Annotated in this window: 55 protein-coding genes and 1 pseudogene (1 of these 56 running past the window's edge); 32 read left to right on the top strand and 24 right to left on the bottom strand. The window is 66.0% G+C overall.

Annotated features, from left to right (window positions below):
- From leuA to J2W36_RS21845, 5 genes are all read right to left on the bottom strand, one after another.
- A protein-coding gene (gene leuA / locus J2W36_RS21865; RefSeq protein WP_307691884.1) for a 2-isopropylmalate synthase crosses the window boundary here: on the bottom strand, window positions 1–1394 show its 5' portion. It extends 310 nt beyond the left edge of the window; only the first 1394 of its 1704 coding nucleotides appear in the window; it begins with the start codon at window positions 1392–1394; its stop codon lies off the left edge, out of view.
- 178 nt (window positions 1395–1572) lie between these two features.
- Window positions 1573–2397, bottom strand: coding sequence for a CDP-diacylglycerol--serine O-phosphatidyltransferase (pssA, locus tag J2W36_RS21860; protein ID WP_307691883.1), 825 nt, complete (start codon window positions 2395–2397; stop codon window positions 1573–1575).
- 132 nt (window positions 2398–2529) lie between these two features.
- A complete protein-coding gene (gene ilvC / locus J2W36_RS21855; RefSeq protein WP_307691882.1) occupies window positions 2530–3546 on the bottom strand; it encodes a ketol-acid reductoisomerase in 1017 nt (338 codons plus the stop codon).
- 44 nt (window positions 3547–3590) lie between these two features.
- Window positions 3591–4082 (bottom strand): acetolactate synthase small subunit, encoded by a 492-nt coding sequence (gene ilvN / locus J2W36_RS21850; protein ID WP_158722722.1) that lies wholly within the window; start codon window positions 4080–4082, stop codon window positions 3591–3593.
- Window positions 4083–4217: 135 nt separating this feature from the next.
- Complete coding sequence (locus J2W36_RS21845; protein ID WP_307691881.1) at window positions 4218–5996, bottom strand: acetolactate synthase 3 catalytic subunit; 1779 nt, start codon at window positions 5994–5996, stop codon at window positions 4218–4220.
- 282 nt (window positions 5997–6278) lie between these two features.
- On the opposite strand from J2W36_RS21845, the gene J2W36_RS21840 reads away from it, so the two are divergent.
- The 6 genes from J2W36_RS21840 (at window position 6279) to J2W36_RS21815 (ending at window position 9753) form a co-directional block, all read left to right on the top strand.
- Window positions 6279–6845, top strand: coding sequence for an RNA polymerase sigma factor (locus J2W36_RS21840; protein ID WP_307691880.1), 567 nt, complete (start codon window positions 6279–6281; stop codon window positions 6843–6845).
- Window positions 6842–7267 (top strand): DUF3619 family protein, encoded by a 426-nt coding sequence (locus tag J2W36_RS21835; protein ID WP_307691879.1) that lies wholly within the window; start codon window positions 6842–6844, stop codon window positions 7265–7267. Before J2W36_RS21840 ends, J2W36_RS21835 begins: the two co-directional genes overlap by 4 nt.
- Window positions 7268–7365: 98 nt before the next feature.
- A complete protein-coding gene (locus tag J2W36_RS21830) occupies window positions 7366–8166 on the top strand; it encodes a DUF3106 domain-containing protein (protein WP_307691878.1) in 801 nt (266 codons plus the stop codon).
- Window positions 8167–8244: 78 nt separating this feature from the next.
- On the top strand, window positions 8245–8736 hold the full coding sequence (locus J2W36_RS21825) for an RDD family protein (protein ID WP_307691877.1): 492 nt from the start codon (window positions 8245–8247) through the stop codon (window positions 8734–8736).
- On the top strand, window positions 8733–9128 hold the full coding sequence (locus J2W36_RS21820) for a diacylglycerol kinase (RefSeq protein WP_307691876.1): 396 nt from the start codon (window positions 8733–8735) through the stop codon (window positions 9126–9128). Before J2W36_RS21825 ends, J2W36_RS21820 begins: the two co-directional genes overlap by 4 nt.
- A gap of 34 nt (window positions 9129–9162) precedes the next feature.
- Window positions 9163–9753, top strand: coding sequence for an LOG family protein (locus tag J2W36_RS21815; RefSeq protein WP_307691875.1), 591 nt, complete (start codon window positions 9163–9165; stop codon window positions 9751–9753).
- On the opposite strand, the gene J2W36_RS21810 is transcribed toward J2W36_RS21815, so the two are convergent.
- Window positions 9750–10088, bottom strand: a complete 339-nt coding sequence (locus J2W36_RS21810) for a P-II family nitrogen regulator (RefSeq protein WP_307691874.1) — start codon at window positions 10086–10088, stop codon at window positions 9750–9752. The two genes, J2W36_RS21815 and J2W36_RS21810, sit on opposite strands and share 4 nt — an antisense overlap.
- 162 nt (window positions 10089–10250) lie before the next feature.
- Between J2W36_RS21810 and J2W36_RS21805 the strand changes: the two genes are divergently transcribed.
- The gene (locus J2W36_RS21805; protein WP_307691873.1) at window positions 10251–11204 is read left to right on the top strand and encodes a DMT family transporter; all 954 of its coding nucleotides are present in this window, start codon (window positions 10251–10253) and stop codon (window positions 11202–11204) included.
- Window positions 11201–12397 (top strand): GNAT family N-acetyltransferase, encoded by a 1197-nt coding sequence (locus tag J2W36_RS21800; RefSeq protein ID WP_307691872.1) that lies wholly within the window; start codon window positions 11201–11203, stop codon window positions 12395–12397. Before J2W36_RS21805 ends, J2W36_RS21800 begins: the two co-directional genes overlap by 4 nt.
- Here J2W36_RS21800 and J2W36_RS21795 read toward each other — a convergent pair.
- Window positions 12381–13334 (bottom strand): LysR family transcriptional regulator, encoded by a 954-nt coding sequence (locus J2W36_RS21795; RefSeq protein ID WP_307691871.1) that lies wholly within the window; start codon window positions 13332–13334, stop codon window positions 12381–12383. The genes J2W36_RS21800 and J2W36_RS21795 overlap by 17 nt on opposite strands.
- A gap of 114 nt (window positions 13335–13448) precedes the next feature.
- Here J2W36_RS21795 and J2W36_RS21790 point away from each other — a divergent pair, with 114 nt between their 5' ends.
- From J2W36_RS21790 to J2W36_RS21780, 3 genes are all read left to right on the top strand, one after another.
- Window positions 13449–14867 (top strand): M20 family metallopeptidase, encoded by a 1419-nt coding sequence (locus J2W36_RS21790; protein ID WP_307691870.1) that lies wholly within the window; start codon window positions 13449–13451, stop codon window positions 14865–14867.
- A gap of 97 nt (window positions 14868–14964) precedes the next feature.
- Window positions 14965–15954: a Bug family tripartite tricarboxylate transporter substrate binding protein gene (locus J2W36_RS21785; RefSeq protein ID WP_307691869.1), complete on the top strand. Its 990-nt coding sequence runs from the start codon at window positions 14965–14967 to the stop codon at window positions 15952–15954.
- 9 nt (window positions 15955–15963) lie between these two features.
- On the top strand, window positions 15964–16623 hold the full coding sequence (locus tag J2W36_RS21780; protein ID WP_307691868.1) for a YitT family protein: 660 nt from the start codon (window positions 15964–15966) through the stop codon (window positions 16621–16623).
- Window positions 16624–16661: 38 nt separating this feature from the next.
- On the opposite strand, the gene ppa is transcribed toward J2W36_RS21780, so the two are convergent.
- Entirely contained in the window at window positions 16662–17189 is a 528-nt protein-coding gene (ppa, locus tag J2W36_RS21775; RefSeq protein WP_307691867.1) for an inorganic diphosphatase, read from the bottom strand.
- A gap of 251 nt (window positions 17190–17440) precedes the next feature.
- Here ppa and J2W36_RS21770 point away from each other — a divergent pair, with 251 nt between their 5' ends.
- The gene (locus J2W36_RS21770; protein ID WP_307691974.1) at window positions 17441–19510 is read left to right on the top strand and encodes a sodium-translocating pyrophosphatase; all 2070 of its coding nucleotides are present in this window, start codon (window positions 17441–17443) and stop codon (window positions 19508–19510) included.
- 21 nt (window positions 19511–19531) lie between these two features.
- Here J2W36_RS21770 and J2W36_RS21765 read toward each other — a convergent pair whose 3' ends face one another.
- Entirely contained in the window at window positions 19532–21139 is a 1608-nt protein-coding gene (locus tag J2W36_RS21765; protein WP_307691866.1) for a phospholipase D family protein, read from the bottom strand.
- Window positions 21140–21199: 60 nt separating this feature from the next.
- Here J2W36_RS21765 and J2W36_RS21760 point away from each other — a divergent pair, with 60 nt between their 5' ends.
- The gene (locus J2W36_RS21760; protein ID WP_307691865.1) at window positions 21200–21715 is read left to right on the top strand and encodes a peroxiredoxin; all 516 of its coding nucleotides are present in this window, start codon (window positions 21200–21202) and stop codon (window positions 21713–21715) included.
- A gap of 36 nt (window positions 21716–21751) precedes the next feature.
- Here J2W36_RS21760 and J2W36_RS21755 read toward each other — a convergent pair whose 3' ends face one another.
- Window positions 21752–22726, bottom strand: a complete 975-nt coding sequence (locus J2W36_RS21755) for a Bug family tripartite tricarboxylate transporter substrate binding protein (RefSeq protein ID WP_307691864.1) — start codon at window positions 22724–22726, stop codon at window positions 21752–21754.
- A 63-nt stretch (window positions 22727–22789) separates the two neighbouring features.
- Window positions 22790–23395: a TetR/AcrR family transcriptional regulator gene (locus J2W36_RS21750; protein ID WP_307691863.1), complete on the bottom strand. Its 606-nt coding sequence runs from the start codon at window positions 23393–23395 to the stop codon at window positions 22790–22792.
- 112 nt (window positions 23396–23507) lie between these two features.
- On the opposite strand from J2W36_RS21750, the gene J2W36_RS21745 reads away from it, so the two are divergent.
- Window positions 23508–24323 carry a metal-dependent hydrolase gene (locus tag J2W36_RS21745; protein ID WP_307691862.1) on the top strand — a complete coding sequence of 272 codons (816 nt, stop codon included), beginning with the start codon at window positions 23508–23510 and terminating at the stop codon, window positions 24321–24323.
- 10 nt (window positions 24324–24333) lie between these two features.
- On the opposite strand, the gene J2W36_RS21740 is transcribed toward J2W36_RS21745, so the two are convergent.
- The gene (locus tag J2W36_RS21740) at window positions 24334–24582 is read right to left on the bottom strand and encodes a hypothetical protein (protein WP_307691861.1); all 249 of its coding nucleotides are present in this window, start codon (window positions 24580–24582) and stop codon (window positions 24334–24336) included.
- Between the two features lie 395 nt (window positions 24583–24977).
- Between J2W36_RS21740 and J2W36_RS21735 the strand changes: the two genes are divergently transcribed.
- Window positions 24978–26411 carry an aldehyde dehydrogenase family protein gene (locus tag J2W36_RS21735; protein WP_307691860.1) on the top strand — a complete coding sequence of 478 codons (1434 nt, stop codon included), beginning with the start codon at window positions 24978–24980 and terminating at the stop codon, window positions 26409–26411.
- A gap of 55 nt (window positions 26412–26466) precedes the next feature.
- Here the strand turns inward: J2W36_RS21735 and J2W36_RS21730 are convergent, their stop codons facing one another.
- Window positions 26467–27381 carry a ZIP family metal transporter gene (locus tag J2W36_RS21730; protein ID WP_307691859.1) on the bottom strand — a complete coding sequence of 305 codons (915 nt, stop codon included), beginning with the start codon at window positions 27379–27381 and terminating at the stop codon, window positions 26467–26469.
- Between the two features lie 12 nt (window positions 27382–27393).
- Window positions 27394–28017, bottom strand: coding sequence for a superoxide dismutase (locus J2W36_RS21725; protein ID WP_307691858.1), 624 nt, complete (start codon window positions 28015–28017; stop codon window positions 27394–27396).
- 163 nt (window positions 28018–28180) lie between these two features.
- Here J2W36_RS21725 and moaA point away from each other — a divergent pair, with 163 nt between their 5' ends.
- The 3 genes from moaA to moeA are packed head-to-tail and all read left to right on the top strand — an operon-like array spanning window position 28181 to window position 31297.
- Window positions 28181–29311, top strand: a complete 1131-nt coding sequence (moaA, locus tag J2W36_RS21720; RefSeq protein WP_307691857.1) for a GTP 3',8-cyclase MoaA — start codon at window positions 28181–28183, stop codon at window positions 29309–29311.
- Between the two features lie 37 nt (window positions 29312–29348).
- Complete coding sequence (gene mobA / locus J2W36_RS21715; RefSeq protein ID WP_307691856.1) at window positions 29349–30002, top strand: molybdenum cofactor guanylyltransferase MobA; 654 nt, start codon at window positions 29349–29351, stop codon at window positions 30000–30002.
- Window positions 29999–31297, top strand: a complete 1299-nt coding sequence (gene moeA / locus J2W36_RS21710; RefSeq protein ID WP_307691855.1) for a molybdopterin molybdotransferase MoeA — start codon at window positions 29999–30001, stop codon at window positions 31295–31297. Before mobA ends, moeA begins: the two co-directional genes overlap by 4 nt.
- A 7-nt stretch (window positions 31298–31304) precedes the next feature.
- On the opposite strand, the gene rnhA is transcribed toward moeA, so the two are convergent.
- Together rnhA and J2W36_RS21700 are read right to left on the bottom strand one after the other, a co-directional pair.
- On the bottom strand, window positions 31305–31754 hold the full coding sequence (gene rnhA / locus J2W36_RS21705; RefSeq protein WP_307691854.1) for a ribonuclease HI: 450 nt from the start codon (window positions 31752–31754) through the stop codon (window positions 31305–31307).
- Window positions 31751–32521, bottom strand: a complete 771-nt coding sequence (locus J2W36_RS21700; RefSeq protein WP_307691973.1) for a class I SAM-dependent methyltransferase — start codon at window positions 32519–32521, stop codon at window positions 31751–31753. The genes rnhA and J2W36_RS21700 overlap by 4 nt, the downstream gene beginning before the upstream one ends.
- A 19-nt stretch (window positions 32522–32540) precedes the next feature.
- Here J2W36_RS21700 and gloB point away from each other — a divergent pair, with 19 nt between their 5' ends.
- Together gloB and J2W36_RS21690 are read left to right on the top strand one after the other, a co-directional pair.
- Window positions 32541–33320 carry a hydroxyacylglutathione hydrolase gene (gene gloB, locus J2W36_RS21695; RefSeq protein ID WP_307691853.1) on the top strand — a complete coding sequence of 260 codons (780 nt, stop codon included), beginning with the start codon at window positions 32541–32543 and terminating at the stop codon, window positions 33318–33320.
- Complete coding sequence (locus J2W36_RS21690) at window positions 33317–34918, top strand: transglycosylase SLT domain-containing protein (protein ID WP_307691852.1); 1602 nt, start codon at window positions 33317–33319, stop codon at window positions 34916–34918. The genes gloB and J2W36_RS21690 overlap by 4 nt, the downstream gene beginning before the upstream one ends.
- Window positions 34919–34963: 45 nt before the next feature.
- On the opposite strand, the gene J2W36_RS21685 is transcribed toward J2W36_RS21690, so the two are convergent.
- From J2W36_RS21685 to J2W36_RS21655, 7 genes are all read right to left on the bottom strand, one after another.
- A complete protein-coding gene (locus J2W36_RS21685; protein ID WP_307691851.1) occupies window positions 34964–35794 on the bottom strand; it encodes an ABC transporter permease in 831 nt (276 codons plus the stop codon).
- A gap of 1 nt (window position 35795) precedes the next feature.
- Window positions 35796–36632 carry an ABC transporter ATP-binding protein gene (locus J2W36_RS21680; protein WP_307691850.1) on the bottom strand — a complete coding sequence of 279 codons (837 nt, stop codon included), beginning with the start codon at window positions 36630–36632 and terminating at the stop codon, window positions 35796–35798.
- Between the two features lie 56 nt (window positions 36633–36688).
- Complete coding sequence (locus J2W36_RS21675; protein ID WP_307691849.1) at window positions 36689–37723, bottom strand: ABC transporter substrate-binding protein; 1035 nt, start codon at window positions 37721–37723, stop codon at window positions 36689–36691.
- Window positions 37724–37847: 124 nt separating this feature from the next.
- Window positions 37848–38243, bottom strand: coding sequence for an MAPEG family protein (locus J2W36_RS21670; protein ID WP_307691848.1), 396 nt, complete (start codon window positions 38241–38243; stop codon window positions 37848–37850).
- Window positions 38244–38330: 87 nt separating this feature from the next.
- Window positions 38331–39815, bottom strand: a complete 1485-nt coding sequence (locus J2W36_RS21665; protein WP_307691847.1) for an efflux transporter outer membrane subunit — start codon at window positions 39813–39815, stop codon at window positions 38331–38333.
- 5 nt (window positions 39816–39820) lie between these two features.
- Complete coding sequence (locus J2W36_RS21660; RefSeq protein ID WP_307691846.1) at window positions 39821–42931, bottom strand: efflux RND transporter permease subunit; 3111 nt, start codon at window positions 42929–42931, stop codon at window positions 39821–39823.
- Window positions 42924–44102 (bottom strand): efflux RND transporter periplasmic adaptor subunit, encoded by a 1179-nt coding sequence (locus J2W36_RS21655; RefSeq protein ID WP_307691845.1) that lies wholly within the window; start codon window positions 44100–44102, stop codon window positions 42924–42926. The genes J2W36_RS21660 and J2W36_RS21655 overlap by 8 nt, the downstream gene beginning before the upstream one ends.
- A 115-nt stretch (window positions 44103–44217) precedes the next feature.
- Between J2W36_RS21655 and J2W36_RS21650 the strand changes: the two genes are divergently transcribed.
- The 12 genes from J2W36_RS21650 (at window position 44218) to J2W36_RS21595 (ending at window position 56147) form a co-directional block, all read left to right on the top strand.
- Window positions 44218–44913: a response regulator gene (locus J2W36_RS21650; RefSeq protein ID WP_307691844.1), complete on the top strand. Its 696-nt coding sequence runs from the start codon at window positions 44218–44220 to the stop codon at window positions 44911–44913.
- Complete coding sequence (locus tag J2W36_RS21645; RefSeq protein WP_307691843.1) at window positions 44906–46318, top strand: sensor histidine kinase; 1413 nt, start codon at window positions 44906–44908, stop codon at window positions 46316–46318. Before J2W36_RS21650 ends, J2W36_RS21645 begins: the two co-directional genes overlap by 8 nt.
- A gap of 114 nt (window positions 46319–46432) precedes the next feature.
- Entirely contained in the window at window positions 46433–47773 is a 1341-nt protein-coding gene (locus J2W36_RS21640; RefSeq protein WP_307691842.1) for a UDP-glucose dehydrogenase family protein, read from the top strand.
- Window positions 47774–47804: 31 nt separating this feature from the next.
- Window positions 47805–48290 carry a hypothetical protein gene (locus J2W36_RS21635; RefSeq protein WP_307691841.1) on the top strand — a complete coding sequence of 162 codons (486 nt, stop codon included), beginning with the start codon at window positions 47805–47807 and terminating at the stop codon, window positions 48288–48290.
- Window positions 48291–48310: 20 nt separating this feature from the next.
- Window positions 48311–48988, top strand: a complete 678-nt coding sequence (locus tag J2W36_RS21630) for a phosphatase PAP2 family protein (protein WP_307691840.1) — start codon at window positions 48311–48313, stop codon at window positions 48986–48988.
- A complete protein-coding gene (locus J2W36_RS21625) occupies window positions 48985–50697 on the top strand; it encodes an ArnT family glycosyltransferase (protein ID WP_307691839.1) in 1713 nt (570 codons plus the stop codon). Before J2W36_RS21630 ends, J2W36_RS21625 begins: the two co-directional genes overlap by 4 nt.
- Window positions 50694–51083: an SMR family transporter gene (locus J2W36_RS21620; RefSeq protein WP_307691838.1), complete on the top strand. Its 390-nt coding sequence runs from the start codon at window positions 50694–50696 to the stop codon at window positions 51081–51083. The genes J2W36_RS21625 and J2W36_RS21620 overlap by 4 nt, the downstream gene beginning before the upstream one ends.
- Window positions 51080–52222: a DegT/DnrJ/EryC1/StrS family aminotransferase gene (locus tag J2W36_RS21615; protein ID WP_307691837.1), complete on the top strand. Its 1143-nt coding sequence runs from the start codon at window positions 51080–51082 to the stop codon at window positions 52220–52222. The genes J2W36_RS21620 and J2W36_RS21615 overlap by 4 nt, the downstream gene beginning before the upstream one ends.
- A 14-nt stretch (window positions 52223–52236) precedes the next feature.
- A complete protein-coding gene (locus tag J2W36_RS21610; protein ID WP_307691836.1) occupies window positions 52237–53223 on the top strand; it encodes a glycosyltransferase in 987 nt (328 codons plus the stop codon).
- Window positions 53220–54179, top strand: coding sequence for a formyltransferase (locus J2W36_RS21605; RefSeq protein WP_307691835.1), 960 nt, complete (start codon window positions 53220–53222; stop codon window positions 54177–54179). Before J2W36_RS21610 ends, J2W36_RS21605 begins: the two co-directional genes overlap by 4 nt.
- 5 nt (window positions 54180–54184) lie before the next feature.
- Window positions 54185–55228: a bifunctional UDP-4-keto-pentose/UDP-xylose synthase gene (locus J2W36_RS21600; protein ID WP_307691834.1), complete on the top strand. Its 1044-nt coding sequence runs from the start codon at window positions 54185–54187 to the stop codon at window positions 55226–55228.
- A 13-nt stretch (window positions 55229–55241) separates the two neighbouring features.
- Window positions 55242–56147, top strand: coding sequence for a polysaccharide deacetylase family protein (locus tag J2W36_RS21595; RefSeq protein WP_307691833.1), 906 nt, complete (start codon window positions 55242–55244; stop codon window positions 56145–56147).
- On the opposite strand, the pseudogene recR reads toward J2W36_RS21595, so the two are convergent.
- Window positions 56148–56291: pseudogene (recR, locus tag J2W36_RS21590) on the bottom strand (recombination mediator RecR); the annotation flags it as partial.

The following is a 56291-nucleotide window of genomic DNA, read 5'->3' as shown; positions in this document are numbered from 1 at the left end:
GGCAGCTCGCCGCGCAGCACGACCGACGCAGATGCGCCCTCGCCCTGCTCTTCGAGCACCCGGTGCTGCAAGGCCTGCACGGTCTTGATGCCGTACTCCTTCTCGAACAATGCGTACAGATCGGCGGCCGTGAGTTCCTTGCCGGCCACGTCCATCACGCGCTGCACGGCCTGCATGAACTCCATCTGCAGGCGGCGCGGCATCTCCAGGCCGTACTCGCTTTCGAGCAGGTAGGCCATGCCGCCCTTGCCCGACTGGCTGTTGACGCGAATCACTGCCTCGTAGCTGCGGCCCACGTCCTTCGGGTCGATCGGCAGGTAGGGCATGTCCCAGATGTCGCCGTCCTTGCGCGCCGCAAAGGCCTTCTTGATGGCGTCCTGGTGCGAGCCCGAGAACGAGGTGTAGACCAGGTCACCGACATACGGGTGGCGCGGGTGCACCGGAATCTGGTTGCAGTGCTCGACCACGACGCGGATCTCGTCGATGTTGGAGAAGTCCAACTCCGGCGACACGCCCTGCGTGTACAGATTGAGCGCGACATTCACCAGGTCAAGATTGCCCGTGCGCTCGCCGTTGCCGAAGAGGCAACCTTCGATGCGGTCCGCACCCGCCATGAGCGCGAACTCGCCCGCTGCGGTGCCGGTACCGCGGTCGTTGTGCGGATGCACCGACAGCACGATGGCCTCGCGGCGATCGAGGTGGCGGTGCATCCACTCGATCATGTCGGCGAAGATGTTCGGCGTCGAATGTTCCACCGTCGAAGGCAGGTTGACGATGCACTTGCGCTCGGGCGTCGGCGCCCAGACCGCGGTGACCGCATCGACCACGCGCTTGGAAAAAGCCAGGTCGGTGCCCGAGAACATCTCCGGCGAATACTGGAAGGTCCACTGGGTGGCAGGCTGCCTGGCAGCGCAATCGTTGAACATGCGCGCATGCGTGACGGCCAACTCGACGATCTGGTCTTCGTCCATGCCGAGCACGACACGGCGCATCACCGGAGCCACTGCGTTGTAGAGATGCACGATGGCGCGCGGCGCGCCCTGCAGCGACTCGAAGGTGCGCGTGATGAGGTGGTCGCGTGCCTGCGTGAGCACCTGGATGGTCACGTCGTCGGGAATGCGGTCCTCCTCGATCAGGCGACGCACGAAGTCGAACTCGACTTGCGACGCCGATGGAAAGCCGACCTCGATTTCCTTGAAGCCGATTGCCACGAGCGTCTCGAACATGCGCATCTTGCGGTCGATGTCCATCGGCTCGACGAGCGCCTGGTTGCCGTCGCGCAGGTCGGTCGACAGCCAGATCGGGGCCTTGGTCAGCACGGCGTCGGGCCAGGTGCGGTCCTTGAGGGCGATCGGTGCGAACGCGCGATATTTGGCTTGAGGTTGCTTCAACATGTCGATTTCTCTTGGTGATGGGACTTCACCAGCAACCCCAAACAAAACGGCCCGTTGCTGGTGCGAACGGGCCGTGGTGAGGGATTTGCGCGTGCGCTACCGTCTCCGCCCGAAGGGGATCAGTAGTAGGGCCAGCGAAATCTTGTTCATGAGGATGAAGACTTTATCACAGCCCGGCCTACTTGTGCAGGCCGCGTTCGTCTGGCTCCTCGGTGGAAATACTGATGACGCTCACCGGCTGGCCCTTGGCACGTCGCCAGGCGTACACCACGTAGCCGCTCAGGCCATAGGCAACGAACACACCGAACAGCACAGTCGGCGGATGAATGTTGATGACCGCGATGCCCAGCGCGATCAGCACGATCACGACGAAGGGCACGCTCTTCTTCATCTGGACGTCCTTGAAGCTGTAGAAAGGCGCGTTTGTGACCATCGACAGCCCTGCATACAACGTGAAGACGAAGGTGACCCAGGTGATCTGATGCCACGACAGGTACAGCACTTCGCCGCCACGCTTGCCCCACTCGGTCATGAGCCAGATGAAACCGGCCACCAGAGCGGCCGCCGCCGGCGAAGGCAGGCCCTGGAACCAGCGCTTGTCGACCGTGCCCGTGTTCACGTTGAAGCGCGCCAGGCGCAATGCGGCGCAGGCGCAGTACACGAAGGCTGCAATCCAGCCCCAGCGTCCGAGGCCCTTGAGCGACCACTCGTAAGCGATGAGCGCGGGCGCGGCACCGAAGGACACCATGTCCGACAGCGAATCCATCTGCTCGCCGAACGCGCTCTGCGTGTTGGTCATGCGTGCGACACGCCCATCCAGGCTGTCGAGGATCATGGCCGCGAACACGCCCAGCGCCGCCAGGTCGAAGCGCGCATTCATGGCCATCACGACCGAGTAGAAACCACCGAACAATGCAGCCAGCGTGAACAGGTTCGGCAGGATATAGATGCCCTTGCGACGCTTGCGCGGTGCAATGTCGTCGGGCAGCGTGTCGTCATGCATGGAGGCAGAATCCGGTTGGGGTCGGGGCCCCATGGAATGTAATTTTCATCGGTTGCAGTGTAGTTCAGGCCACCTCGGGCCAGAAACGGAAAAGGCCACCGCGAAGGTGGCCCCTGTTCGCAGCGAAGGCGATCAGTTCTTGGTCTGGTCGACCAGCTTGTTCTTCATGATCCAGGGCATCATCTGGCGCAGCTTCGCACCGACCACCTCGATCTGGTGCTCGGCGTTCAGGCGGCGGCGGCTGATCAGCGTAGGCGCGCCGGCAGCGTTTTCCAGCACGAAGCTCTTGGCGTACTCGCCGGTCTGGATGTCCTTGAGCACTTGCTTCATGGCCTTCTTGGTCTCTTCGGTCACGATGCGCGGGCCCGTGACGTACTCGCCGTATTCGGCGTTGTTCGAGATCGAGTAGTTCATGTTGGCGATGCCGCCTTCATAGATCAGGTCGACGATCAGCTTGAGTTCGTGCAGGCATTCGAAATACGCCATTTCAGGCGCGTAGCCAGCTTCCACCAGCGTCTCGAAGCCGGCCTTGATCAGTTCGACCGCACCACCGCACAGCACGGCCTGTTCGCCGAACAGGTCGGTTTCGGTCTCTTCGCGGAAGTTGGTCTCGATGATGCCGGCCTTGCCGCCACCGTTGGCTGCGGCGTAGCTCAGGGCGAGGTCACGCGCCTTGCCCGACTTGTCCTGATGCACGGCCACGAGATGGGGCACGCCACCACCTTGCGTGTAAGTGCCGCGCACGGTATGGCCGGGCGCCTTGGGGGCGACCATCCAGACGTCGAGGTCGGCGCGCGGCTGCACGAAGCCGTAGTGCACGTTGAAGCCGTGCGCGAAGACGAGCGAAGCGCCTTCCTTGATGTTCGGTGCCACGTCGTTCTTGTAGACGTTGGCGATCTGCTCGTCGGGCAGCAGGATCATGACGACGTCGGCGGCCTTCACGGCCTCGGCCACTTCAGCGACCTTCAGGCCAGCCTTCTCGACCTTCGGCCACGAAGCGCCGCCCTTGCGCAGACCGACCACGACCTTCACGCCGCTGTCGTTCAGATTCTGTGCGTGCGCATGGCCTTGCGAGCCATAACCGATGATGGCGACGGTCTTGCCCTTGATCAGGCTCAGGTCCGTGTCCTTGTCGTAGTAAACCTTCATGATTGCTCCTTCGTTGACTCGTTGGGGGGTGTTGAATTGAAAAACTAGACGCGCAGGATGCGCTCGCCGCGCCCGATGCCGCTGGCACCGGTACGCACGGTTTCGAGAATCGCGGCGCGGTCGATGGCCTCGAGGAACGCATCGTTCTTGCCGTGGTCGCCGGTGAGCTCGATGGTGTAGCTCTTGTCGGTCACGTCGATGATGCGGCCGCGGAAGATCTCCGCCATGCGCATCATCTCCTCGCGCTCCTTGCCGACCGCGCGCACCTTCACCATCATGAGCTCGCGCTCGGTGTAGGCACCCTCGGTCAGGTCGACGACCTTGACCACTTCGATCAGGCGGTTCAGGTGCTTGGTGATCTGCTCGATCACGTCGTCAGAACCGGCCGTCACGATGGTCATGCGCGAGAGGCTCGGGTCCTCCGTCGGTGCCACGGTCAGGGATTCGATGTTGTAGCCACGGGCCGAGAACAAGCCCACCACGCGCGACAGCGCGCCGGGCTCGTTTTCCAGCAGGACAGCAATGATGTGTTTCATGTGTGCGAACTCCTCTTTTCGCCGCCCTCCCCCGCGCACGGTAATGCGCGGGCTCGACGGACAATAGATTTGTCGATTAAAAGTTGAAACCCGGTCCTTCGGACACGGGGACTTGTAGCTTCGCCGCCGCTCGCGCTAGAGGTCTTCCGAACCCAGCAGCATCTCGGTGATGCCCATGCCGGCCTTGACCATCGGGAACACGTTCTCCGTCGGGTCAGTGCGGAAGTCCATGAAAACCGTACGGTCCTTGAGCTTGCGCGCCTCGCGCAGCGCGGGCTCCACGTCCTGCGGACGCTCGATCAGCATGCCGACGTGGCCATAGGCCTCGGCCAGCTTCACGAAGTTGGGCAGCGCGTCCATGTAGCTGTGGCTGTAGCGGCCGGAGTATTCGATCTCCTGCCACTGGCGCACCATGCCGAGATAGCGGTTGTTGAGCGCGCAGATCTTGATCGGCGTGTTGTACTGCAGGCAGGTCGACAGCTCCTGGATGCACATCTGCACCGAGCCTTCGCCGGTGATGGTGAACACCTCCGACTCCGGCTTGGCCAGCTTGATACCCATGGCATAGGGAATGCCCACGCCCATGGTGCCCAGGCCACCCGAATTGATCCAGCGGCGCGGCTCGTCGAAGCGGTAGTACTGGGCGGCCCACATCTGGTGCTGGCCGACGTCCGACGTGATGTACGCGTCGGCGTCCTTGGTCATGTTCCAGAGCGTCTCGACCACGTACTGTGGCTTGATCACGTCCTGGTTGCCGCGGTCGTACTTGAGGCAGTCCTTGCTGCGCCAGGTTTCGATCGTCTTCCACCAGTCGGCCAGCGCGCCCGCGTCGGGCTTCTGCGTGGCCTCGCGGATCATCGAGATCAGCTCAGTCAGCACGTCCTTCACGTCGCCGACGATCGGAATGTCGACCTTCACGCGCTTGGAGATGCTCGACGGGTCGATGTCGATATGGATGATCTTGCGTTCGTTCTGCGCGAAGTGCTTGACGTTGCCGATCACGCGGTCGTCGAAACGCGCACCCACGGCCAGCAGCACGTCGCAGTTCTGCATCGCGTTGTTGGCCTCGATGGTGCCGTGCATGCCCAGCATGCCGAGGAACTTGCGGTCGCTCGCCGGGTAGGCGCCCAGGCCCATCAGCGTGTTGGTGACCGGATAGCCGAGCATGTCGACCAGCGTGCGCAGTTCGTTCGTCGCATTGCCCAGCAGCACGCCGCCGCCGGTGTAGATATAGGGGCGCTTGGCGTTGAGCAGCAACTGCAGCGCCTTGCGGATCTGGCCGCCATGGCCCTTGCGCACCGGGTTGTACGAGCGCATCTCGACCTTGTCGGGATAGCCGGTGTAAGTCACTTTCTTGAAGGACACGTCCTTCGGCACGTCGACCACGACCGGGCCAGGACGGCCGGTGCGCGCGATGTGGAACGCCTTCTTCATCGTCATCGCCAGGTCTTTCGGATCCTTGACGAGGAAGTTGTGCTTCACAATGGGGCGTGTGATGCCGACCGTGTCGCATTCCTGAAACGCATCGAGCCCGATGGCCGCCGTCGGCACCTGGCCCGAGATGATCACCATCGGGATCGAGTCCATGTAGGCCGTTGCGATGCCGGTGACCGCGTTGGTCAGGCCGGGGCCGGAGGTGACCAGCGCCACACCCACTTCGCCCGTGGCGCGCGCAAAACCGTCGGCCGCGTGCACAGCGGCCTGTTCGTGGCGCACCAGCACATGCTGAATGGTGTCCTGCTTGTAGAACGCGTCGTAGATATACAGAACGGCGCCACCGGGATAGCCCCAGACGTAATTGACGCCTTCGGCCTGCAGTGCCTTGACCAGCACTTCAGCGCCCGTGAGTTCCTGGGATTGGTTGCCCGCCGACGCGGCGGCTGCGGAAGCGAGTTCCGCCTTCGAGATTTCCATGATGAACCTTTGTGTTTTTTCGGGAACGAAAAACCTTGGGTGCCCCTTGCCAGCCCTTGTGGAGCCGCGTCGGGACTTGAGGCCAAAGCCATGGGCGGATGAGGATGTACCGCCGGACCGTGACCCGTTTGCCTTTTGACTTGCAAGGCGCATTATGACACCACCGGGCCACTACCGCCTGCCGACGATGGGCGCTGAAGCGCAAGGCATAATCCGCGCGCATAAAAAATAAGTTTGTAGCGAGAGAGAAACCCACTTTGACGCCTCGACGCGTTTCCTTGCTTGGCCACTGAAAAAGAACTGTCGGATTTCCTGAAAAACGTTGAACGCCGTGCTTTCAAGCGGTCGGTTTATCACGTGCGGGACGAAGAAGCGGCCCTCGACATCGTGCAGGACAGCATGATGAAGCTGGCCGAACACTATGGCGACAAACCGGCCAACGAGTTGCCCATGCTGTTCCAGCGGATCCTGTCGAACTGCACGCTCGACTGGTTCCGCCGCCAGAAGACGCGCCGCGCGCTTTTTTCCAATTTGAGCGATTTCGAGGCCCCAGACGACACTGGTGACTTCGACCTTCTGGAAAACTACGCCTCGCCAACGGATTCCCGCGAAACCGAAAGCGCCGAAGACACCACCCGGCGCGCCCAGGTGTTCCACGAAATCGAAGAAGAGATCAGCGCCCTGCCCGGACGTCAACGAGAGGCTTTCCTGATGCGTTACTGGGAGGAAATGGATGTAGCTGAAACGGCTGCAGCAATGGGCTGCTCCGAAGGCAGCGTCAAAACGCACTGCTCTCGCGCAGTTCACGCCCTCAGCAAAGCGCTCAAGGCCAAGGGAATATCGCTATGAAGACATCGCACTCTGACTCCGGTTCGGCGCTCGAAGCGCGGTTCGGCCGCAGCTTGGCTGCGCGGCTGTCCGAAGGCAACGCCGAACTGCCCCACGACATTGGCGAACGCCTGCGTGTGGCACGCGCCCAGGCACTGGCCAAGCGGAAAATGGCGCCGCAGATGCGGCCTGCCGTCACCGCCCATGTCAGCAATGACACCGTCACCCTCGGTGGCGGCTGGTGGACACGCATTGGCGCGGTGGTACCACTGGTCGCCCTCGTGGCGGGTCTCGTCGCCATCAGCGTGGTGCAGGAAGACAACCGCGCGAGCGAGGTGGCCGATGTGGATTCAGCCTTGCTGACCGGCGATTTGCCGCCCGCTGCCTACACCGATCCGGGCTTCGTCCAATTCCTGAAATCGGAAGCCGAAACCCCACGTTGAACGCCACGCACGCCGCCATGTCGCCCCGCCCCGTCCCGGCTGCCAGGGCCTCCCTGCGCTCGCACCCGCTTTCACGTCTGTCCACGAGCTTTTGTTGCATGCGCGAGACACAGATGCTGTTCTGCGCCCTGGGATGGCTGATCGCCGGTACGACCATGTTGGCTTCGCCGGCAAATGCCCAGCACAAGGCCGCGTCCGGCATAGCGACCGTCGGATCGGCGGCAACGGCCAACAAGGCCGATAAAGCAGCCGTCACCGAAAAGGCCACCGCCACCCGACCGTTGTGGCGTGAACTCACACCCAAGCAACAGGAGGCTCTGCAGCCCCTGGCGGGCGAATGGGACACCCTCAACCCGGGGCATAAACGCAAATGGCTGGCGTTGGTCCGCAGCAACGCCGAAATGTCCGCCGCCGATCGTGCCACGCTGCGCAGCCGCATGAGTGAGTGGGCGCGCCTGAGCAACCAGCAACGCGCGCAGGCACGCTTCAACTTTGCCGAAGTCAAGCAGGTCCCGCTGGACGAGCGCAAGGCCAAGTGGGAGTCTTACCAGGCGCTCACCGAAGCGCAACGCCACGAGCTGGCCGAGCGGGCCAACACCGGCACCCATGGCGCCACGGTGGTTGCCCGGCCGGTCCCCTTGCAGAAGCTGGCACCGCTGCCATCCGGCGCCAACAAGAACCTGCACAGCCCCCGCATCCAGCTGCAACCACCGCCCGCAGCCAGCCCGGCGGCCATGCCGCAGACTCCGGCCCTCTCGGTGGCATCACCAGCGACGGCGCCGGCGGGGGCCAGTGCCGAAGTGCCCGCCGTTGCTGCGACAATGCCCGCGCCGTCGCCTCCGGCGGCCGCGCCGCCCGCGGCGCGCGTCCAGACGGCGCCCCTGATCGAGGCGCCTTGACCCAAGGTGCCGATGGCTTCCAGTTCCTCCGAGGTTTCCGCGTCATCACCCCTCTCGCCTGCCGGCGCCATAGCCGACATGAAGGCACCCGCGCCCGGCTTGTGGCGCCGCATGGCCTGCTGGATGTATGAAGGCATGCTCATGTTCGCCGTCGTGTTCATCGCCGGCTGGCTGTTCAGCACCCTTGGACAGATGCGCGACGCCATGGACGCGCGACGCCACCTTCTTCAAGCCTTCCTGTTTGTCGTGTTCGGCATCTACTTCGTGTATTTCTGGTCCAAGGGCCAGACACTCGCCATGAAGACCTGGGGCCTGCGCGTCGTCGACCGCAACGGCCGGCCGCTCACCCAGGCACGGGCCCTGCTGCGCTACGTGTCGAGCTGGGTCTGGTTTCTGCCGCCACTGGCAGTCATTGCGCCCTTCCACCTGTCCGGCGGCGAATCGACAGTGATCGTCATCGGCTGGGTCATCGTGTGGGCGCTGCTCGCGCGCTTTCATCCCCAGCGCCAGTTCTGGCACGACGCCTGGTGCGGCACGCGCCTGATCACTTCGCTTCCAATGAGCCGATGAGCTTCCACGACCCCCTCGTCAATCCACAGAAGGGCCGCAGCGGCTTTTCGCGCGTCTGGCATGCCACGCTCATTTCGCTCAACGGCCTGCGCGCCGGCTGGGGCGAGCCGGCGTTTCGGCAAGAAGCCATCCTTGCCGTCTTTCTCATTCCCGCCGCATTCTGGCTCGGCCGCCATTGGGTCGAGACTGCCCTGCTGGCCGGTAGCATCGTGCTGGTGATGATCGTGGAGTTGCTCAATACGGCGGTCGAAGCCGCCATCGACCGCATCGGCCCCGAATGGCACGATCTGTCCAAACGCGCCAAGGACATGGGCAGCGCTGCCGTGCTGCTGTCGGTGCTGCTGGCCAGCGGCATCTGGCTGAGCGCGCTCTGGCAATGCTTCGTCGCCTGAAAAAACTGCCATATAAACCCGGCATGATCACGCCATGAATCCAGCTTTTTCCATTTGTGTCTATTGCGGGTCGCGTCCCGGCGAACATCCCGAATTCATGGCGTCCGCACGCGCCGTCGGTCAGTGGATCGGCGAACAGGGCGGCCAACTGGTCTATGGCGGCGGTCGCACGGGCCTGATGGGCGCGGTGGCCGATGCCACGCGCCTGGCCGGTGGCCGGGTGGTGGGGATCATTCCACAGGCGCTGGTCGACAAGGAAGTGGCCAACACGCTGTGCGACGAACTGCGCGTGGTCGACACCATGCACGAACGCAAGGCCCTGATGGGTGAACGCGCCGACGCCTTCCTGACCCTTCCAGGCGGCATTGGGACCTTTGAGGAACTGTTCGAGATGTGGACCTGGCGCCAGCTCGGCTACCACGACAAGCCGGTGGGCATCCTCAATGTGGCAGGCTACTACGACGGCCTGCTGGCCTTCCTGGCCCATAGCGTGGGCAGCGGCCTCATGAACGACTGGCAGATGGACCTCGTGCGCACCGGCACGGTGGCGCCGGACCTGCTGAAGGCGCTGATCGAAGAAGCTGCCCGCCGCCCGCGCGGCGACAGGCTCGCCGACATCGTCTAGACAGCGGCTTCGTCTTCCTCGCCAGTGCGGATGCGCACGACGCGTTCGACCTCGGTCACGAAGATTTTGCCATCACCGATCTTGCCGGTGCGGGCCGAGGCGATGATCGCTTCGACGCAGCGTTCGACATCGGCTTCGTTGACCACGACCTCGATCTTCATCTTGGGCAGGAAGTCGACCACGTACTCCGCGCCGCGGTAGAGCTCGGTGTGCCCCTTCTGGCGCCCGAAGCCCTTGACCTCGGTCACCGTGAGGCCGCTGACGCCGACTTCGGCGAGCGCCTGTCGCACGTCGTCGAGCTTGAAGGGTTTGACGATGACAGTGATTTGCTTCATAGCGTAGGTCTTCCTGGAGTTGCGGGTCTGTGACCGCAAGATTAACGCGATTTGTGACAGTCGCCACGAGGCTGGGCCCGAAATCGGCGTTCGCCGACAAGGTCGGCCCGCGCAGCCCCGCGCACCACGGGGACACCGAGGCGCTGTTACGCTCGCCAGACGATGCGCGCCAGCTCTCCAGGCAACCCCCTCAATTCCTTCTTCGGCTGGTTCAATGCACAGGCCTACCTGCTGCTGGTGTTCACCACGCTCACCTGGGGCGCCAATGCGGTGGCGGCGCGGCTGGCCGTGGGTGAGGTGTCGCCCATGATGCTCACCTGCGCGCGCTGGGTCGTGTGTTGTGCCGCGCTGGCGGTTTTTTCCCGACGCGAGATCGCAGCGCACTGGCGCGCAGCGCTGCCCGCCTGGCGTTTTTTCGCGCTGATGGGCACGTTCGGCTTTACGGGCTTCAATGCCCTGTTCTACGCGGCAGCCCACCACACCACGGCCATCAACATGGCGATCATCCAGGGGACCATTCCCGCGCTGGTCCTGCTGGGCAGCCTGGTGTTCTTTCGCACGCGCATCACACGGCTGCAGGTGGTCGGCGTGCTGCTGACCATGGCCGGCATCGTGGTGGTGGCCTCTCGGGGCGAACTCGCGGTGCTTGCCAGCTTGCGCCTGAACATAGGCGACGTGTGGATGCTCATCGCCTGCCTGCTCTACACCTTCTACACGCTGGGCTTGCGACAGCGGCCTGCGGTGCCAGCGATCGTGTTCTTCGCTGCCACAGCGGCAGTGGCCTGTCTGGCGTCGCTGCCCCTGCTGGCCGTGGAGATCGCACGCGGCGACTTCGTCGCGCCCAGTGCCAAAGGTGTTGCGCTGATCGTCTTCATCGGCTTGCTGCCGTCCTTCATCTCGCAGCTGAGCTTCATCCAGGCGATCAGCCTGATCGGCCCGGCACGCGCTGGCGTGTTCCTGAACCTGGTGCCCATCTTCGGGCCCTTGCTGGCCGTGCTGGTGCTTGGCAAACAGCTTTCGCTCTACCATGCGGCCGCGCTCGCCCTGGTGCTCACCGGCATCTACGTCGCGGACATCCTCGCCCACCGCCAAGCGTTGAAAAGCCCTCCTCCGTGACCTCTCCCGTCCTGCGCATTCACGCCCATCCGTCCGAGATCGACGCCACGGCCTGGAACGACCTGCTTGCCCGGCAGGCGGCGCCCAGCCCCTTCATGCGCCACGAGTACCTCGTGGCACTGCAGGACAGTGGCAGTGCCACCCCCGCCAACGGCTGGACCGCCCAGTTCGCCTCGCTGTGGCGAGACGCAACGTTGCTGGCAGCCTGCCCGCTCTACCTCAAGGACCACTCCTACGGCGAGTATGTGTTCGACTGGGCCTGGGCCAACGCCTACGAAGAGCACGGACTCGCCTACTATCCCAAGGCGCTGGTCGCAGTGCCTTTCACGCCCGTGCCGGGCAGCCGCCTGCTGGCCCGTGACGCGCCCAGCAGGGCGTTGCTGGTGCAGGGGCTGATCCAGTGGTGCGAGCAGGCCGGTTTGTCATCGCTGCACCTGCTGTTCGGTGCAGACGAGGACATCGCCGCCTGCAAGGACGCAGGCTTGATGCTGCGCCACACCGTCCAGTTCCACTGGACCAACCGCCAGGATGCGGACTTCGATGCCTTTTTGGCCAGCCTCGCCCAGGAAAAGCGCAAGAAGATCCGCCAGGAACGCCGCAAGGTGGCCGATGCGGGCGTGACCTTCCGCTGGTCGCGCGGCGCCGAAATCACGGACTCCGACTGGGATTTCTTCTATCGCTGCTATGCGCGCACTTACCGCGAACACGGCAATGCACCCTACCTGAGCCGCGACTTCTTCCACCGCATGGCAGCGACCTTGCCGGACGCCTGGCTGCTCTTCGTTGCCGAACGCGAGGGCCGGCCGATCGCGGCCAGCCTGATCGCGCTGTCGGCGAGCGACCCGGACGCCCCAGGCGCCGCGGATGGACGCGACAACACGGCCCGCCCGCTCGTGGCCTACGGCCGCTACTGGGGCGCGCTCGAGCGCGTCGACTGCCTGCATTTCGAGGCCTGCTACTACCAGCCCCTGCAGTGGTGCATTGCGCACGGCGTGCAGCGTTTCGAGGGCGGCGCTCAGGGCGAGCACAAGATGGCGCGCGCCTTGATGCCGGTCCGGACCACCAGCGCCCACTGGCTGGCACACCCGGACTTTGCCGATGCCGTCGAGCGCTTTCTCGAACGCGAAGGCGCCGGCATCGAGAACTACATCGACCACCTGGGCGAACGCAGTCCGTTCAAGGCAGCGGACTGATTGCGCCTTGCCGCGCCCGCCCGAGCCGGCGGCGCCCGGTCAGCGTGAGCACGCCCAACAGATGCTCGACAAAGGACTGGGCGAGCACCGGCAGCGTGCGCCCCTCCAGCTGCAACACCTGCAGGCGCCGTTGCTGCAACTGCACTTCGGCAAAGGGCCTGGCCACGAGCGTGCCCGCATTGATCAGGTGCGCCAGCGTGTGCAGGCCCGCCAACAGGATGTCGGGCGTGCGCATGAGCGGCAGCAGCGCCGCCGAGAAGTTGCTCACGAAGTTCGCCTGGTACTGCAGGCCCTGCTCGCTGCACGCCAAGTCGAAGAGCTGGCGCGTGGTTGTCACGCCACGGCTGCCCACCACCAGCGGATAGCGCACCACGTCAGACACCTGCACCACCCGCTGCCGCGCGAGCGGGTGCGCAGGCGACATGGCGGCATAGACAGGCGCGACCACCGAATGCGCCACCTGCAGGCCCGTTTCGGGCGCCACCACGTATTTCAGCCCGATGTCTGCCTCCGCACGCGCGAGCAATGCACTGACTTCGGACGGTGCGCCCACATGCAGCTCGAAGCGGCTGTGGTCGTGCAGCGCCTGGAATTCGCGCATCGCATGCGGCATCAGGTTGCCGGCGAAACCCTCTGTCACGGCCACACGGATGCGGCCCGCGCGCTGGCCGCCGAGGTCACGCACCTGTTCGATCACCTGTTCGCTGTCGAGCACCGTGTGCCGCAGGTGCGCAGCCAGGCGCTCGCCTGCCGGCGTGAGGACCATGCCGCGCGGACGGCGCTCGAACAGCGCGGTGCCCAGGCTTTCTTCCAGTTTCACGATCTGGCGGCTGACCGCCGACGCCGCCACATAAAGGCGTGCGGCAGCCTGGTTGACCGAACCACTGCGCGCCACCTCGAGGAAGTGGCGCATTGGAATGCTCAGTACGGGGGTCATCGAACCGTCCTTTGGCTATTGCTTCAAAAGCAATGGTAGCTTGCCAATACGGTGGTAGTGGCAACGCAGAACGGGCTTTCTACTTGCATGCATCCCCCGCACAAGGAGCACTTCATGCAACGAACCGACAGCTTGGCCGCCGCCGCCCGCTACTTCGACGACGGCCATTTCTTCACCGACCTGCAGCGCCGCGTCGCTTTTCGCACCGAAAGCGACACCGGTGCGGCAACGCCGGCGCTGGGTGCCTACCTCCAGAGCGAATTGATTCCCCCCCTGACGGCCATGGGCTTCGAATGCGACGTCATCGCGAACCCGGTCGAAGGGGGTGGACCTTTCCTGATTGCGCGGCGCACCGAGGACCCGGCCCTCCCGACGGTCCTGACCTACGGCCACGGCGACGTGGTGAGCGGCCAGGACGCGCACTGGCGGGAAGGCCTCGCGCCCTGGACGCTCAGCGTCGAGGGCGAGCGCTGGTACGGCCGCGGCACGGCCGACAACAAGGGCCAGCACACGGTCAACCTGGGCGCGCTGGCCGCCGTCATCGGTGCGCGCGATGGCCGGCTCGGCTACAACATGACGGTGCTCATCGAGATGGGTGAAGAGGCGGCGTCGCCCGGCCTGCACGCAGTATGCGAACAGCAGCGCGACAAGCTGCGCGCGGACCTCTTCATCGCCTGCGATGGCCCGCGCGTGAGCGCCAGCCGGCCCACGCTCTTCCTGGGTTCGCGGGGCGCCGTCAACTTCAGCCTGCGCCTGAAAAGCCGTTCGCGCGGCTACCACTCCGGCAATTGGGGCGGCGTGCTGGCCAATCCGGGCACGGTACTCAGCCACGCGGTGGCCAGCCTGGTCGACGCGCGAGGCCGCATCCGCGTCGAAGGCCTTCTTCCGCCGCCGGTCACCGACACCGTGCGCGCGGCGCTTGCCCCCATTGCCATCGGCGGGGGAGCCGACGACCCGGCGCTCGATGCCGACTGGGGCGAGCCCGGCCTGAACGCGGCCGAACGGCTGATGGCATGGAACACCATCGAGGTACTCGCACTGGGCGCCGGCAATGCGCAGCGGCCCGTCAACGCCATTCCCGGCGAGGCGGTTGCACACTGCCAGTTGCGTTTCGTGGTGGGCACGCGTTGGAAGGAACTCGAGGCCATCGTGCGCGCGCACCTGGACGCGCACGGCTTCGAACAGGTCGAGGTCGCCCTCACGCTCACGGGAGCCGCCACGCGCCTGGACCTCGGCAACCCCTGGGTGGACTGGGCACAGGATTCCATCGAACGCAGCGCCGGCCAACGGCCCGACCTGCTGCCCAATCTGGCCGGTTCGCTGCCCAACGACGTCTTCGCAGACCTGCTGGGGCTGCCCACGCTGTGGGTACCGCATTCCTATCCGGCCTGCGCGCAGCACGCGCCCAATGAACATCTTCTGGCTCCGCTGGCCCGCGAGGGCCTGCAGATCATGGCCGGTCTTTACTGGGACCTGGGTGAGCACACAGAGGCTCCCTGGACAGCAGGCGCATTGAACGCTGCGCATGCCTGAGCACGCCGTGCCACACGGCGGCCCGCTGCGCCCCCCTTGCATCGCCGACACACCGCCGACACGCCATCAAACAACCCAGACCGCACGCAAAAAAACCATGAAACACATCGCCCTTCGCTGCCTGCCCGCCCTCGCCTTCACGGCCCTGGCCGTCGTCACCGCATCCGGCGCCGCGTTCGCCCAGGACGCATGGCCCACCAAACCCGTGCGACTCGTCGTGCCTTTTCCGCCCGGCGGCGGTACCGACATCGTGGCGCGCGCCATGGGCGTGAAGCTGGCCGCCCAGTTCAAGCAGCCGGTGGTCATCGACAACAAGCCAGGAGCGTCGACCATCATCGGCACCGATGCCGTCGCCAAGGCGGCGCCCGACGGCTACACGCTGCTGCTGTCGGGCTCGACCAGCTACACCGTGAACCCGGCCCTGCGTGCCAAGCTGCCGTATGACCCGATGAAAGACCTCGCCCCCATCGCCATCGTCGCACGCACCCCACTGGTGCTGGTGGTCAATGGCAGCTCGCCCTGGAAGAACATCAACGAACTGATCGCCGCAGCCAAGGCCACGCCCAAGAGCGTGCGCTACGCCACGTTCGGCAGCGGGTCCGGTCCGCACCTGGCGGGGGAACTGTTTGCACTCGCCGCGGGCGTGCAGCTCCAGGATGTGCCCTACAAGGGCAGCAGCCAGAGCACCATGGCCGTGATCGGCGGCGAGATCGAGATGGGGATCGACACCGTGGCCAGCGTGGCCCCGCATGTGAAGTCCGGCAAGCTGCGGGCCTTGGGCATCGTGGGCCCAACGCGAGCGAGCCTGTTGCCCGATGTGCCGACCATGGCCGAACTCAAGCTGCCCGCAGCCACGTTCGATGCCTGGTATGGCTTTGCCGCCCCGGCGCGCACGCCCGCTGCGGTGCTCGCACGCCTGCAACACGACGTGATGGCCACCATGGCCGACCCGGCCCTGCAAGCGCAGTTGCGCGCACAGGGCATGGAGCCAGTGGCCATCGGCAGCGTGGCGTTCCGCACGCAGATGGAGCAGGAAATCTCGCGCTACCTTGCGCTGGCGCACCGTGCGGGCATCCAGCCCGAATAAGCTCTCGCAATGAGCGAATCCGCGCACGACGACATCCCGATCTCCGACGCCTGGCCAGCCGACGAGGTGGCGGCTGCGCACAAGCACAGCCGCACCGAAGACGCGCTGGCGCTGTGCAGCGGGACGCTGCTCATTTCGGTCGGCGTGGCCTTCTTCACCGGTGCGGGCCTGCTGACCGGTGGCACGGCGGGCATTGCCTTTCTGGCGCACTACCTGACGGGTGTCGGCTTCGGGCCGGTGTTCTTCGTGCTCAACCTGCCCTTCTACTGGCTCGCGCTGCGCAAGCTGGGCATTGCGTTCACAGTGAAGACCTTCATTGCCGTGGCGCTGCTGTCCGCGCTGACCACGTTGCAGTCCCACTTCCTGGCGTTTGCCTCGCTGGCACCGCTGTATGCCGCCGTGGCGGGCGGGCTCATCACAGGGACCGGTTTCCTCATCCTGTTTCGCCACAAATGCAGCCTGGGCGGCTTCGGCGTGCTGGCGCTCTGGCTGCAGGACCGCTACGGCTGGCGCGCAGGCAAGGTGCAGATGAGCATCGACTGCACGATCGTGCTGATGGCTCTGTTCGCCATCGAGCCGATGCGTGTGGTCTGTTCGGTCATTGGCGCGATCGCGCTGAATATCGTGCTTGCGATCAATCACCGCCCAGGTCGCTACCTGGGCATTTGATCCGCCAGCAGGCGGATATTCGCGCCAGTGACCCGTGATTACTTGGCGTAATTCGCGATGCCGTCGAGCACTTCCTTCTTGGCCGCCTCGATGCCTTCCCAGCCCAGCACCTTGACCCACTTGCCGGCTTCCAGGTCCTTGTAATGTTCGAAGAAGTGGCTGATGGCCTTCAGGCGCATCGGGTTCACGTCATCGATCGAATTCCAGTGGCTGTAGATCGGAAGTACCTTGGTGGTAGGCACGGCCAACACCTTGCCGTCGACGCCGGCTTCGTCTTCCATCATCAGGATACCCAGCGGGCGGCAGGGTACGACCACGCCGGGCAGCAGCGGGTACGGGGCGATCACAAGCACGTCGACCGGGTCGCCGTCGCCGCTGAGCGTCTGCGGCACATAGCCGTAGTTCGCCGGGTAGTACATGGCGGTGGTCATGAAGCGATCCACGAAGAGCGCACCCGATTCCTTGTCCACTTCGTACTTGATCGGATCGGAATTCATCGGGATCTCGATGACCACGTTGAATGCTTCGGGAACGTTTTTGCCGGGGGAAACTTTGTCGAAGGACATGGTCTTTTTCTAAGTAGAGGTGAATTGAAGAAAGGGGGCGGACAAACCCGAATTTTACTTTCCATGACGGTCCCGGTCACCCCAAGCACGACATTTGGGCGTAAATTGCCGTGGTTGGCCAATCGGGTCCATGCGTTCGCGCAGCGGGCTTCGAGGAAGCAACGCGGCGGAAGCAAGGTCCCGTACGCGTTGCGCACCGGGCCGTGCTTTCGTCTCCACAAGTCACAACGAACGAAATGGAGATGAACGGCATGATTGGCAACACCCCCCTTGTCCTGGCCATCGTCTGCGGCCTCGTGGCCGTTGGCTACGGTGTCTGGGCGCGCAGCTGGATCCTCGCCAAAGACCCAGGCAATCCGCGCATGCAGGAGATCGCCGCGGCCATCCAGCAGGGTGCTGCGGCCTACCTGGCCAAGCAGTACCGCACCATCGCGATCGTCGGCGTCGTGCTGGCGATCCTCATTGGGGTCTTTCTCGACACCACCACTGCCATCGGCTTCGTGGTGGGTGCCGTGCTCTCGGGCGCCTGCGGCTTCATCGGCATGAACGTGTCTGTGCGCGCCAACGTGCGGACGGCACAAGCCGCCACGCAAGGCATCGGGCCTGCGCTCGACGTTGCTTTCCGCGGTGGGGCCATCACCGGCATGCTGGTGGTGGGGCTCGGCCTGCTCGGCGTCACGGTGTTCTATTGGTTTCTCACGGGCAACGGCCACCTCACGCCCACCACGAAGCTCGCCACGTTGCTCAATCCGATGATCGGCTTCGCCTTCGGCTCCTCGCTGATCTCCATCTTCGCGCGGCTGGGCGGTGGCATCTTCACCAAGGGCGCCGACGTCGGCGCCGACCTGGTGGGCAAGGTCGAGGCCGGCATTCCGGAAGACGACCCGCGCAATCCGGCAGTGATTGCCGACAACGTGGGCGACAACGTGGGCGACTGCGCCGGCATGGCCGCTGACCTGTTCGAGACCTACGCCGTCACGCTGATCGCCACCATGGTGCTGGGCGCGTTGATGGTGACGGCCGCGCCGGTGAATGCGGTGGTGTATCCACTGGCACTGGGGGCTGTGTCGATCATCGCGTCCATCATCGGGTGCTTTTTCGTGAAGGCCTCACCGGGCATGACCAACGTGATGCCTGCGCTCTACAAGGGCCTGGCGGTGGCGGGTGTGCTGTCGCTGGTGGCCTTTTATTTCGTCACGGCCTGGCTGATCCCGGACAACGCCATTGCACCGACGGGCAGCGTTCTGAAGCTCTTCGGCGCCTGCTTCGTCGGGCTGGCGCTCACCGCGGCGCTGGTCTGGATCACCGAGTACTACACGGGCACGCAGTACAAACCGGTGCAACACATCGCACAGGCGTCGACCACCGGCCACGGCACCAACATCATCGCCGGCCTGGGCGTGTCGATGCGCTCGACCGCCTGGCCGGTAATTTGCGTGTGCATCGCGATCCTGGCTTCCTACCTGCTTGCTGGCCTCTACGGCATCGCGGTGGCCGCCACGGCCATGCTCAGCATGGCCGGCATCGTGGTAGCGCTCGACGCCTACGGGCCGATCACGGACAACGCCGGCGGCATCGCAGAGATGGCCGAACTCCCCGCCAGCGTACGCGCGGTCACCGACCCGCTCGATGCCGTGGGCAACACCACCAAGGCGGTGACCAAAGGCTATGCAATCGGCTCGGCGGGGCTGGCCTCTCTCGTGCTTTTCGCAGACTACACCCACAAGTTGGAGAGCTACGGCCAGTCCATCGACTTCAACCTGAGCGACCCGATGGTGATCATCGGCCTGTTCATTGGGGGCTTGATCCCCTACTTGTTCGGAGCCATGGCGATGGAGGCCGTCGGACGCGCGGCCGGTGCGGTGGTCGAGGAAGTGCGCCGCCAGTTCCGTGAGATCCCCGGCATCATGGAAGGCACGGCCAAGCCCGAATACGGCAAGGCTGTCGGCATGCTGACCGGTGCGGCCATCAAGGAGATGATGATTCCTTCGCTGCTGCCGGTGGTGGTGCCGATCGTCGTCGGCCTGGCGCTCGGACCCAAGGCGCTGGGCGGGCTGCTCATGGGCACCATCGTCACCGGCCTGTTCGTCGCGATCAGCATGTGCACGGGCGGTGGCGCCTGGGACAACGCCAAGAAGTACATCGAGGACGGCCACCACGGCGGCAAAGGCTCCGAAGCGCACAAGGCCGCCGTGACCGGCGACACCGTGGGCGACCCCTACAAGGACACGGCAGGCCCGGCGGTCAACCCGCTGATCAAGATCATCAACATCGTGGCACTGCTGATCGTGCCACTGGTGGTGAGGTTCCACGCAGGCTGAGCCACACGGGCCGAAGCAACGCTACAGCAGCTCTTCGGGCACCAGCGGCCCGAGCAGGTTGATCTTCAGGCGCTGCAGCCAGGTCGACTCGGGCTCGGTGTAGAGGATGATTTCCTTGTCGTCGTCCATGCTCAGCCATTCGAGCCGGCCGCCCGACTCCGACAGCCGCACGCGGTAGGCGCTCTCCAGCTTGCTGATGTTGATGATGCGCAGCATCTCTCGCGCAAGCTGCGGGCTGTGCACGGCGATGCCCAGTTCGGTGTTCTGCGTGGCCGAGCGCGGATCGAGATTGACCGAGCCGATGAACATGGTCTTGCGGTCGACCACTGCCGTCTTGGCATGCAGGCGCCCGAGCGAGCTGCCGAACACGCCCAGTCGCTGGCTGCGCGTGGTGCGCGCCGGGCTGAGCTCATAGACGTCGATGCCTGCCTTGAGCAGGCGCTCGCGGTAGCGCGCGTAGCCGCTGTGCACCAAAGGCTCGTCATTGGCGGCCAGCGAATTGGTCAGGAGCGTCACCTCGACCTGGCGCCGGCGCAGATCCTCGAACGCCTTCATGCCGTTGTCGCCCGGCACGAGATAGGGAGAGGTCAGCACCACTTCGTGCTGCGCCATGAGCAACTGGGTCCAGAACCGCATGGTCACGCTGGTGGCCAGCGCCTGCTCGGGCGTCAGCGAACGCAGCTTGGCCGGCGGGTCGGCCACGGCACTCGCATCGCCCCAGAGCAGGCCGATGCGCCCGGCATCGAGCTCCTCGCCAATCGGGCCGTAACCCAGCACGTCGGTGGGCGGCAGGACCACGCGCGGCGGCGGCCCGGCCATGCCGACCCATTCGTCGAACTCCGCCGCCATGAAGGGGCGCCCGCCGTGCGGCTCGACGATGGCGGCGATGGGGTAGACCTCCTCGCTGTTCCAGTAGTCATCGAAGATCGCGCCGAGCGGGCCGAGCACCTGCCCCACCACCAGCGCGTCCATGTCGATGAAGTTTTGCGCCGTATTGAGCGTGAAATATTCGTCGGCGATGTTGCGCCCGCCTGCCACGGCCATCACGCCATCGGCGATGAAGAGCTTGTTGTGCATGCGATGGTTGAGCCGCCGGATGTCGAAGGCCGAAGCAATGAAGCGGCCTGCAATGTTCTCACGCGCGCAGCAGAAGGGGTTGAACAGCCGCACCTCGATGTTCGGCGTAGCGGCCAGCGCCCTCAGCAGCCGGTCCGTGGTGGCGGTGTAGAGATCGTCGACCAGCAGCCGCACGCGCACGCCGCGCAATGCGGCCTCCTTGAGCGCGCGCAGCAGCAACCGGCCGGCACCGTCATTGGCGATCACGTAGTACTGGACGTCGAGCGTGCGCTGCGCGCGCCGGGCCAGCTCGATGCGCGCGTCGAGCGAATACACGCCCAGCGGCATCAGCCTGAAACCCGATGATTCGCCAGGCGGCGTGGACGCTGCCACCACCCTGGCCAGCGCGGTGGTCGGATCGACCGGCGGCGACAGCGTCTCGGGCATCTGCTTGAAGGCCGGCAGGCTCCCGCAGGCGGCCAGCCAGAGGCTCAGCCACAGGCCCGCGCCCATGCGGGTCCATCGCGAGCGCACGCAGCAGGCAGCAAGGCGTCGGAATAAGATCGGCGTCATCTTGGAATGAGGTTGAAAGACATGAAGCTGCGGGCGAATGGAATTCTGGCAGTGTGGCCCATGATGCTCGCTCTGGCGGCAACCACGCCCGCGCTGGCGGCGCTCGACGTGGGCGAAAAAGTCCCCGCGTTCAGTGCGCCGGCCGCGCTCGACGGCAAGCCGTTCACCTATTCTCTCGAATCCGCGCTGGCCAAGGGTCCCGTGGTGCTTTACTTCTTTCCGGCCGCGTTTTCGATCGGCTGCTCGATCGAGGCCCATGCCTTTGCCGACGCCATCGACCAGTTCGCTGCGCTCGGCGCCACCGTGATCGGCGTGTCGACCGATGACTTGGAAACGCTGTCGAAATTCTCCGCGCAGAGCTGCCAGGGCAAGTTCCCGGTGGCCTCCGACGAAACCAAGGCGATCAGCAAGTCATTCGACGCCCTGATGCAGACGCGCCCCGATTACGCCAACCGCATTTCCTACGTGATCGCGCCGAGCGGCGCCGTGGCCTTCTACTACCAGAGCCTGAACCCGTTCAAGCATGTGGAGAAGGTTCTGGCGGCCGTCAAGGCGCTGCCGCAGGCCCGCAAGTAAGCGCTGGGCCAGATCTGTGGGCCGCAGCGGCCCGGTTCACTCCAGCTTGGCGCCCGACGCCGCCACGATGCCCTTCCACTTGGCATGGTCGGTCTTCACCAGCGTGGCGAAAGCCTCCGGCGAGATGGGGCGCGGCTCGGCGCCCTGGGCCAGGATGGACGCCTTCACTTCCGGCAGCGCGAGTTGCGCATTCACCGCCTCGTTGACGGTGCGAACCATTTCCTTGGGTGCATGGGCCGGCATGAACAGGCCATACCAGGAGCTCACGTCGAAGTCCTTGAGCGCGGTGGATTCGGCAATAGTCGGCACATCCGGCAGGCTCGCGCTGCGTCGCGCCGATGTCACTGCCAGCGCACGCAATTTGCCCGACTTGACCTGCGACATGGCCGACGGAATGGACGACACCATCATCGAGACCTGGCCGCTGATCGTGTCGATCACCGCCGGGTTCGAGCCCTTGTAGGGCACATGGGTGATGCGGATGCCCGCGGCCATCTTGAACATCTCGCCCACCAGGTGGGTGGTCGTGCCATTGCCGGGGCTGCCATAGGTGATGGTGTCGGGGGCCGCCTTGGCCGCGGCGATCACGTCGGCCATGGTCTTGAATGGTGAATTCGCGGCGGTGACGATCACCAGGGGCGACTCCGCCACCAGCGCCACCGCGGTCAGGTCCTTGGAGGGGTCGTAGCTCAGCCCGCTGTAGAGCCAGGGTGCCACGGCCAGGTTGTCTTTCTGGCCCATGACCATTTCATAGCCATTGGCCGGCATGCGCACGGCCTCGGCGATGCCGATGGTGCCACCTGCGCCAGGCTTGTTGTCGATCACGACCGTCCACTTGTTGGCTTCGTTCAGGCGCGTGCCGACGATGCGCGCCAGGATGTCGGTGCCCCCGCCCGGCGGGAACGGGACGATCACGCGGATCGGCTTGGCCGGATAGGTTTGGGCAGGTGCAAGCGCCGGCGCGAGGGCCAGCGCCGACAGGGCCAGGAGGGGAAGCAGTTTGCGGATCATTCGGGTGTCTCTGGGAGTCTTGTGGGGCCGGACCTTCGCACCGGCAGATGCGTTGGCCCAATTTTACGGGGCTGCTTGCGGCGCACCCGCCACGGCGCGGACCAGACGGGTGGCGGGCGCGACCAGCGCCTGCAGATCGCCGCCGCGGTCTTCTTCGATCGCCTGCAGGATGAGCTCGTTGATTCCACCCACCACTGTCATCGCCATGTCCGGGGTGAGATGAGCGCCGCCCGCCCCCGCCGTGGCCAGCTGGATGAAGCCGGCGATTTCACGGTTCACGCGCCGCCGCACAGCCAGCCCCGGCAGGCCGAGTCCCAGCACTTCGACAAAGAGCGTGCGCAGCAGTACCGGGTCCTGCGACAGCACGTCGAGGTACGCCGCGACAGCATGCTCGACCTGGGCCTGCCACGGTTGCGCCGGATCGACCGCCGCGCTCAGCACCGCCAGCGCCTGGCTGCTGGCCGCTTCATACAGCGCGATCAGGCAATCGGCCTTGGTGGCGAAATGCTCGTAGAAGCTGCGGCGCGACACCGCCGCCTCGCGCACGATGTCGGCGATGGTGGTGTCTGCATAGCCTTTGGCCGCCACGGCGCGTGCCATGCCCTCCAGCAGGCGCCCGTGGTGGGCGTGCAGAGAAGGGGTCACCTCGGATACCGCAGCGAAGGTCATGGGCGCAGATTTTTACATGCTTTGGTACTTGACAGTACCAACTGTTCGGCAGACCATATTGGTACTACGTCGTACCAACTCGCATTCACTGAACCCTCTTTGGAGAGAAACCATGACCGACCTCGTCGTCCGACGCCTTCTGATCGACATGAAGCCGCCGTTTGCGCGCGACTGGTGCGGTGGCGATGCCTTTGCCACCGCGTTCTTCAACGCGCTCTCCATGAGCTTTCCTTTCGGTGAGCAGTTCTTCATCGACGCGGTGCGCGATACGGTGGCCACGCTCCCGCCAGACGTTCAGGCACAGCGGCGCGAAGAGATCAAGGGTTTCATCGGCCAGGAGGCAACGCACCGGCGCATTCATGCGCTGTTCAATGCGCACCTGGAAAGCCACGGGCTGGTCGATCGTTGGACACCCCGTGCCGCGCAGCGCATGACGTTGCTCGAAGGCGAAGACCCGCGGCACGCACTGGCCATCACTGCGGCGACCGAACACTTCACCGCGATGTTCGCCGACTGGCTGCTGGCCCACCCTGAAGTGCTCGACGGTGCGGAACCCCGGCTCAGGACGCTCTGGCTGTGGCACAGCGCGGAAGAGTCGGAACACAAGAACACGGCTTTCGACCTGTACCGCGCCGCGGGCGGCTCCGAGCGCTGGCGCACGCGATGGTTTCGCCGCACGACCCTGATGTTCCTGATGGACCTGATGCGCCAGACCACCGCCAACCTTCGCCATGAAGGCCAACTGTGGAAGCGCGCGACGTGGAAGAGCGCGGCGCGCATCCTGCTGGGGCGCGACGGCCTGCTGGGCTCAAATCTCAAGGCATGGCGCAGCTACTTCCGCAAGGACTTTCACCCCTCGCAGCACGACAGCCACCGGTCGGCAGCCTGGCTGGCCGACAACCGGGCGCTCTACGTGCCGGTGGGCTGAAATCTGGCGCTCAGCCGCCGGTCGCGGCGGCTTCGAGCAACTCTTCAAGACCCTTGCAGGAGGGCGCGCAGACGCTTTGCGACTTGCCCAGCACCTGTCGCGTGCGCAGTTGGGCACGCGTGCGGTGCTTGCCGCACATGAAGCACGACATGGTGGCGCCGCTGAACGACGCGGAGGCACGGAACGGTGAGCCCGAAGGCTTGGACTTGTAACGCAGGCCGTCGGCGACGACGGCAGTTTTGACTTCAGCTTTGGACATGGGCAGTACCGGGGTTCGGGCGCGTCATCGCGCAGACAATGGCTTCCTTGGCACGCAGCCTGACACCCCGGGAGGCGTCGAGCGCGCAGCGGCGCAGGCCGGCGTGCGGAGGAATTCAGCTTTTCATGGCTCTGGACGGCAGCCGCGGGACGCCCGGATCCATCGCAAGATCGCAAGACGCGGGGCGGAGGCGACAAAGAGCCTTGAGCCCTATTTTGCTACGACTTCCATAGCGTAGTGCGCGTAGGGGCAGGACAAGCCCGGACGCACGAGCGCGAACCGGTGCTTCACCAGTAAGATTTCGGGTTTGCCGAACACTGCCGGCGCCCTTGCTCCACCAGAGAAGGCGCGGCCTGATCGGCGCTTTTCGCAGCTTCCGGCCCCTGGCCTTCCCCATGCAATTCAACTACATCGCCAACGCCGACGTGCCCTCCTCGTCCGGCCGCACCCTTCCCGTCGTCGACCCGTCGGACGGCCAGCAGTTCGATGAACTGCAGCGCAGCAACGCCGCCGACATCGACGACGCCGTGCGGGCGGCGCGCGACTGTTTCGACGGCGTATGGCACAAGGTCAGCGCGGCCGACCGGGGTCGCCTGCTCTACAAGCTGTCTCAGAAGATCGCCGACCACGTCGACGAGCTCACGGCCCTGGAACAGAGTGACTGCGGCAAGCCGGTCAAGCAGGCGCGGGCCGACGCGCTGGCACTGGTGCGCTACTTCGAGTTCTATGCCGGCGCCTGCGACAAGCTGCACGGAGAGACCATTCCATACCTCGACGGTTACAGCGTGATGACCTGGCGCGAACCGCACGGCGTCACGGGCCACATCATTCCGTGGAACTACCCGATGCAGATCTTCGGGCGCAGCGTAGGGGGTGCCTTGGCGGCCGGCAATGTGTGCGTGGTCAAGCCGGCGGAAGATGCCTGCCTGTCGCTCATCCGCGTGGCACAGCTCGCCGCAGAGGTCGGCTTTCCAGCCGGCGCGCTCAACATCGTGACGGGCTACGGCCATGAGGTCGGCGACGCGCTCGCGCGCCACGTCGGCATCGACCACATCAGCTTCACCGGCAGTCCATCGGTGGGCACGCTGATCCAGCAGGTCGCCGCGCAGCGCCATTGCCCGGTCACGCTCGAGCTGGGCGGCAAAAGCCCGCAGATCATCTTCGCCGATGCCGACCTGGGTGCCGCCGTGCCGGCGCTGGTCAACGCGATCGTGCAGAACGCGGGCCAGACCTGCTCGGCCGGCTCGCGGGTGCTGATCCAGCGCGACATCTACGAATTGCTGCTCGAACGCCTGGGCAACGCCTTTGCCGCACTGCGCGTCGGCCCGGCGGCCATGGACCTCGACGTCGGCCCCCTCATCCGGCAGACGCAGCAGCAGCGCGTATGGGACTTTCTCTCGGACGCGCAAGTCGCTGGCATCCCGATGGTGGCGCAGGGCGTGGTGGTTGACGAAGCGCCGGAAACCGGCTTCTACCAGGCGCCCACGCTGCTGCGCGATGTGCCGGTGGACCACCGCCTTGCGCAGGAAGAAGTGTTCGGCCCCGTGCTCGCCGCCATGGCCTTCGGCGACGAAGACGAAGCGGTGGCCATGGCCAACGCCACCCAGTTCGGCCTGGTTGCCGGCGTCTGGACGAACGACGGCGGCCGCCAGTTCCGCATGGCCAAGCGTGTGCGAGCCGGCCAGGTCTTCATCAACAACTATGGTGCCGGCGGCGGCGTCGAATTGCCGTTCGGCGGCGTGAAGTCTTCCGGCTATGGCCGAGAAAAGGGCTTTGAAGCACTGTACGGCTTCACCACCCTGAAGACTGTCGCGATCAAGCACGGCTGATCCCCGGGCCCCGCGGCGCTGCCCCATGCAGTGCCGCAGGGTCGCAGGATCAGGCTCAACCGAGCGCCGTGTCCAGCAGCATCATCAACACGAAGCCGATCATCAGGCCGCCGGTCGCAAAGGCCTCATGGCCCTTGCGATGCGATTCGGGAATGATCTCGTGGCTGATGACGAACAGCATTGCGCCCGCTGCGAAGCCAAGGCCCCAGGGCAGCAAAGCGGCCGAGTAGCCAACGATGGCGGCACCGAAAACCGCACCCAGCGGCTCCACCAGCCCCGACGCCATGCCCAGCGCAACGGCAAAGCTACGTTTGTAGCCCGCCGCCAGCAGCGCGACGGCGACCACCAGCCCTTCGGGCACGTCCTGGATGGCAATGCCCGTGGCCAGCGCGTTGGCGCGCAAGCCTTCGTTGCCCGCGTAACCGACGCCGATGGCCAAGCCTTCGGGCAGGTTGTGCAGTGCAATTGCAAAGACGAAAAGCCAGGTGCGCCGCAACTTCTGCGCCGACTGCCCTTCGCGCCCCTTGATGAAATGTTCGTGCGGCAGCACGCGGTCCATCAGGAGCAGCGCGAGCCCGCCCATCAGGATGGCCACACCGATGATGCTGCCAGCCGCCCAGGGACCGCCACCGAAGGTGCCACCGGTTCGCGCGGCCTCCAGCCCGGGAATGACCAGCGAGAACGCGCAGGCGGCCAGCATGACGCCTGCGCCGAATCCGTACAGTGTGTCCTGCACCCGGTCGGACAGCCGCTGCGAGAACAGCACCGGCAATGTACCGAGCGCCGTCGCCAGCGCGGCCACGCAGCCGCCGAGAAAGGCGTCCTGCACCACGGAATCGTGGCGCACGAAGCGCGCGAAAGCCGACACGGTGATGAGTACGCCAGCCGCCACGATGGCCCATCCGAGCCACTCGCGAAGGGGGCGGGGCCGCCTCGGCGCAGCCATGATCGGTGGCTCTTCGATGTCCATCAGCCCGTATCCTCAACCGCCAGCGGCAGCGTAACGACGAGCCACTTCAGCCCAGTCCACGACGTTATAGAACGCGGCAATGTACTCAGGGCGGCGATTCTGATACTTCAGGTAGTAGGCGTGCTCCCACACATCCAGACCGAGGATGGGCGTGTGGCCCGATCCAATACCCACCATCAGGGGGCTGTCCTGATTGCCGGAACTCTCGACACTCAGCACGCCGGCCGGCGTCACGCACAGCCAGGCCCAGCCGCTGCCGAATCGCGTCAGCGCCGCCTGTGTGAATGCCTTCTTGAACGCTTCGAACCCACCCAGTTGAGCATCGATCGCGTCGGCCAACGCACCCGACGGCAACCCTCCGCCCTGGGGCGACATCACGCGCCAGAAGAGACTGTGGTTGGCATGGCCGCCCCCGTTGTTGCGCACCGGCGCGCGCAATTTCTCAGGCAGGCTCTCGACCTGGGCAATCAGGGCTTCGATCGGCAGTTCTGCGTAGTCGGTGCCCTCCAGCGCCACGTTCAGGTTGGTCACGTAGGTCTGGTGATGGCGCGTGTGATGGATCTCCATCGTCTGCGCGTCGATGTGCGGCTCCAGGGCATCGTAGGCATAGGCAAGCGTGGGAAGGGTGTGCGGCATTGGTTCCTGTTCCTGTGACAACCCTTTGCGTGAAACAGGATCTGCGTACTCGGGTCATTAGATGATATTGATTCTTATTTAGATCGTCCACCAGTTTTTATGGCGCCGCCAAACCCGTCGCACGGCAACGTGACAGACGATCGGTTAAATTGCACTTCACGCGATGATCGAGACTTCCATTTCCCTTGCCGATATCGGCCGTGCACAGCGTGCCGCCCTGCCCCCGGACGTCCACGTCGCGGCCACCGGGCAGCTTTCGGACCGGCTCGGCCGACCATTGACCGACCTGCGCATCAGCGTGACGGATCGGTGCAACTTCCGTTGCAGCTACTGCATGCCCAAGGAAGTGTTCGACAAGGACTACCAGTACCTGCCCCACGCGGCGCTGCTGAGCTTCGAGGAAATCACCCGGCTGGCACGGCTTTTCGCTGCGCACGGTGTGCGCAAGATCCGGCTGACCGGCGGCGAGCCGCTGCTGCGCAAGAACATCGAGGCGCTGATCGAACAGCTTGCCGCGTTGCGTACGGTCGACGGCTTGCCACTGGACCTCACGCTCACCACCAACGGCTCGCTCCTTGCCCGCAAGGCCCGTGCGCTGAAGGCGGCCGGCCTGCAGCGCGTCACGGTCAGCCTGGATGGGCTGGACGACGCCGTGTTCCGGGGCATGAACGACGTCGACTTTCCAGTGGCCGACGTGCTGCACGGCATCGAGGCCGCGCGCGACGTCGGGCTGGGGCCGATCAAGATCAACATGGTGGTCAAGCGCGGCACCAATGACCAGGAGATTCTGCCGATGGCGCGCCATTTCCGCGCGCACTACGGTGGCACCGCAATCCTGCGCTTCATCGAATACATGGATGTGGGCGCCACCAATGGCTGGCGCATGGACGAGGTGCTGCCCTCGGCCGAGGTGGTGCGGCGCATCGGCGCCGAACTGCCACTGGTACCGCTTGAAGCCAGCGCGCCCGGCGAGACCGCGCAGCGCTGGGCCTACGCCGATGGCGGCGGCGAGATCGGCGTCATCAGCAGCGTCACGCAAGCGTTCTGCCACGACTGCAGCCGCGCACGCCTGTCGACCGAGGGACGGCTTTATCTGTGCCTGTTCGCCAACCAGGGGCACGACCTGCGCCCCTTGCTGCGCGATGGCGCGAGCGACGCCGACATCCTCTCGCGCATCGGCCAGGTCTGGCAGGGTCGGTCCGACCGCTACTCCGAACTGCGTGCCCTGCGCGGCCCCGACACGGCCAGTGCCACGGCGCCCCGACGCGTCGAAATGAGCTACATCGGCGGATGACTGGATTCGCTCTGCCAGCCACCTCGCATACGACACCATGACGACCCACTCCCCCATTTCGGCCTCCGACATCACGGGCATCGTTCTCGCGGGAGGACGCGGCACCCGCATGGGCGGTGTCGACAAGGGCCTGCAAAGTTTCAACGGCACCCCGCTTGCCATGAACGCCTTGCTGCGCCTGGGCATGCAGGTCGGCGAGGTCATGATCAACGCCAACCGCAACCTGGCGGCTTATGAGTCCTTCGGTGCGCCGGTATGGCCCGACGGTCTGGCCGACTACGCAGGGCCGCTCGCTGGCGTACTGACCGGGCTGGAGCGCTGCGAGACGCCCTACCTGCTCACGGTGCCCTGCGATTCGCCGATGTTCCCGCTCGACATGGCCGCCCGTCTGGCCGCAGCACTGGTCGCCGAAGACGCCGAAATCGCCATGGTCAGCGCACCCGAGCCAGGCCCGCAGGGCGGTGCGCCGGTGTTGCGGACACAGCCGGTGTTCTGCCTGCTGTCGACTGCGCTGCTGGAAAGCCTGTCGCGCTTCACCCAGGATGGGGGCCGAAAGATCGACGCATGGACGGCGCAGCATCGCACGGTGGTCGTGCCCTTCGACCGGCCGACGGACGCGCCCGAGGCCTTCTTCAACGCGAACACGCTCGCTGAACTGCATGCGCTCGAAGCGCAGCAACCTCTGAAATGAGCCGCATCCAAGACATTGCGGCCGCACTGGCCGGCTACGATCCACAGGCGCTTGACGTCGACGGCGTATGGACCTTCCTGCGCGAACTGGTGGCGCCTGCCGTCGTTCAGGAAACACAGGACGTGGCGCTCTTCGACGCGCTCGGCCGTGTCCTGGCTAGCGACGTGATCTCACCCTTCGACGTCCCCCCGCACGACAACTCCGCCATGGACGGCTTTGCCTTCGACGGCGCGCGGCTCGATGGCGTCAGCGGCGATCTCACCCTGCGCGTGATCGGCACGGCGCTGGCCGGCGCCGCCTGGCGTGGCACGGTCGCCGCGGGCGAGGCCCTCAGGATCATGACGGGCGCGGTGATGCCGGCCGGGCTGGACACCGTGGTGCCCCAGGAGTTCTGCCATGTCGCCGACGGCACGGTGCGCTTTCCGGCCAGCGCGCTGCGCCGTGGCGACAACCGCCGTTTCGCGGGCGAAGACCTCCAGGCAGGCACGGCTGCGCTGCACGCCGGCACCCGCGTGACGCCTGCCGCGCTGGGGCTGCTTGCAAGCCTGGGGTTGCCGCGCGTGACGGTCAGGCGCCGCCTGCGGGTGGCTTACTTCTCCACGGGCGACGAGATTCTGAGCCTGGGCGACACGCCCCGCGAAGGTGCCGTGTACGACAGCAACCGCTACACGGTGTTCGGGCTGCTCACGCGACTGGGCTGCGAGGTGATCGACCTGGGCATGGTGCGCGACGACCCGACTGCGCTCGAGGCCACCCTGCAGCGCGCAGCGCGTGAGGCCGACGCCATCGTCACCAGCGGCGGCGTGAGCGTAGGCGAAGCCGACCACACGCGCGCCGTCATGCAGCGGCTGGGCGACATGGCCTTCTGGCGCATCGCGATGCGACCGGGTCGGCCCATGGCCGTCGGCTTGATCGGCGGCAACCCATCGCACAGCGCCGTGCTGTTCGGCCTGCCGGGCAACCCGGTGGCGGTGATGGTCACGTTCCTGGCGTTCGTGCGGCCCGCGTTGCTCCAGATGATGGGCTGCAATATCGCCGATGCCGCGCCACCACCGCTGCTCAGGGCACGCAGCGCAGGTGCCATCCGCAAGAAACCCGGCCGCACCGAATACCAGCGCGGCTTCGTTCAGCAGGTGCCCGGCGCCCTGCCCGAGGTGCGCATTGCCGGCAACCAGGGGTCGGGCGTGCTCAGCTCGATGGTTGCGGCCAACGGGCTGGTGGTGCTGCACCACGGCCAGCACAGCGTGGCCGCGGGCGATGAAGTCGACGTGATGATGTTCGACGGCTGCATCTGAGCCAGGCTCAGGCGCGCCCCAGCGCCTTGTCCACGCCCTTGTTGGCGAGCGCATCGGCGTGCTCGTTGCCCGGATCGCCAGAGTGGCCCTTGACCCAGCGCCATTCGATCTGGTGACCGCCTTCGGACACCAGCTTGTCCAGCCGCTGCCAGAGCTCGACGTTCTTCACCGGCTGCTTGGTCGATGTCCGCCAGCCCTTGGCCTTCCAGCCATGGATCCATTCGGTGATGCCCTGGCGCACGTACTGGCTGTCCAGGTAGAGCACCACCTTGCACGGCCGCTTGAGCGCGGCCAGGCCCTCGATCACGGCCTGCAGTTCCATGCGGTTGTTGGTGGTGTTCAGTTCGCCGCCGAACAGGTCCTTCTCGAAACTGCCCGACTTGAGCCAGGCGCCCCAGCCGCCTGGCCCTGGATTGCCCTTGCAGGCGCCATCGGTGTAAATCTGTACCTCGTTCAACTGCCGTTTCCTTCCTTGTGTGTGCGTGGAGTATCGCGCCCTACGCGACCGGCCACGGGCACCGACGCCGTCGCACGCTGGGCGGCACGACGCCATTCGGCGCTCAGCAGCCGCATGCCACGCACACGTTTGACGGCCACGAGGAAATAGGCGGCGCCAAAGATCGGCCACCAGCGCTCGCCGGCACGATCGAGCCAGCGGCTGCGTTCCAGCCAGGCATCGCTGCGCGCGGCAGGACGGTAGATGCCGAAACGGCCCGATTCCACCTCGAATCCCAACAGTCGCAGCCAATCGCGCATCCGCCAGTAGCCGATGAGGCTGGCCGCTTCGGGCAGATACGACTCGCCCATGCCCAGGCGACGATAGAGAAGCGAGCGCCGTTGCCGCATCCCCCAGAGGCTGGCCGGGTTAAGGCCGCAAATCACCACGCGGCCTTCGGGCACCAGCACCCGCTCGACCTCGCGCAGCGTGGTGTGTGGATCAGGACTCAACTCCAAGGTGTGCGGCAGCACCACCAGGTCAAGGCTGTTGGCCTGGAACGGAAGTGCGGCAAAGTCGGTGACCAGGGCCGCCGCGCGCGAAGACGCATCGGGCTCGGACAGGGCGAGCCACCGGTGCGGCATGCGGTTGGTACGCAACGCATCCACTGCCGGCACGCCCAACTGGAGCGCGTGATAGCCGAACACATCCGCCACCGCCTGGTCGAACTGCGCCTGCTCCCACGCCAGCAGGTAGCGGCCGGGGGGGGTCTCGAACCAACCCTGCAAACTTATAATTTGACCGCTCATGACCCTCGTTCCGCTGCCCGCTTTCAACGACAACTACATCTGGATGCTGCTAGACGGTTCCCACGCGATCGTGGTGGACCCGGGCGACGCACAACCGGTATGGGCCGCGCTCATGCGCGACCGGCTGCAGTTGGCCGCGATTCTAGTCACCCACCATCACGCCGATCACACGGGCGGGGTCGCGGCCTTGCGCGAGGCCACGGGTGCGCCGGTATTCGGCCCGGCCGGCGAAAACATTCCCGAGCCGTTCACGCCGCTGGCGCAGGGTGACATTGCCGAGGCCCTGGGCCTGCGCTTCGAGGTCATCGACACGCCCGGACACACCGCCGGCCACATCGCCTTTTTCCTGCCGTCACGCGATGGCCAAGCGCCCTTGCTCTTTTGCGGCGACACGCTTTTCTCCGGCGGCTGCGGAAGGCTGTTCGAGGGCACGCCCGCGCAAATGCTGGCGTCGCTCGACGCGCTGGGATCGCTGCCCGGCGACACGCAGGTGTGTTGTGCCCACGAATACACACTTTCTAACCTGCGATTCGCCCAGGCCGTGGAACCGGCCAACACCGAATTGACTCAGTACTTGGCGCAGTGCGAGGCACTGCGCGCCCTCGGTCGACCCACGCTGCCTTCGCAGCTTGCGATCGAGCACCTCATCAACCCCTTTCTTCGCAGCCGCGAAGCCTCCGTGCTTCGAGCCGTGCAGGCGCATGCCCACCTGGCCGCCGATGCGGGCGAGGCCGACGTGTTTGCGGCACTGCGCCAATGGAAAAACGACTTTCGATGAAACTATTCAATGCAGCCCTGCTGGTCAGTGCCCTGGTGCTGACCGGTTGCGCCAGCACCACCAACGACCCCTCCCTTCCCCCTGCGGGCGCCGTCGGCAGTGCGCCCGGACAAGCTGCACCGGTCTATCCGGGCGGGTCGCTCACCCCCATCACCTCGGGGACGACCGGCTCGCGCAACGTGCTCACCCTGGCACCGCCCACCGACATGTGGGACCGCATCCGCCGAGGCTTCAAGATGCCGGACCTGCAGAACGATCTGGTGACCGACCGCGAGCAGTGGTATGCGAGCCGGCCCGACTACATCCAGCGCATGACCGAGCGCTCGAACAAATACATCTTTCACATCGTCGAAGAACTCGAGCGGCGCAACATGCCCACCGAACTGGCGCTGCTGCCGTACATCGAAAGCGCATTCAACCCGCAGGCAGTCTCCAGCGCGCGTGCTGCGGGCATGTGGCAGTTCATGCCCGCCACAGGCTCCGACTTCGACCTCAAGCAGAACATCTTTCGCGACGATCGCCGTGACGTGCTCGCCTCCACGCGCGCCGCGCTCGACTACCTGCAAAAGCTCTACGGCATGTTCGGTGACTGGCAGCTCGCCCTGGCGGCCTACAACTGGGGCGAAGGCAGCGTGAGCCGCGCCATTGCAAAGAACCAGCGCGCCGGGCTGCCCACGACCTACAGCGACTTGAACATGCCTGCCGAAACGCGGCTCTACGTTCCCAAGCTGCAGGCGGTAAAGAACATCGTGGCCGACCCGCAGCGCTATGGTGTCGACCTGCCGGTCATCGCCAACCACCCCTACTTCCAGAGCGTCGACCTCACACGCGACCTGGACGTCGAACTCGCCGCCAAGCTCGCGGACGTGCGCATCGAAGACTTCCGCGCGCTCAACCCGGCGGCACACAAGCCGGTGCTGCTCGCCGCGGGCACCCCGCAGATCCTGCTGCCATGGGACAACGCCGCGGTGTTCCGCCGCAACTTCGAAGCCTATACCCAGGGGCAGTACGCGAGCTGGACCGCGTGGACGGTGCCCGGCACCATGACGGTGGCCGACGCCGCCCAACGCTCCGGCATGAGCGAAAACGACCTGCGCGCCATCAATGCCATCCCGCCGCGCATGCTCATCAAGGCCGGCTCGACCCTGATCGTGCCGCGTGGCGCGCGGGTGCAGGAGGACGTCGATGCGCTGGTCGCCGACACGGGGCATCTGAGCTTCCAGCCCGAGATCGTCACGCGCCGCACGGTCGTCAAGGCCGGTCGCAACGACAGCGTGTCGAGCATCGCACGCCGCTTTCGCGTGAGCCCCGCGAACGTGGCCGAGTGGAACGATGTCAAGGCGAACCACGCGTTCCCGCGCGGGCTCGACGTGGTGGTCTATCTGCCGGTGCGCGCCGCCGCAGCTGCCTCGCGCGCCAACGCCAGTACCGGCTCGCCCAGAGGTGTAGGGGCCAAGGCGCCTCCGAGCAAGCGCGTGGCAGCAACCCGGGCCAGCGCGTCTGCCCGCAGCGCAGCGCCGGTGCGCAGCACAGCGGCAGCCAAGTCGCAGGTCGTTCGTCAGCCACGCGGCGGCGCGGCGACCAAGCAAAAACGCTGAGCAAAAAACGCGGCCGGACCGCATGAGCGAGCGGCCGGCCGTTCTTCAGAATTTTTCGGTCTCGCCGCTGCGGGGCTGCCACTTCATGAGCCGCCGCTCGATGAGCCCGACCAGCCCGTCGAGCACCAGCGCAAAGGCGGTCAGCACGACGATGCCGGCGAACACGGTGTTCACGTCGAAGGTGCCCTCTGCCTGCAGGATGAGATAGCCGACGCCGCGCGCCGAGCCCAGGTACTCGCCCACCACTGCGCCGACGAAAGCCAAGCCCACGGCCGTGTGCAGACTCGAAAACACCCAGCTGGTCGCGCTCGGCAGGTACACGGTGCGCAGCAACTGACGCTGGTTGGCGCCCAGCATGCGCGCGTTGGCCAGCACCACCGGACTCACTTCGCGCACCCCCTGGTAGACGTTGAAAAACACGATGAAAAACACCAGCGTGACCGCCAGCGCGACCTTGCTCCAGATGCCCAGCCCGAACCACAAGGCAAAAATGGGCGCGAGAATCACGCGTGGCATCGAGTTGGCAGCCTTGAGGTAGGGGTCGAGGATCAGGCTGGCCGTGGGTGCGAGTGCCAGCCAGAGGCCGCAGGCCAGGCCCAGGGCCGTGCCGATGCCGAAAGCCAGCACGGTCTCCAGCAACGTGGTGCCCAGATGCAGGTACACATCGGCATTGCCCTTGAGTCCTTCAGGGAAGAGCGCGTTCGCTGGCACGTCGAAAGGCAGGAACCAGCTCCAGATGCGACCTGCCACCTGAATGGGCTCGCCCAAGAAGAACGCAAACTGAGGGTTGCGCGAGGCCAGATGCCAAGCGGCCAGCAGCAGTACCAGCAGGCCGATCTGCCAGGCGCGGGCCGTGCGCTCGGTCGGTCGCCACATCTCAGGCCGCCTTTCTGCGCTGCTGGGCATAGCCCTTGAGCACCTCGTCACGCAGCACGTTCCATATCTGCGTATGCAACGCCACGAAGCGCGGATGGGTACGGACCCCGGCCACGTCGCGCGGACGCGGCAGGTCGATCAAGAACTCGCCGATCGGATGCGTCGCCGGCCCGGCCGACAGCACCACCACCCGGTCGCTCATGGCGATGGCCTCATCCAGGTCGTGGGTGATGAAGAGCACGGCCTTGCGGCGAGCGGCCCAAAGGTCGAGCACCTCGTTTTCCATCAACTGCCGCGTCTGCACGTCGAGTGCACTGAAGGGCTCGTCCATCAGGATGATGTCGGGGTCGAGCACGAGTGTCTGGGCGAGCGCCACGCGCTTGCGCATGCCGCCGGAGAGCTGGTGCGGATAGCGGTCGCCGAAGCCCGACAGCCCGACACGCGAAAGCCAGCGCTCGGCCTCCGCCCGCGCGTCGGCGTCCGGCATGCCACGGTACTGCAGGCCGACGCACACATTGTCGAGCGTGCTGCGCCAGGGCATCAGTGCCTCGGTCTGGAACATGTAGCCCGCGCGCCGGTTGATGCCCGCGAGCACCTCGCCGAACACCTTCACCGTGCCTGAAGACGGTGCAAGCAGCCCCGCACCCACATTCAGCAGCGTGGACTTGCCGCACCCCGTCGGCCCGACCACCGACACGAACTCGCCAGCGCGAATGCGCAGCGTGGTGTCGGCCACGGCGGTGTAACGCTGCGCGGGATCGTCCTTGGAGACGAAGGTGCAGTCGATGTCGAGGAGTTCGAGCGCGTACGCGTCGGCAGAGGATGGCGAAAGTTGCATGGCGGTCGCGAGACGGTCGGACGTGCGGCACGGGGACGTGCAACGCCGACGGGGCCTCAGGCTTTGAACCTGTCCTTGGCGCGTTGCGCGAATGCGTTGGTGTAGGTCTTCGAAAGGTCGATCCTGTCGGCCTTCACGCTCGTGTCGAAACTGGCAATGGCCGCGAGCGCGGTCTTCGGTCCATCGGCCGGAATGAGGCCGTCGGTGGCAATGGATTCGCGCACCTTGTCGAAGGATGCGAGGTACAGCGCACGGTCTCCCAGCAGAAAGGTCTCCGGCACGGTCTTGATGATGTCGCCCGGCCCTGCCGTCTGCAGCCATTTGAGCCCACGCACGATGGCATTGGCCAGCGCCTGGCAGGTGTTCGGGTTCTTCTGCACGAACTCGACGGAAGCGTACAGGCAGGCCGCCGGCATCGCGCCGCCGAAGACGTCTTGGGTGCCCTTGAGCGTGCGCGTGTCGCTGATGATCTTCACGTCGCCTTTCTGCTCGAGCATGGTCATCACCGGGTCGGTGTTGCTGATGGCGTCGATTTGGCCGGAGCGCATGGCCGTCAGTGCGCCGGCGGCCACGCCCACGCCGATGAAGCTCACGTCGCTCGCCTTCAGGCCGCCGCGCGACAGCAGCAGATTGGCCACCATGTTGGTCGAGGATCCAGGGGCGGACACACCGATCTTGCGGCCCTTGAGGTCGGCGATGCCGGCGTAACCGGGCATGGTCTTGGTCGACACCCCCACCGCGATCTGCGGCGCACGGCCTTCGAGCACGAAGGCCTGGAAGAACTGGTTCTTGGCCTGCAGGTTGATGGTGTGTTCATACGCGCCCGAACAGACGTCGGCCGAACCGCCCACCACGGCCTGCAGTGCACGCGCGCCTCCGGCGAAATCGGAAATCTCGATGTCCAGACCTTCGGCCTTGAAGTACCCGAGCTGCTCGGAGATGGTCAACGGCAGATAGTAGAACGCTGCCTTGCCACCCACCGCGATCGAGATCTTGGTTTTCTCGAGCTTGGCCTGTGCCCACACATGTGGCACCGCAATGGTTGCAGCGCCAATCGCCGCAAGGGAGGTGAAGGTACGGCGATTGAGCATGAGGCGTTTCCCTGGCGCAGAGTTGTTCTTGCGTTCCAGCTTAGGCGGGGGCTACCCTGCCCTGCATCGGGAACATCCCGTGCGGGTTTTCACGTAAGCATCACCGACCGCTTCACCAGCAGCGTTACCTGCCCGCAAAAAGAATCGCGATATTGACCAGGAAGCCCAGCGCCCAGACCGCGCTGCGCAGGGACGAAGCGCCCCGCACGTAGAGTGCGATGAAGAGCACGCGCAACACCACATAAGCGATGGCCAGCGCGTCCAGCGTGCCCTGCGCGGCGTTCAGTTGATGCGCAATCAACACCGCCCCAATGAAGAACGGTAGCCCTTCAAAACTGTTGGCCTGTGCAGCGTTCGCACGGGCGCGCCAGCCGCTCTGACGGCTCATCCAGTCACGGGGCGAGACGTTGTCACGTGGCCCGAAACTACCGAGCTTGGCAATGTAGGCGCTGACGTAGGGCAGCAGCGCGGCGACCAGCACGCACCAGTAGGCGATGCTCAGCGAAGAAAGAAAAGGCATGGCGGCTTTCACGACAGGAGCGGCGAAAAGACGCCGCAATGACCGAGTGTCGCCGATGAAACCCGGCCTGCTGACGAACGCACGTCTTCATCGGCCTGGGTCTGGCACGGGTGCGGCGGCAACCGCCGTGGGGTGTGCCTTGGCGTCGGATTCATCAGGCAGGTTCCACCAGCCGCCACCGAGCGCCTGGAACAGCGCGGCCGCATCGCTCAACTGCAATGCGCGCGCTTGTATCAGCCCAAGCCTCGCCTGCTGATGCGACTGATGTGCCAGACGCAGGCTCAGCATGCTGGCATCTCCCGCGCGCAACTGCAGTTGCAGACGCGCCAGCGCCTGTGCGGCCAGACGGTCGGCTTTCTGCGCGGCCTCCACGGCCTTGGCGTCGGTGTCGATGGCCGCGAGCGTATTGGCCACGTCCTGAAAGGCGCCCAGCACGGTGGCGCGGTACTGCGCGCCCGCCTGGTCGAAGCTGGCACGCGCTGCGGCCTCACGGTGTTCGAGCGCGCCTGCGTCGAACAATGGCTGCGTCGCACTGCCCACCAACGTCCAGAACATGCCGGGGCCGGTGAAAAGCTGCGACAGCGTGTATGCGGATGAACCCACGTTGCCCCCCAGCGTCACGCTGGGCAGGCGCGCCGCCACGGCCATGCCGATGGCCGCGCTCGCCGCCTTGAGCTGCGCTTCGGCAGCGCGCACGTCGGGACGATGCTCGACCAGCGTCGAGGGCAGGCTCAACGGCAGCACGGTGGGCAGTTGCAGCGTGTCCAGGTCGAGCTGCGCCTCGATGCCCTGCGAGGGGTAGCGGCCCGTCAGCACAGCCAGCAGATTGCGTTGCTGCGCCACCTGACGCTCGATCGGTGGCAACGTGGCCTCGGTCGCAGCCAACTGGGTCTCTTGCGCATCGACATCGGCGGGCGCGACCTGGCCCAGGCGCAGCTGCTGGCGATACGCATCGAGCATCTTCCGTTGCGCGCCAATGATCTCCAGCGTGGCGGTCCGCTGCGCGCGCAGCGACGCATCGGCAATCGCGGCCGCGACCACATTGCTGGTGAGCGTCACGCGCGTGGCCAAGCTCTGGAAACGCTGGTTCTCCGCCTGTGCCTGCGTATTTTCGACCTGCCGGCGCGTGGCGCCGAACACGTCCGGCGTGTAGGAGACGTTGAGTTGTGCCGTGTGCAGCGTGTAGAGGTTGGCGTTGGACGCCACCGGGCTGGACACGGTGTCGGCCACGCGCTGGCGCGTGGGCGTGTAGTTCAAGCTCACGCTGGGCCAGAACCCGGCCTGCTCCGCGGCAACGAGTTCGCGCGCACCACGCAGCGCCGCGTCGGCCGCTTCCAGCGTCGGATTGGCCGCCAGGCTCTGGGCGACCAATGTGTTGAGCGCTTCGGAGTGAAAGGCCGTCCACCATTGCGCAGGCAGGTCGGCCCCCTCGGCCCCCGCCGCCGGGGCCGAAGTGGCCCCATAACGATCGGGCAACTGCAACGGCGGACGTGCATAGTCCGGCCCCGCCGCACAGCCGCCGAGCAGCAGCGCGAGCGCCGAGAGCGCAAGGAAATGGGAAGGGGTCAGCATCGGCTTCATGAGGCGTTCGAGTCAGGGGCCCGGCGCGCGCGCCGCTTGCGTTCGCGCCGCTCGAAGACACCCTCTAGCGAAAAATACAGCGTGGGCAGGATGAACAGCGTCAACAGCGTCGAAACCACCAGCCCGCCCACCACCACCGTCGCCAGCCCGCGCTGCACGTCGGTGCCCACACCTGTGGCCAATGCCGCTGGCAGCATGCCGATCGACGCCACGGTGGCGGTCATCAGCACTGGCCGCAGGCGCTCGGACGCGCCTTCGAGCACCGAGGCCCGCAGCGCCCGGCCCTCACCACGCACGCGCCGGAAGTTCGACACCATGATGATGCCGTTCTGAATCGACACACCGAACAACGCGATGAAGCCCACCGCCGTTGCCACGTTGAGCGTTTCGCGCGCCAGGTGCACCGCAATCAGTCCGCCCAGCACCGCCATTGGCACCACGCCGAGGATCAGCAGCACGAGACGGGTCTGGCCGAATTGCAGGAACAACAGGACCGCCATGATGCCGACCACGATCGCCAGCGACAGGCCCAGGCGCGCCTGCGCGCGCTGCTGGTTCTCGAACTGGCCGGCCCATTGCAGGTGCACCTTGGTCGGGTCGAAGTGGATGTCCCGGGCGATACGCGCACGCGCTTCGTCGAGGTACGAGGCCAGGTCGCGGTCCCGGTTGTCCACGCGCACTGTGATCTGGCGCTCGTTCATCTCGTGGGAGATCGTGCTCTCGCCGCTCTGCAGGCGAATGTCGGCGACCTGCGACAGCGACACCTTGACACCGCTCGAACTGTTGAGCTGCAGCGCACCGAGCGCCTCCGTGCTGCCCTTGGCGTTCGCAGGCATCTTCACCGACACGTTGTAGGTGCGGTTGCCCGCGTACACGGTGATCACGGGCGCACCGCCGATACCGGTCTGGATGAGGTTCGCCACATCGCTCGCGTTGACGCCATAGCGTGCCGCCGCCTCGCGATTGAGTTCGATCACGACCTGCGGAATCGGTGGCTCCTGGAACAGCGACGCCGAGGCCGTGCCGCGCACGGTGCCCAGCAGATCGACGATCTGGTTGCCGATGCGTCGGGTCTCCTTCAGGTCGTCGCCGTAGACGCGCAGAACCAGCGGACTGTGGGCGCCGCCCACGGCATCGTTGACGCCATCGATGATCGGCTGGCTGATGCCCACGTCGAAACCAGGCATGCGGGAAAACCGCTCGGTCAGCGTGCGCACGAAGGCGGCCTTGTTCACGCCCGCGGGCCACTGGGCGTACGGCTTCAAGCCCACGGGCACTTCCATGTGCGACGGTGTCCAGGGGTCGGTGCCGTCGTCGTTGCGGCCGAGCTGGGTGACCACATAGGACACCTCCGGGTACTCGAGCAGCACGCGGCGCATCTCGGTGGCCATTTCGCCGGCCTTGTCGAGCGACAGCCCCGATGGCAACTGCACCTGAAGCCAGAGCGCACCTTCGTCGATGTCGGGCAGGAACTCGCGCCCGGCCGTGGCACCCAGCCCCACCACCGCAGCCAGCGCCAGGGCGCTCAATACATAGGCAATGGCAGGCGTATCGAGCAGCTTCGACAGACCGCGCCGATAGGCAGCCGTGAGCCAGACCAACGGCTTGTTGACGAAGGGCTTGCTCGGCTTGCGCAGCGCCACGTAGGCGAGGCTCGGAATCAGCGTCAGCGCGCACAGCAGCGCACCCACCAGCGCATAACCCACGGTGAAGGCCATCGGCTTGAACAGCTTGCCTTCGGCGCGTTCGAACGCAAACAGCGGCAGGTAGGCCGTCACGATGATCAGCGTGGCGAAGAAGATCGGCTTGGCCACCTGACCCACGGTGGCCAGCACCTGATCCTCGGTCAGCGTGGCATGGGGGTCTTCCTCGCGGCGCCGCAGGATGCTCTCCATGATCACGATCGCACCGTCGACGATGATGCCGAAGTCGATCGCGCCGAGCGAAAACAGGTTGGCCGGCATGCGCGTGACATGCATGACGATGAACACCGTCATGAGCGACATCGGGATCGCCACCGCCGCGACGACCGCGCTGCGCGGGCTGCCCAGAAACAGAATCAACACGAAACTCACCAGGGCCATGCCTTCGAGCATGGTGCGCACCACCTTGTCGACCGTGAGCTTCACCAGATCGTCGCGGTCGATGTAAGGCACGATCTTCACGCCCATCGGCGCGAGCTCGGCCTGCAGTGCGTCGATCTTTGCATGCAGGCCTTCGAGCACGCGCGACGGGTTCTCGTACTTGAGCATCAGCACGATGCCCTCGATGGTGTCGGGGTTGCGGTCCTTGCCGAGGACGCCGCTGCGTTCCTGGTGGCCCGATTGCAGGTGGCCGAGGTCGCGCACCAGCACAGGCGAGCCATTGCTCTGCGCCACCACCACGCTGCCCAGATCGTCGAGCGTGCGCACCTGGCCGATCCCGCGCACCACGTAGCCCTGCTCGCCGCGTGCAATGCGCCCACCGCCGGCATTGGCGCTGCTGTTGTTGATGGCGGTGACCACATCGCCGAGCACCAGCGCGTGCTGCTGGAGTTTGGCCGGATCGAGTTCGAGCTGAAACTCCTTGGTGAAGCCGCCAAAGTTGTTGACGTCGACGACACCCGCCACCTGCTTGAGTGCGGGAATCACCTTCCAGCGCTGGATCTCGGACAGTTCCATAAGGTTCTTCGTGTCCGATTCGAGCGTATAGCGGTAGATCTCGCCGGCGGGCCCGGCCATGGCGCCCAGGCTGGGCTGCACGCCCGAGGGCAGCGGGACCTGCCCGATGCGTTCGTTCACGCGCTGGCGCGCGAAATAGTCGTCGGTCCCGTCCTTGAAGCTGAGGTTGATCAGCGACAGGCCGAAGGTGCTGCTCGAACGGATCGATGCCAGCGACGGGACGTTGGCCAGCGCGCGCTCGAGCGGCGTGGTGATCTGCTGCTCCACCTCCTCGGCAGCCAGGCCATTTACCTGCGTGGTCACCTGCACCGTCACGTCGCCGAGATCGGGGTAGGCCTCCACCGTCATCTGCGTCCACGACCAGGCGCCCAGCAGCACCAGCCCGGCCGACATCGTCCACGCCAGCAGGCGATGGCGAAAAAACTGCTGGATGAGCAAATCAATCATTGAGCAGCACACCGCCGCGTACGACCACGCGTTCATCGGCCGCCAGGCCACTGCGAATGCGCACGCGCTCGCCGTCCTCGCTGCCCAGTTGCACCGTGCGGCGCGTGAAGGTCCAGGGCGCGACCTCGACGAACACGCTCACCGCGTCGTTGTTCATCAGCAGCGCTGAAGCCGGCACCTGCGGCTGCTGCGCCTGCGGCACGTCGAGCACCGCGGTCGCGTACATGTTGGGCTTGAACAAGCCCTCGGTGTTCGGGAACACCACTCGCGCCTTGACGCGGCGCGTATCCGCATCGAGCGCGGCGCCCACGAAGGCGACCTTGCCGCTGAAGCTGCGCCCTGGGTAGGCGGCGAACGTGACAACGGCGCGCTGGCCCGCCGAGACGGCGCTCATCGCGCTCTCTGGCACGTTGACCGTGACCCACACGCTGTCGAGGTTCGACACGGTCATGAGCACGGCATTGACGTCGTTGAGATTGGCGCCGACAGCGGCATTCAGCGCAGTCACGGTGCCGGCCAGCGGCGCGGTGATCTTCAGCCCCTGGCCGCCCTGCGTGCTCACGCCGTCGGTGCCGAGGGCACGCAGCCGGGCTTCGCTGCGATGCAGCTCGGCGGTCTGCTGGACGAGTGCGCTGCGGGCGGCCTCCACGTCCTTGGTGGCATTGGAGCCGGCCTCGTTCACGCCTTGCGCACGGGTCAGTGCACGCTGTGCGAGGTCGACCGCATCGCGCGCCTTCTGCGCATCGGCCACGGCCTGCGCCAAGTCGGGCGATGCCAGGGTCGCGAGCAGTTGGCCGCGCTGCACGACATCGCCCAGCCGCACCCGGAGTTCGACCAGGCGGCCCGTCAGTGGCGGAACGATGTTGGCCGTACGCACCGGATCGGCCTCGACCGTCGCTGGCAGGCTGAGCTGATGCGCCAGCGCATCCTGCGTCACGGCGGCGACCTGCAGGCGATCGCGCAGCGGCGAGCCCGGCGGCACGCTCAGGCGGTCACCCTGATGCACCAGCAGCGGCGCGGGCGTGGTGGGGTTCGTGGCCGTGTTCGTGGCGGCCGCCGATGCAGCCGCGTGGGCATGCGCCCCACCGAGATCGACCCACAGCGCCAGGCAGGCGAGCAGGCCCAGGCCGATACGGACGCGGGATGGCGTGTAGAGGGTTTTCTTGATCACGATGCGAGTCCATTCATGGGCCCGGCAGCTTAGAAAACCTGTCCTGAAGAAGCTCCCAAGAAATCCTGAAGATTTCTTAAGGAAACCGACACCGGCTCGCGGCATGATGGCGCCCATGCGAATCCTGTTGATCGAAGACGACCGCAAGGCGGCACGCCTGTTGGCCCGCGGGCTGGAGGAAGAAGGTTTTGTCGTCGATGTGGCGCACAGTGCCGAGGAAGGCGACCATGCCGCGTTCGTCACTGACTACGACCTGCTGGTGCTCGACTGGATGCTGCCCGGCAAGGACGGCCTGCAGCTGTGCCGCGATCTTCGCCAGCGCGGCAGCAAGACGCCGATGCTGATGCTGACCGCGCGCGACGCCCTGGCCGATCGCGTGGCTGGCCTCAACACGGGCGCCGACGACTATCTCACCAAGCCGTTTGCCTTCGACGAGCTGCTGGCACGCATGCGCGCGCTGCTGCGCCGCTCCGAACTCGTGCGGCCGGTGGTGCTTGCGCTGGCCGACCTGAGCCTCGACCCGTTGAGCCAGCGGGTCGCGCGCGGCGGTGCCGTGCTCGACCTGACGCACAAGGAGTTCGCGATCCTGCAGATCCTGCTGCGCCATGGCGGCGAGGTCGTCAGCCGCTCGCGGCTGGCAGAACAGGTCTGGAAGGATGACCTGATCGCCATCGACAACCTGATCGACGTGCACATCAGCAACCTGCGCCGCAAGGTCGATACCCCGTTTTCCGTCGCCCTGATCCAGACCGTGCGGGGGCGCGGTTTCCGCCTCGCCTTGCCCGAGACGGGAGCTTCGGACGATGCTTAGCTTGCACAGGCGACTGGCGCTGGCACACGTCAGCGTGATCGTGGTGGTGATGACCATCGCCGCGGCGGGGTCGTACTTCGTGTTTGCGCGCAACGTACGCGCCGAACTCGACGCCGCGCTGCTGGCACTGGCCGAGACCGAGGTGAGCATGCTGGCGGCGTCGCGGGAAGACGCGCCCGTGGAGGTCCACGAAGCGTCGCGCGGCACCTCGGCGGCACCGTCGTTCGTCCGGCTCGATCGACTGGTGCAGATGGTCGACGGACAGGGCGATGTTCTGGCCCGCAGCGCGAATCTGGGCGAGGCGCAGTTGCCGATCCCGCACATGCTGCTGGACCGGCTCGCGGCCAACGAGACGGTGTTCCAGACGCTCGACGGCTTCGGCGACGAACCCATGCGCATGGTGTCGGTGCCCGTACCCGGGCCACACCGGGTACTTGCGGTTCAGGTCGCAGGGTCGCTGGACGACGTCAATCATGTGCTCACGGCGGCCAGCATCCTTTTTCTCGCGCTGGGCGGAGTGCTGCTGCTGACACTGGGCACCGCCGGCGCCCTGGTCACTCGCCGTGCGTTCGATGCCATCGCCGATGTCGTGCAGCAGGCGCGCCGGATCGGCGACAGGGATCTGGGCGAGCGCCTACCGCACCCCGGTACGCGCGACGAGATCGGCCGCCTGGTCGACACCCTCAACGCCATGCTGGCACGCATCGAGGCCGGGATGGAGGCGCAGCGCCGCTTCACGTCCGATGCGTCGCACGAGTTGCGCTCGCCCTTGTCGCGGCTGCGCACCGAGCTCGAGCTCACCTTGCGGCATCCGCGCGAGAACCACGTCTATGTGCAGACGCTGCATTCAGCGCTCGAGGAGGTCGAGTCGCTGACACTGCTGGTCGAAGAACTGCTGGTGCTCGCGCGGCTGGATGCCGGCCAGGAGCGTGACGACGCCGAAACGGTGGCACTTGATCTGCTGGCCGAAGAAGCCGTGCGCCGCATCGAACCAATGGCGCGCGAAAGCGGGGTGAAGGTCTCCATCGAGCCCTCCCCACCTGTGGCGGCGATCGCGGCACGCGGCGCGGTGGCGCTGGCCATCGCGAACCTGCTCGACAACGCGGTCAAGTTCTCGCCGCAGGGCACCGAGGTGCGGGTGTGGTTCCTGGCCGACATGGATACGAGCGAAGCCGTCCTGTGTGTCGCCGACGGTGGCGCCGGCATCGCGAAAGACGACCTGCCCCACCTGTTCAAGCGTTTCTACCGTGGCGCTGCGGCGCGCTCCGACGAAAAAACGCCGGGCCTCGGGTTGGGACTGGCGCTGTCCCAGGCGGTGCTGCATGCGCAGGGCGGGCGGATCGAGGCGTCGAACGAGCAGGCCGGCGGTGCCCGGTTCGAAATTCGGCTGCCGCTGGCTCCTTAAGGCCATTGCGCCCGCTCGTGGTCACTTGGCAGTCAGAGTACTTCGTCATGATGCCGGCCAGACCTGATGCGTTCGCGGCCTCAGGCCTCGAACACTGGAATCACTCCTTTCTTCATGAACGTCACTCTCATCGGTACCGGCTACGTCGGCTTGGTCACTGGCGCCTGCTTTGCCGAGATGGGCAATACGGTCACGTGCGTTGACAACGATCCGGCGAAGATCGAGCAACTCCGGCAAGGCGTGATCCCGATCTACGAACCGGGTCTCGCCGATCTCGTGACGCGCAATGTCCAGCAGGAGCGCCTGCAGTTCACCACGTTGCTGGGCGATGCCATGCAAAGCGCCGACATCCTGTTTCTCGCCGTCGGCACGCCGGCCCGGCCGGACGGATCGGCCGACATGCAGTTCGTGCTTGCCGTGGCGCACGAGATCGGCCGGCACCTGCAGCGCTACACGGTGGTCGTCGACAAATCCACGGTGCCGGTGGGTACGACCGAACAGGTGCGTGCGGCCATTCAGGAGGAACTCGACGCCAGGCAGGTCGACGTGCCCTTCGACGTGGTGTCGAATCCCGAATTCCTCAAGGAAGGCGTGGCCGTCAACGACTTCATGAGTCCCGATCGGATCGTGATCGGCAGCACGAGCGCGCGAGCCAAGGAGGTCATGGCCGCGCTCTATGCGCCCTTTGTTCGCAACCATCCACGCATCCTCTACATGAGCGAGCGCGATGCCGAAATGACGAAATACGCGGCCAACGCGATGCTCGCCACCAAGATCTCGTTCATGAACGAAATCGCCAATCTCTGCGAGCTGGTCGATGTGGATGTCGAGCAGGTGCGGCTGGGCATCGGCTCGGACGCGCGCATCGGCTTTCACTTCATCTACGCCGGAGCGGGCTATGGTGGATCGTGCTTTCCCAAGGATGTTCGGGCGCTCATGCATATCGGTGCTGCGCATGACTACGAAGCGGGGCTCCTTCGCTCGGTCGACGCCCGCAACAACGCGCAGAAGAAAATTCTGTTCGAGAAGATCCATCGACATTTCCAGGGCGAGCTGCAGTCGCGGACCATTGCCGTCTGGGGACTCGCCTTCAAGCCGGGCACCGACGACCTGCGCGAGGCGCCGAGCCGCGACCTGATCGAAGCGCTGCTCGCCGCCGGCGCCTGCGTCAAGGCGTTCGATCCAGAGGCAGGCGCCGCCGCACGGCGCGCCTTTGCGCAGGATGTGCAGGACAGCGGTCGCTTGCAGATTGTCGAGGCGCAGTACGAGGCGGCCATCGATGCGGACGCATTGGTGCTGGTCACCGAATGGAAGCCCTTCCGGCATCCAGACTTCAAGACGCTGCACCGTCTCATGCGCCATCACGCGATCTTCGATGGCCGCAACCAGTACATGCCAAGTGCGGTCCGCGATGCGGGCTTCACCTATGCAGGCATCGGCCGGACTGCGTCATGAAGCTGTCACGCGTCCCGCGCTCCGCCTTCATGTGGCATTCATCTTCGCTGTCTACCATGGCGCCATGCTGAGCTTGAGCGGTCGACGGATCATATGTACGCAGCAGGCGTTCTGGTGCCTGCTCGCCTTGCTGCTGACCGCCCTGCAACCCTTCCTGGCAGTGCATTTCACCCAGAACGGCTGGGAAGACGAGCCGGGCTTGCGGGTGCGCAGTGTCGGCGAGGTGACCCAGTTCGAGGTGGATGCGGCCCAAGGGCAATTGCGCAATTTCGAGACCACGCTCTATGTTCCCGCGACCGCGCCCATCGACGGTACCGACGCGTTTCAGGGCGGGCTCGATATGCTGCTGATGCGGGTCGGTCTGCTGATGCCCTTGACGATTGCAGTACTGCTTTTCGTCGCTGCTGTGCCGTTCGAGGCGGCGCTGCGTCTCGCACCCTACCGCAGCGCCGCGCCGCCGCGCACCAGGCCCTGGCGACGAATGCCGCCCCAGGCTGCACCTCCGCCAACGAACTGAGGATCTTTGACGCACTTCGGGTGCGTTTGACCGAGCGCTCGCCGCCTCGGCTTCTTTCGTCTACGGAGAACTCTCATGAATTCAATGCAGTGGCAGCCGCAGGGCTGTGCGCGGATGGGAAGGACATCATGTCCGACCTGAACACCACCTTGTTCAATCTTGTAGCGGCAGGCTTTGAGCCCCACCCCATCCTTCTCGTGTTGGCCGTCGCGCTGGCGTCGGGCGGCGTATGGGTGGGTGTCGCCATCGTGATCCGGGCATGGTGGCGCCCGGCTGGTATGCGCGTGCACATCGTATGGACCCTTGCCGTGGCTGCCTTGGCGGCCATGGCCGCCCATGCCATCGCAGCGGCACTGAATCTGCCCCGGCCATTCATGCTGGGGCTCAGTCCGGAATACATCAGCCATGGCGCACGCGGGTCCCTGCCCAGCACGCATGCCACCGTCATGTCGGCGATCGCGCTGATGTTCCTGCTGCGCCGCCCCCTGCGGCCCGCAGGTATTGCGATGGCACTGGTGGCCGGCATCACCGGATGGGCACGCGTTTACGTGGGCGTGCATTTTCCCGTGGACATTGCTGCAGGCATTATCTTGGCCGCCGGAATCACCGGCCTGTTCTTCGCCAGCGCCGTCGTGCTTCGAAGGTTGCGTGCATCGCAGTCCGCGCGACGCAGCGCAGCGATCCTGCGCACGCCATGAACGGCCGGACTTTGCCCCACATTGCAAGCCTGAACTCACTGTCTGCCGAGTCCGCACACGGGCAACCTCGGCATGAGGCAACCGCGGCCCTCGCCCTGGGATTCCTGCTGCTGATGACGCTGGCATGGTTCGTCACGCTGGGCACACGCGCATTGATCACGCCCGACGAAGGCCGCTACGCGTCGATTGCACTGGAGATGGCGCGCAGCGGCGACTGGGTGACCCCGCGACTCAACGGCCTGCTCTATTTCGAAAAGCCGCCGTTGCAGTACTGGATCGGCGCGATCTTCTTCAAGCTGCTGGGCGCGAGTGAATTTGCCGCGCGCCTGTGGCCCGCGCTCTCTGGGCTGCTGACCGTGCTCGCGGTCGGCTTCACCGGCCGCAGGCTCTGGGGTCCGGCCGCTGGCCTGCGCGCACTGGCAGTGGCCGCATCGACGACCTGGATCGTCGCCAACGCGCACTTCCTGACACTCGACGCCGGCTTGACGCTGTTTCTCACGCTGTCGATGTGCGCCCTGCTGTTGGCCGAATGGGGCAGCGGCAATGCCGCCACGCGCCGCAGCTGGATCTGGGCCGCGTGGGTCGCGATGGCGCTGGCGGTGCTCAGCAAGGGCCTGGTCGGCATCGTGATTCCCGGTGGCACGCTGCTGCTGGTGAGCCTGTGGCGCCGGGACTTCGGTCTGTGGCGGCGCATGCACTGGCTGTCGGGCGTGGTGATCTTCCTGGCGATCGCCGCGCCCTGGTTCGTGCTGGCCTCGCTTCGCAACCCGGACTTCGCCGAGTTCTTTTTCATCCACGAGCACTTCGCGCGCTACCTCACCCAGGTGCACCATCGCGAAGGCGCCTGGTGGTATTACCTGCCGCTGCTGGTGGGCGGCCTGATGCCGTGGACCGGCGCACTGCCCTGGCTCTGGCAGCGACGCACTGCCAAGTCCCCGCACGCGCGGCTCACGGCGAGCGACGTGCTGATCGCCTGGGCCCTGTTCGTGCTGGTCTTCTTCAGCGCATCGGGCTCCAAGCTGCCCTCCTACATCCTGCCGATGTTTCCCGCGCTCGCCCTGCTGATCGCCCATCGGCTTGGCACCACCCGCGTTGCGGCACTGCGCTGGCACCTGGCCCTGCCGGTGGCGGCCTGGCTGGTTGTGCTGGTCGTGTCGACGCGGATGGCGAGCTTTGCCACCGCGTCGACGCCATCCGAGGTGCTGGCACCCATGGCCTGGGGCATGCGCATCGGCGCCCTGGCCTTCATGGTCGCCGGGGGGCTCGCCTGGTACTGGCTTGGCCGCAACCGGACGACCGCAGCGGTGCTGGCCCTGGCGCTGGGCCAATTGGTGGGCGCGCTCTCGGTGCTGCAAGCGCACAACGGCTTCGGCCAGCTCAAGAGCGCCGCGCCCATCGCTGCCGTGCTGCGCCCGCTCATCGCCCCCGACACCCCGATTTTTTCCGTCCAGAGCTATGACCAGACACTTCCTTTCTACTTGGGCCGCAGCATCGTGCTGGTGGACTACGTCGACGAATTCGCGCTCGGCCAGCGGGTCGAACCCGATCGCTCCATCCCGACCATCGATGCGTTCCTGGCCCGCTGGCAGGCCCTGCCCCAGGCGGCGGCCTATCTGGGCCACGACACCTGGCAAATACTTCGGGACCGGGGCGTGCCGATGCGCGTGGTCTTCGAGGACGCGCGCCGCGTCATGGTGCTGAGACGATGAAGGCGCTCGACTTTCTCTGGATCCTGAGCGGCGTCGTGCTCAACGCGGTGGCGCAGTTGCTGCTGAAGGCCGGAGCTGCCAGCGCGGGCCAGATCACGCTCGGCGCTGGCGCCCACGCACTGTGGGCCACCGCACTCGGCCTGGCGCGCCACCCGGGCATCCTCGGCGGGCTGGCCTGCTACGTCATCAGCGTGGTCGTCTGGATCGTGGCGCTCTCGCGCGTCGAGGTGAGCGTGGCCTATCCGATGCTCTCGATCGGCTACGTCCTCAATGCCTTGCTCGCCTGGTGGCTGTTCGGCGAAACCCTTAACGCGCAGCGCTGGCTGGGCATCGGCGTGATCATGGTCGGCGTCGTGCTGGTGGCGCGCAGCGGAAGCAACACATGACAGTCACCTTGCCACCACAACCCTTCCTGCCCTTCACGCGCCCGTCGATCGATGAGGACACCATCCGCGAGGTCGGCGATGTTCTGCGCTCCGGCTGGCTGACCGCGGGCCCGAAATGCGCAGCGTTCGAACACGCGCTCTCCGAACGCTTCGGCGGCCGGCCGGTCCGCGTGGTCAGCTCGGCCACCGCGGCCCTGGAGCTCGCACTGCGCCTGTGCGGCATTGGACCGGGCGACGAGGTCATCACCACGCCACTGAGCTGGGTCGCGACCGCGAACGTGATCCTCGCCGTGGGCGCCACACCGGTCTTCGTGGATGTAGACCCGCACACCCGCAACATCGACCTGGACCGCATCGAAGCCGCGGTGACGCCACGCACGCGCGCGCTGCTGCCGGTCGACCTGGCCGGCCTGCCGGTGGACCGCGACCGCCTCTACGCAATCGCGAGCCGACATGGGTTGCGCGTGATCGAGGATGCGGCGCAGTCCTTCGGCGCTCACTGGCAAGGCCGCGAGATTGGCAGCTTCGGCGACCTTATCTCGTTCAGCTTTCATGCCAACAAGAACTTCACGTCGGCCGAGGGCGGCTGCCTGGTACTGCGCGACGAACACGAGGCCCAGCGCTTCGAAAAGCTCCGGTTGCAAGGCGTCATCCGCCTGCCCGATGGCGGCATGGACGTGCAGCACTGGGGCGCCAAGGCCAACCTCACCGACGTGGCCGCTGCCATCGGGTTGGGCCAATTGCGCAGCGTGGACGCCTTCACCGTCCGCCGTCGGCAGCTCGCTGCGCAGTACTTCGCGCACTGGCCCGCCCTGCCCGGCTTTTCGCTGCCCCCTCCCGACGCGGCGCAGCACGGCAATTGGCACATGTTCCAGCCCCTGCTGCCTGAGCCGCTCGCCGCGCGCCGTGGCGATTTTCTGGCCGCCATGAAGGCACAAGGCATCGGGGTGGGTGTGCATTACCCCGCCATGCACCTTTTCTCGATGTTCCGCGCCCGGGGCCATGCACCGGGTGACTTCCCCGTGGCCGAGGACATCGGCGCCCGCACGGTCACGCTGCCCCTGTTTCCTGCCATGACCGATACGGACGTACCGCGCGTGATCGATGCCGTGGCGGCAGTCACGGCCCTCCTTAGCTGAAAAACCCTGCCGCCATGACCCGCAACCCACCCTCCTACGCGCCCTTCGGCGACGACGCCGCAGTCGGCAGCACCGCGCTCAGCATCGTGATCCCGGTCTACAACGAAGAGGACGGCCTTGCCGCGCTCTTCGCGCGGCTCTACCCGGCGCTCGACCAGTTGGCGCTCGACTACGAGATCGTGTTCATCAATGACGGCAGCCGCGACCGCTCGGCTGCCTTGCTGGCCGAACAGTTCGAGCGACGGCCCGACGTCACGCGGGTGATCCTGTTCAACGGCAATTTCGGGCAGCACCGCGCCATCCTCGCGGGCTTTGCCCACTGCCGCGGCAAGCGCGTGATCACGCTCGACGCCGACCTGCAGAACCCGCCCGAAGACATTCATCTGCTGCTCGCCGCGATGGACGCCGGCTCCGACTGCGTGGGAACGATCCGGCGCCATCGACAGGACTCCGCCTGGCGCCGTTGGGCGTCTCAGGCGATGAATCGGCTGCGGCACCGGCTCACCGGCATCGTCATGACCGATCAGGGTTCGATGATGCGCGCCTACAGCCGCAACGTGGTCGAACTCATCAACCAGTGCCACGAGATGAACACCTTCATCCCTGCCCTGGCAACCCAGTTCGCGCGCCATCCCACGGAGGTCGAGGTGCGGCACGAGGAGCGCCACGCAGGCGAATCCAAGTACTCGCTCTACAGCCTCATCCGCCTGAACTTCGACCTCGTGACGGGTTTCTCGCTCGTGCCGCTGCAGGCCTTTTCGATGCTGGGCCTCGTCGTGTCGATGCTCTCGGGACTGCTGTTCCTGATCCTCGCGGGCCGACGGCTCGTGCTTGGCCCGGAGGAGGGCGGCACATTCACGCTGTTTGCCCTGCTCTTCCTGCTGGTCGGCATCACGCTCTTCGGCATCGGCCTGCTGGGCGAGTATGTGGGCCGCATCTACCAGGAGGTGCGGTCGCGTCCGCGCTACGTCATCAACGCCATCCTGGAGCGCAAGCCATGACGCGGCCTGCTCGCGCGATCGTCTTCGCCTACCACGACGTCGGCGTGCGCTGCCTGCGGGCCGTGCTCGACGCTGGCTTGGAGGTACCGCTGGTCGTCACGCACCGCGATGCGCGTGACGAGGCGATCTGGTTCGGCAGCGTCGCCGAAGTGGCCGCCGAGCATGGCCTGCGCTGCGTGACACCGGCCGATCCGCATGTCCCCGAGTTGCTGGAGGCGGCGCGCGCATTCAGCCCCGATTTCCTGTTCTCCTTCTATTACCGGCACATGCTGCAGAGCGCGTGGCTCACACTGCCTCGTCGCGGTGCCTTCAACCTGCACGGCTCGCTGCTGCCAGCCTACCGCGGTCGGGCGCCGGTGAACTGGGCCGTGATCCATGGCGAACGCGAGACCGGCGCCACGCTGCACCGAATGAACGAAAAGCCGGACAACGGGGCCATCGTGGACCAGCAGGCCGTCCCGATCCTGGGCGACGATACGGCGCACGAGGTCTTCGCCAAGGTCGTCGTGGCGGCCGAACTCGTGCTGGTGCGCAGCCTGCCAAAGCTGCTGGACGGCACCGCGGTGGAAACACCGCAGGACCTGTCGCTTGGCGGCTACTTCGGCGGTCGCAGGCCCGAAGACGGGCGCATTCCGCCCACGGCCTCGGCGGCGCAGATCCACAACCTCGTGCGCGCACTCGCGCCGCCCTATCCCTGCGCCTTCGTCGACCTGGGCGGGCAACCCGTCTTCATCGAGCGCACCCGACATCCCGCGGTGCATGCCCCGCTGCCAACGCCCGGACCGCTTCGCCTGGAGGCCGAGGGCAGCGCGTTGTGGCTCGTGGCCGCGGACGGCCATCGCCTGCAGGTGATGGCCGCGCGAGACGCCGAAGGCCAGCCTTTCGACGCGGCGCGCCTGATCCACCACTTCGGTCCCCACGGCGCGTCCGTGGACGCCCCTCATTCCCACCTCTGATCCCTATGCTCAAAGTCCTGATCCTCGGCGTGAACGGCTTCATCGGCCATCACCTGACCCGCCACATCATCGAAAACACCGACTGGGAGGTCCATGGCATGGACATGCAGTCGGGTCGCGTCACCGAATGGCTCGACCACCCTCGCTTTCATTTCTTCGAGGGGGACATCACGATCAACACGCAATGGATCGAGTACCACGTGAAGAAGTGCGACGTGGTGCTGCCTCTGGTGGCCATCGCCACACCTGCCACGTACGTGCGTGAACCACTGCGGGTGTTCGAGCTCGATTTCGAGGCCAATCTGCCGATCGTCAGGCACTGCGTCAAGTACGGCAAGCGCCTGGTCTTCCCGTCGACGAGCGAGGTCTACGGCATGAGCGAAGACGCCGCGTTCGACCCCGAGTCGTCGAACATGGTGTACGGCCCGATCAACAAGCCGCGCTGGATCTACGCCTGCTCCAAGCAACTGCTCGACCGCGTGATCCACGCCTACGGCCAGCAGGACGGCTTGCGCTACACGCTGTTCCGCCCCTTCAACTGGATCGGCCCCGGCCTGGACAGCCTGCACACACCCAAGGAAGGATCGAGCCGCGTCATCACCCAGTTCCTGGGCCACATCGTGCGGGGCGAGCCCATCCGCCTGGTCGACGGCGGTGGCCAGAAACGCGCGTTCACCTACGTCGACGACGGCATCGCCGCGTTGGTGAAGATCATTGCCAATGCGGGCGGCCGGGCCGACGGACGCATCTACAACATCGGCAACCCGGACAACAACCATTCGATCCGCGCGCTGGCAGAAATGATGCTGGCGTTGGCCGCAACGCTGCCGCAATACCGTGCCAAGGCGGCACAGGTCGAGCTGATCGATGTGCCCGCCCAGCAGTACTACGGCACCGGCTATCAGGACGTGCAGCACCGGGTGCCCGACATCCGGGCCACACGCACCGACCTCGACTGGCAGCCCTCGATCGGCATGCCGCAGGCGCTGGCGGCGCTCTTCAGCTACTACAGCAACGAGGTCGAAGCCGCCTCTGATCTGGCGCTGTAGGCATCCATCCGCCATGGCACTCATTGCGTTGAAGGTCGACGTCGACACGTTGCGCGGAACGCGCGATGGCGTTCCCGCGCTGGCTGCGTTCCTGCGCGGCGCGGGTGCGGGCGCGAGCTTTCTGTTCAGCCTCGGCCCGGATCACACGGGGCGTGCAGTGCTGCGCGTGCTGCGGCCGGGTTTCCTGAGTAAAGTATCGCGTACGTCGGTGGTCGAACACTACGGCGTGCGCACGCTGCTCTACGGCACGCTGCTTCCCGGTCCTGACATCGGCAGGATCGCCGCCACCACGCTGCGCGACGTCGAGGCCGCAGGGTTCGAGGTGGGCGTCCATTGCTGGGACCATGTGCGCTGGCAGGACCAGTTGCTGGCGCACGATGCGCCTTGGGCGCTGCGGGAGATGCGTCGCGCAACCGATCGCTACGCCACCCTGTTCGGCACGCCCGCCCGACTCCACGGCGCGGCCGGATGGCAGTTCAACGAGGCGGCGGCCCAGGCCCAGGCCGAGCTCGGCATCACGCTGGCGTCCGACACGCGCGGCTCCCATCCGTTCCAGCCCGTCTTCGGTGGCCGGGTCACAGGGCCGCCCCAGCTGCCCACAACCCTGCCCACGCTGGACGAACTCATCGGCCTGGACGGCATGACGCTGGACGACGTCGTGGCCCACGTGCTGTCGCTCACGGTAGACCGCACACGCGATCAGGTCTTCACGCTGCACGCAGAGCTGGAGGGGATGAAGCTGCTGCCGGTCCTTCGCCGTCTGGTCGACGGCTGGCGCGCGCAGGGACACGACCTGGTGTCGCTGGGCGCGCTGCGTGCGCACCACAGTGACCGGGCCTGGCCGCTGCACGAAGTGCACCTGGGCAGTGTGCCGGGACGCTCGGGCCTGCTGGCCGTCCAGGGGCCGCGTGTGGCGTGACTAGCGACGGTCGACCAGCGCGTGCGCGATGGTGCCGAGGTCGACGTATTCGAGTTCGCTGCCCGCGGGCACACCGCGCGCCAGGCGCGTCACGTTCAGGCCGTGCTGTTTGAGCGCCTCGCTGATGACATGGGCGGTCGCCTC

Source organism: Variovorax ginsengisoli (assembly GCF_030811835.1).
Classification (GTDB): Bacteria; Pseudomonadota; Gammaproteobacteria; order Burkholderiales; family Burkholderiaceae_C; genus Variovorax; species Variovorax ginsengisoli_C.
The sequence above is the reverse complement of the archived record's forward strand: the minus strand, read 5'-3'. Positions and strand labels throughout refer to the sequence as shown.

Coding starts and splice junctions, on each gene's coding strand:
- J2W36_RS21660 (WP_307691846.1), bottom strand. CDS start 42,931: ATGATTGATTTGCTCATCCAGCAGTTTTTTCGCCATCGCCTGCTGGCG.
- J2W36_RS21675 (WP_307691849.1), bottom strand. CDS start 37,723: ATGCTCAATCGCCGTACCTTCACCTCCCTTGCGGCGATTGGCGCTGCA.
- J2W36_RS21765 (WP_307691866.1), bottom strand. CDS start 21,139: ATGACGCCGATCTTATTCCGACGCCTTGCTGCCTGCTGCGTGCGCTCG.
- J2W36_RS21790 (WP_307691870.1), top strand. CDS start 13,449: ATGCAACGAACCGACAGCTTGGCCGCCGCCGCCCGCTACTTCGACGAC.
- J2W36_RS21680 (WP_307691850.1), bottom strand. CDS start 36,632: ATGCAACTTTCGCCATCCTCTGCCGACGCGTACGCGCTCGAACTCCTC.
- ppa (WP_307691867.1), bottom strand. CDS start 17,189: ATGTCCTTCGACAAAGTTTCCCCCGGCAAAAACGTTCCCGAAGCATTC.
- J2W36_RS21670 (WP_307691848.1), bottom strand. CDS start 38,243: ATGCCTTTTCTTTCTTCGCTGAGCATCGCCTACTGGTGCGTGCTGGTC.
- J2W36_RS21685 (WP_307691851.1), bottom strand. CDS start 35,794: ATGTGGCGACCGACCGAGCGCACGGCCCGCGCCTGGCAGATCGGCCTG.
- J2W36_RS21835 (WP_307691879.1), top strand. CDS start 6,842: ATGAAGACATCGCACTCTGACTCCGGTTCGGCGCTCGAAGCGCGGTTC.
- J2W36_RS21845 (WP_307691881.1), bottom strand. CDS start 5,996: ATGGAAATCTCGAAGGCGGAACTCGCTTCCGCAGCCGCCGCGTCGGCG.
- J2W36_RS21745 (WP_307691862.1), top strand. CDS start 23,508: ATGACCGACCTCGTCGTCCGACGCCTTCTGATCGACATGAAGCCGCCG.
- J2W36_RS21750 (WP_307691863.1), bottom strand. CDS start 23,395: ATGACCTTCGCTGCGGTATCCGAGGTGACCCCTTCTCTGCACGCCCAC.
- J2W36_RS21730 (WP_307691859.1), bottom strand. CDS start 27,381: ATGGACATCGAAGAGCCACCGATCATGGCTGCGCCGAGGCGGCCCCGC.
- moeA (WP_307691855.1), top strand. CDS start 29,999: ATGAGCCGCATCCAAGACATTGCGGCCGCACTGGCCGGCTACGATCCA.
- J2W36_RS21785 (WP_307691869.1), top strand. CDS start 14,965: ATGAAACACATCGCCCTTCGCTGCCTGCCCGCCCTCGCCTTCACGGCC.
- J2W36_RS21815 (WP_307691875.1), top strand. CDS start 9,163: ATGAATCCAGCTTTTTCCATTTGTGTCTATTGCGGGTCGCGTCCCGGC.
- ilvN (WP_158722722.1), bottom strand. CDS start 4,082: ATGAAACACATCATTGCTGTCCTGCTGGAAAACGAGCCCGGCGCGCTG.
- J2W36_RS21620 (WP_307691838.1), top strand. CDS start 50,694: ATGAAGGCGCTCGACTTTCTCTGGATCCTGAGCGGCGTCGTGCTCAAC.
- J2W36_RS21795 (WP_307691871.1), bottom strand. CDS start 13,334: ATGACCCCCGTACTGAGCATTCCAATGCGCCACTTCCTCGAGGTGGCG.
- J2W36_RS21595 (WP_307691833.1), top strand. CDS start 55,242: ATGGCACTCATTGCGTTGAAGGTCGACGTCGACACGTTGCGCGGAACG.
- J2W36_RS21780 (WP_307691868.1), top strand. CDS start 15,964: ATGAGCGAATCCGCGCACGACGACATCCCGATCTCCGACGCCTGGCCA.
- J2W36_RS21735 (WP_307691860.1), top strand. CDS start 24,978: ATGCAATTCAACTACATCGCCAACGCCGACGTGCCCTCCTCGTCCGGC.
- J2W36_RS21825 (WP_307691877.1), top strand. CDS start 8,245: ATGAAGGCACCCGCGCCCGGCTTGTGGCGCCGCATGGCCTGCTGGATG.
- J2W36_RS21805 (WP_307691873.1), top strand. CDS start 10,251: ATGCGCGCCAGCTCTCCAGGCAACCCCCTCAATTCCTTCTTCGGCTGG.
- J2W36_RS21830 (WP_307691878.1), top strand. CDS start 7,366: ATGCGCGAGACACAGATGCTGTTCTGCGCCCTGGGATGGCTGATCGCC.
- J2W36_RS21610 (WP_307691836.1), top strand. CDS start 52,237: ATGACCCGCAACCCACCCTCCTACGCGCCCTTCGGCGACGACGCCGCA.
- J2W36_RS21640 (WP_307691842.1), top strand. CDS start 46,433: ATGAACGTCACTCTCATCGGTACCGGCTACGTCGGCTTGGTCACTGGC.
- J2W36_RS21690 (WP_307691852.1), top strand. CDS start 33,317: ATGAAACTATTCAATGCAGCCCTGCTGGTCAGTGCCCTGGTGCTGACC.
- J2W36_RS21605 (WP_307691835.1), top strand. CDS start 53,220: ATGACGCGGCCTGCTCGCGCGATCGTCTTCGCCTACCACGACGTCGGC.
- pssA (WP_307691883.1), bottom strand. CDS start 2,397: ATGCATGACGACACGCTGCCCGACGACATTGCACCGCGCAAGCGTCGC.
- J2W36_RS21820 (WP_307691876.1), top strand. CDS start 8,733: ATGAGCTTCCACGACCCCCTCGTCAATCCACAGAAGGGCCGCAGCGGC.
- J2W36_RS21760 (WP_307691865.1), top strand. CDS start 21,200: ATGATGCTCGCTCTGGCGGCAACCACGCCCGCGCTGGCGGCGCTCGAC.
- J2W36_RS21645 (WP_307691843.1), top strand. CDS start 44,906: ATGCTTAGCTTGCACAGGCGACTGGCGCTGGCACACGTCAGCGTGATC.
- J2W36_RS21615 (WP_307691837.1), top strand. CDS start 51,080: ATGACAGTCACCTTGCCACCACAACCCTTCCTGCCCTTCACGCGCCCG.
- J2W36_RS21740 (WP_307691861.1), bottom strand. CDS start 24,582: ATGTCCAAAGCTGAAGTCAAAACTGCCGTCGTCGCCGACGGCCTGCGT.
- mobA (WP_307691856.1), top strand. CDS start 29,349: ATGACGACCCACTCCCCCATTTCGGCCTCCGACATCACGGGCATCGTT.
- J2W36_RS21770 (WP_307691974.1), top strand. CDS start 17,441: ATGATTGGCAACACCCCCCTTGTCCTGGCCATCGTCTGCGGCCTCGTG.
- J2W36_RS21600 (WP_307691834.1), top strand. CDS start 54,185: ATGCTCAAAGTCCTGATCCTCGGCGTGAACGGCTTCATCGGCCATCAC.
- J2W36_RS21755 (WP_307691864.1), bottom strand. CDS start 22,726: ATGATCCGCAAACTGCTTCCCCTCCTGGCCCTGTCGGCGCTGGCCCTC.
- gloB (WP_307691853.1), top strand. CDS start 32,541: ATGACCCTCGTTCCGCTGCCCGCTTTCAACGACAACTACATCTGGATG.
- J2W36_RS21810 (WP_307691874.1), bottom strand. CDS start 10,088: ATGAAGCAAATCACTGTCATCGTCAAACCCTTCAAGCTCGACGACGTG.
- J2W36_RS21650 (WP_307691844.1), top strand. CDS start 44,218: ATGCGAATCCTGTTGATCGAAGACGACCGCAAGGCGGCACGCCTGTTG.
- J2W36_RS21625 (WP_307691839.1), top strand. CDS start 48,985: ATGAACGGCCGGACTTTGCCCCACATTGCAAGCCTGAACTCACTGTCT.
- moaA (WP_307691857.1), top strand. CDS start 28,181: ATGATCGAGACTTCCATTTCCCTTGCCGATATCGGCCGTGCACAGCGT.
- J2W36_RS21725 (WP_307691858.1), bottom strand. CDS start 28,017: ATGCCGCACACCCTTCCCACGCTTGCCTATGCCTACGATGCCCTGGAG.
- J2W36_RS21665 (WP_307691847.1), bottom strand. CDS start 39,815: ATGCTGACCCCTTCCCATTTCCTTGCGCTCTCGGCGCTCGCGCTGCTG.
- ilvC (WP_307691882.1), bottom strand. CDS start 3,546: ATGAAGGTTTACTACGACAAGGACACGGACCTGAGCCTGATCAAGGGC.